53 protein-coding genes and 3 tRNA genes (1 of these 56 running past the window's edge) are annotated in these 57,671 nt (G+C 42.4%); 9 read left to right on the top strand and 47 right to left on the bottom strand.

Features of this window, described 5'->3' with window-relative positions; translation table 11 throughout:
• From Q0110_RS14755 to mltG, 5 genes are all read right to left on the bottom strand, one after another.
• On the bottom strand, positions 1 to 502 hold the 5' portion of the coding sequence (locus Q0110_RS14755; protein WP_297907989.1) for a 4Fe-4S binding protein. It extends 287 nt beyond the left edge of the window; the window shows 502 of its 789 coding nt (coding positions 1-502); the start codon lies at positions 500 to 502; its stop codon lies beyond the left edge, outside the window.
• A 5-nt stretch (positions 503 to 507) separates the two neighbouring features.
• Complete coding sequence (locus Q0110_RS14750; RefSeq protein ID WP_297907985.1) at positions 508 to 1,017, bottom strand: TlpA disulfide reductase family protein; 510 nt, start codon at positions 1,015 to 1,017, stop codon at positions 508 to 510.
• A 42-nt stretch (positions 1,018 to 1,059) separates the two neighbouring features.
• Complete coding sequence (locus Q0110_RS14745; protein ID WP_297907983.1) at positions 1,060 to 1,641, bottom strand: indolepyruvate oxidoreductase subunit beta; 582 nt, start codon at positions 1,639 to 1,641, stop codon at positions 1,060 to 1,062.
• Complete coding sequence (locus tag Q0110_RS14740) at positions 1,638 to 3,239, bottom strand: thiamine pyrophosphate-dependent enzyme (RefSeq protein ID WP_297907980.1); 1,602 nt, start codon at positions 3,237 to 3,239, stop codon at positions 1,638 to 1,640. Before Q0110_RS14740 ends, Q0110_RS14745 begins: the two co-directional genes overlap by 4 nt.
• A gap of 136 nt (positions 3,240 to 3,375) precedes the next feature.
• The gene (mltG, locus tag Q0110_RS14735; RefSeq protein ID WP_297907977.1) at positions 3,376 to 4,425 is read right to left on the bottom strand and encodes an endolytic transglycosylase MltG; all 1,050 of its coding nucleotides are present in this window, start codon (positions 4,423 to 4,425) and stop codon (positions 3,376 to 3,378) included.
• Between the two features lie 139 nt (positions 4,426 to 4,564).
• On the opposite strand from mltG, the gene Q0110_RS14730 reads away from it, so the two are divergent.
• A tRNA-Ser gene (locus Q0110_RS14730) sits at positions 4,565 to 4,651 on the top strand.
• 138 nt (positions 4,652 to 4,789) lie between these two features.
• Positions 4,790 to 5,407, top strand: a complete 618-nt coding sequence (locus Q0110_RS14725; protein WP_297907974.1) for a recombinase family protein — start codon at positions 4,790 to 4,792, stop codon at positions 5,405 to 5,407.
• A 66-nt stretch (positions 5,408 to 5,473) separates the two neighbouring features.
• Here the strand turns inward: Q0110_RS14725 and Q0110_RS14720 are convergent, their stop codons facing one another.
• From Q0110_RS14720 to Q0110_RS14690, 7 genes are all read right to left on the bottom strand, one after another.
• Positions 5,474 to 7,534 carry an acetate--CoA ligase gene (locus Q0110_RS14720; RefSeq protein ID WP_297907970.1) on the bottom strand — a complete coding sequence of 687 codons (2,061 nt, stop codon included), beginning with the start codon at positions 7,532 to 7,534 and terminating at the stop codon, positions 5,474 to 5,476.
• 156 nt (positions 7,535 to 7,690) lie between these two features.
• The gene (locus Q0110_RS14715; RefSeq protein WP_297907968.1) at positions 7,691 to 8,428 is read right to left on the bottom strand and encodes an MIP/aquaporin family protein; all 738 of its coding nucleotides are present in this window, start codon (positions 8,426 to 8,428) and stop codon (positions 7,691 to 7,693) included.
• 110 nt (positions 8,429 to 8,538) lie between these two features.
• The gene (gene glpK, locus Q0110_RS14710) at positions 8,539 to 10,038 is read right to left on the bottom strand and encodes a glycerol kinase GlpK (RefSeq protein ID WP_297907966.1); all 1,500 of its coding nucleotides are present in this window, start codon (positions 10,036 to 10,038) and stop codon (positions 8,539 to 8,541) included.
• Positions 10,039 to 10,066: 28 nt separating this feature from the next.
• Positions 10,067 to 11,629 (bottom strand): glycerol-3-phosphate dehydrogenase/oxidase, encoded by a 1,563-nt coding sequence (locus tag Q0110_RS14705; RefSeq protein WP_297907963.1) that lies wholly within the window; start codon positions 11,627 to 11,629, stop codon positions 10,067 to 10,069.
• Positions 11,630 to 11,838: 209 nt separating this feature from the next.
• A complete protein-coding gene (locus tag Q0110_RS14700; protein WP_297907961.1) occupies positions 11,839 to 14,184 on the bottom strand; it encodes a transglycosylase domain-containing protein in 2,346 nt (781 codons plus the stop codon).
• 132 nt (positions 14,185 to 14,316) lie between these two features.
• Positions 14,317 to 15,258 carry a putative sulfate exporter family transporter gene (locus tag Q0110_RS14695; RefSeq protein ID WP_297907958.1) on the bottom strand — a complete coding sequence of 314 codons (942 nt, stop codon included), beginning with the start codon at positions 15,256 to 15,258 and terminating at the stop codon, positions 14,317 to 14,319.
• Positions 15,259 to 15,348: 90 nt separating this feature from the next.
• Positions 15,349 to 16,245 (bottom strand): LysR family transcriptional regulator, encoded by an 897-nt coding sequence (locus tag Q0110_RS14690; protein ID WP_297907956.1) that lies wholly within the window; start codon positions 16,243 to 16,245, stop codon positions 15,349 to 15,351.
• 81 nt (positions 16,246 to 16,326) lie between these two features.
• Between Q0110_RS14690 and Q0110_RS14685 the strand changes: the two genes are divergently transcribed.
• The 5 genes from Q0110_RS14685 to Q0110_RS14665 all read left to right on the top strand — a co-directional run bounded on the left by Q0110_RS14685 (position 16,327) and on the right by Q0110_RS14665 (position 21,140).
• Entirely contained in the window at positions 16,327 to 17,268 is a 942-nt protein-coding gene (locus Q0110_RS14685) for a DUF5106 domain-containing protein (RefSeq protein ID WP_366139683.1), read from the top strand.
• 349 nt (positions 17,269 to 17,617) lie between these two features.
• Positions 17,618 to 18,259, top strand: a complete 642-nt coding sequence (locus tag Q0110_RS14680; RefSeq protein WP_297907950.1) for a bifunctional nuclease family protein — start codon at positions 17,618 to 17,620, stop codon at positions 18,257 to 18,259.
• Positions 18,256 to 19,572, top strand: a complete 1,317-nt coding sequence (locus Q0110_RS14675) for a nucleoside transporter C-terminal domain-containing protein (protein WP_297907947.1) — start codon at positions 18,256 to 18,258, stop codon at positions 19,570 to 19,572. Before Q0110_RS14680 ends, Q0110_RS14675 begins: the two co-directional genes overlap by 4 nt.
• A 28-nt stretch (positions 19,573 to 19,600) precedes the next feature.
• The gene (locus Q0110_RS14670; protein ID WP_297907943.1) at positions 19,601 to 20,317 is read left to right on the top strand and encodes a 16S rRNA (uracil(1498)-N(3))-methyltransferase; all 717 of its coding nucleotides are present in this window, start codon (positions 19,601 to 19,603) and stop codon (positions 20,315 to 20,317) included.
• Positions 20,318 to 20,402: 85 nt separating this feature from the next.
• Entirely contained in the window at positions 20,403 to 21,140 is a 738-nt protein-coding gene (locus tag Q0110_RS14665; protein ID WP_297907940.1) for a DUF1080 domain-containing protein, read from the top strand.
• Positions 21,141 to 21,229: 89 nt separating this feature from the next.
• Here Q0110_RS14665 and guaA (Q0110_RS14660) read toward each other — a convergent pair whose 3' ends face one another.
• The 4 genes from guaA (Q0110_RS14660) to Q0110_RS14645 form a co-directional block, all read right to left on the bottom strand.
• Entirely contained in the window at positions 21,230 to 22,537 is a 1,308-nt protein-coding gene (guaA, locus tag Q0110_RS14660; RefSeq protein WP_297907937.1) for a glutamine-hydrolyzing GMP synthase, read from the bottom strand.
• 130 nt (positions 22,538 to 22,667) lie between these two features.
• On the bottom strand, positions 22,668 to 24,188 hold the full coding sequence (gene guaA, locus Q0110_RS14655) for a glutamine-hydrolyzing GMP synthase (protein ID WP_297907934.1): 1,521 nt from the start codon (positions 24,186 to 24,188) through the stop codon (positions 22,668 to 22,670).
• Positions 24,189 to 24,427: 239 nt separating this feature from the next.
• Positions 24,428 to 24,499: transfer RNA gene (locus tag Q0110_RS14650), tRNA-Cys, on the bottom strand.
• A gap of 59 nt (positions 24,500 to 24,558) precedes the next feature.
• Positions 24,559 to 24,630: transfer RNA gene (locus Q0110_RS14645), tRNA-Cys, on the bottom strand.
• Between the two features lie 165 nt (positions 24,631 to 24,795).
• Here Q0110_RS14645 and rfbC point away from each other — a divergent pair.
• Both rfbC and rfbB read left to right on the top strand, forming a co-directional pair.
• Positions 24,796 to 25,353, top strand: coding sequence for a dTDP-4-dehydrorhamnose 3,5-epimerase (gene rfbC / locus Q0110_RS14640; protein ID WP_297907931.1), 558 nt, complete (start codon positions 24,796 to 24,798; stop codon positions 25,351 to 25,353).
• Positions 25,354 to 25,366: 13 nt separating this feature from the next.
• Positions 25,367 to 26,506, top strand: coding sequence for a dTDP-glucose 4,6-dehydratase (gene rfbB, locus Q0110_RS14635; protein WP_297907928.1), 1,140 nt, complete (start codon positions 25,367 to 25,369; stop codon positions 26,504 to 26,506).
• Here rfbB and Q0110_RS14630 read toward each other — a convergent pair.
• From Q0110_RS14630 to Q0110_RS14485, 31 genes are all read right to left on the bottom strand, one after another.
• A complete protein-coding gene (locus Q0110_RS14630) occupies positions 26,498 to 29,800 on the bottom strand; it encodes an AsmA-like C-terminal region-containing protein (protein WP_297907924.1) in 3,303 nt (1,100 codons plus the stop codon). The two genes, rfbB and Q0110_RS14630, sit on opposite strands and share 9 nt — an antisense overlap.
• A gap of 145 nt (positions 29,801 to 29,945) precedes the next feature.
• Positions 29,946 to 31,856 carry a nucleoside-diphosphate sugar epimerase/dehydratase gene (locus tag Q0110_RS14625; protein WP_297907921.1) on the bottom strand — a complete coding sequence of 637 codons (1,911 nt, stop codon included), beginning with the start codon at positions 31,854 to 31,856 and terminating at the stop codon, positions 29,946 to 29,948.
• Between the two features lie 5 nt (positions 31,857 to 31,861).
• A complete protein-coding gene (locus tag Q0110_RS14620) occupies positions 31,862 to 33,112 on the bottom strand; it encodes an aminotransferase class I/II-fold pyridoxal phosphate-dependent enzyme (RefSeq protein ID WP_297907918.1) in 1,251 nt (416 codons plus the stop codon).
• 90 nt (positions 33,113 to 33,202) lie between these two features.
• A complete protein-coding gene (locus Q0110_RS14615) occupies positions 33,203 to 33,427 on the bottom strand; it encodes an acyl carrier protein (protein WP_297907915.1) in 225 nt (74 codons plus the stop codon).
• Between the two features lie 14 nt (positions 33,428 to 33,441).
• Positions 33,442 to 35,016: an HAD-IIIC family phosphatase gene (locus Q0110_RS14610; RefSeq protein WP_297907912.1), complete on the bottom strand. Its 1,575-nt coding sequence runs from the start codon at positions 35,014 to 35,016 to the stop codon at positions 33,442 to 33,444.
• 2 nt (positions 35,017 to 35,018) lie between these two features.
• The gene (locus Q0110_RS14605; protein WP_297907909.1) at positions 35,019 to 35,438 is read right to left on the bottom strand and encodes a VOC family protein; all 420 of its coding nucleotides are present in this window, start codon (positions 35,436 to 35,438) and stop codon (positions 35,019 to 35,021) included.
• 12 nt (positions 35,439 to 35,450) lie between these two features.
• On the bottom strand, positions 35,451 to 36,098 hold the full coding sequence (locus tag Q0110_RS14600; protein ID WP_297907907.1) for an acetyltransferase: 648 nt from the start codon (positions 36,096 to 36,098) through the stop codon (positions 35,451 to 35,453).
• Positions 36,099 to 36,111: 13 nt separating this feature from the next.
• Entirely contained in the window at positions 36,112 to 36,726 is a 615-nt protein-coding gene (locus tag Q0110_RS14595) for a sugar transferase (protein WP_297907903.1), read from the bottom strand.
• Between the two features lie 16 nt (positions 36,727 to 36,742).
• Positions 36,743 to 37,969: a glycosyltransferase family 4 protein gene (locus Q0110_RS14590; protein WP_297907900.1), complete on the bottom strand. Its 1,227-nt coding sequence runs from the start codon at positions 37,967 to 37,969 to the stop codon at positions 36,743 to 36,745.
• 33 nt (positions 37,970 to 38,002) lie between these two features.
• The gene (gene wecB / locus Q0110_RS14585) at positions 38,003 to 39,163 is read right to left on the bottom strand and encodes a UDP-N-acetylglucosamine 2-epimerase (non-hydrolyzing) (protein WP_297907897.1); all 1,161 of its coding nucleotides are present in this window, start codon (positions 39,161 to 39,163) and stop codon (positions 38,003 to 38,005) included.
• A gap of 8 nt (positions 39,164 to 39,171) precedes the next feature.
• Positions 39,172 to 40,374: a capsular polysaccharide biosynthesis protein CapF gene (locus Q0110_RS14580; RefSeq protein WP_297907894.1), complete on the bottom strand. Its 1,203-nt coding sequence runs from the start codon at positions 40,372 to 40,374 to the stop codon at positions 39,172 to 39,174.
• 606 nt (positions 40,375 to 40,980) lie between these two features.
• Positions 40,981 to 41,139 (bottom strand): hypothetical protein, encoded by a 159-nt coding sequence (locus Q0110_RS14575; protein WP_297907891.1) that lies wholly within the window; start codon positions 41,137 to 41,139, stop codon positions 40,981 to 40,983.
• Between the two features lie 50 nt (positions 41,140 to 41,189).
• The gene (locus Q0110_RS14570) at positions 41,190 to 42,281 is read right to left on the bottom strand and encodes a polysaccharide biosynthesis protein (protein ID WP_297907888.1); all 1,092 of its coding nucleotides are present in this window, start codon (positions 42,279 to 42,281) and stop codon (positions 41,190 to 41,192) included.
• A gap of 17 nt (positions 42,282 to 42,298) precedes the next feature.
• Positions 42,299 to 43,378: a hypothetical protein gene (locus Q0110_RS14565; RefSeq protein WP_297907885.1), complete on the bottom strand. Its 1,080-nt coding sequence runs from the start codon at positions 43,376 to 43,378 to the stop codon at positions 42,299 to 42,301.
• 2 nt (positions 43,379 to 43,380) lie between these two features.
• Positions 43,381 to 44,793, bottom strand: coding sequence for an AMP-binding protein (locus Q0110_RS14560; RefSeq protein WP_297907883.1), 1,413 nt, complete (start codon positions 44,791 to 44,793; stop codon positions 43,381 to 43,383).
• Between the two features lies 1 nt (position 44,794).
• Entirely contained in the window at positions 44,795 to 45,037 is a 243-nt protein-coding gene (locus Q0110_RS14555; RefSeq protein ID WP_297907880.1) for an acyl carrier protein, read from the bottom strand.
• Between the two features lie 19 nt (positions 45,038 to 45,056).
• Positions 45,057 to 46,019: an AAC(3) family N-acetyltransferase gene (locus Q0110_RS14550; protein ID WP_297907878.1), complete on the bottom strand. Its 963-nt coding sequence runs from the start codon at positions 46,017 to 46,019 to the stop codon at positions 45,057 to 45,059.
• Between the two features lie 4 nt (positions 46,020 to 46,023).
• A complete protein-coding gene (locus Q0110_RS14545; protein WP_297907876.1) occupies positions 46,024 to 46,767 on the bottom strand; it encodes a glycosyltransferase in 744 nt (247 codons plus the stop codon).
• Between the two features lie 22 nt (positions 46,768 to 46,789).
• A complete protein-coding gene (locus Q0110_RS14540) occupies positions 46,790 to 48,127 on the bottom strand; it encodes an O-antigen polymerase (RefSeq protein ID WP_297907872.1) in 1,338 nt (445 codons plus the stop codon).
• Positions 48,128 to 48,164: 37 nt separating this feature from the next.
• Positions 48,165 to 49,055: a DUF4422 domain-containing protein gene (locus tag Q0110_RS14535; protein WP_297907869.1), complete on the bottom strand. Its 891-nt coding sequence runs from the start codon at positions 49,053 to 49,055 to the stop codon at positions 48,165 to 48,167.
• Between the two features lie 3 nt (positions 49,056 to 49,058).
• A complete protein-coding gene (glf, locus tag Q0110_RS14530) occupies positions 49,059 to 50,186 on the bottom strand; it encodes a UDP-galactopyranose mutase (RefSeq protein ID WP_297908002.1) in 1,128 nt (375 codons plus the stop codon).
• A gap of 7 nt (positions 50,187 to 50,193) precedes the next feature.
• Positions 50,194 to 51,024: a 4Fe-4S cluster-binding domain-containing protein gene (locus Q0110_RS14525; RefSeq protein WP_297907866.1), complete on the bottom strand. Its 831-nt coding sequence runs from the start codon at positions 51,022 to 51,024 to the stop codon at positions 50,194 to 50,196.
• Entirely contained in the window at positions 51,011 to 53,023 is a 2,013-nt protein-coding gene (locus Q0110_RS14520) for a pyruvate formate lyase family protein (protein ID WP_297907863.1), read from the bottom strand. Before Q0110_RS14520 ends, Q0110_RS14525 begins: the two co-directional genes overlap by 14 nt.
• Positions 53,020 to 54,444 carry a flippase gene (locus tag Q0110_RS14515; RefSeq protein ID WP_297907860.1) on the bottom strand — a complete coding sequence of 475 codons (1,425 nt, stop codon included), beginning with the start codon at positions 54,442 to 54,444 and terminating at the stop codon, positions 53,020 to 53,022. The genes Q0110_RS14520 and Q0110_RS14515 overlap by 4 nt, the downstream gene beginning before the upstream one ends.
• A 251-nt stretch (positions 54,445 to 54,695) precedes the next feature.
• On the bottom strand, positions 54,696 to 54,785 hold the full coding sequence (locus Q0110_RS18335; protein ID WP_366139682.1) for a hypothetical protein: 90 nt from the start codon (positions 54,783 to 54,785) through the stop codon (positions 54,696 to 54,698).
• 146 nt (positions 54,786 to 54,931) lie between these two features.
• On the bottom strand, positions 54,932 to 55,183 hold the full coding sequence (locus Q0110_RS14510) for a transposase (protein WP_297907999.1): 252 nt from the start codon (positions 55,181 to 55,183) through the stop codon (positions 54,932 to 54,934).
• Positions 55,184 to 55,250: 67 nt separating this feature from the next.
• Positions 55,251 to 55,403: a hypothetical protein gene (locus Q0110_RS14505; protein ID WP_297907857.1), complete on the bottom strand. Its 153-nt coding sequence runs from the start codon at positions 55,401 to 55,403 to the stop codon at positions 55,251 to 55,253.
• Positions 55,404 to 55,415: 12 nt separating this feature from the next.
• Positions 55,416 to 55,577 (bottom strand): hypothetical protein, encoded by a 162-nt coding sequence (locus Q0110_RS14500; protein ID WP_297907854.1) that lies wholly within the window; start codon positions 55,575 to 55,577, stop codon positions 55,416 to 55,418.
• 154 nt (positions 55,578 to 55,731) lie between these two features.
• On the bottom strand, positions 55,732 to 56,136 hold the full coding sequence (locus Q0110_RS14495) for a hypothetical protein (protein WP_297907851.1): 405 nt from the start codon (positions 56,134 to 56,136) through the stop codon (positions 55,732 to 55,734).
• A 5-nt stretch (positions 56,137 to 56,141) separates the two neighbouring features.
• The gene (locus Q0110_RS14490; RefSeq protein WP_297907848.1) at positions 56,142 to 56,678 is read right to left on the bottom strand and encodes a UpxY family transcription antiterminator; all 537 of its coding nucleotides are present in this window, start codon (positions 56,676 to 56,678) and stop codon (positions 56,142 to 56,144) included.
• Between the two features lie 629 nt (positions 56,679 to 57,307).
• Positions 57,308 to 57,671, bottom strand: a 364-nt coding sequence (locus Q0110_RS14485; protein WP_297907846.1) for a tyrosine-type recombinase/integrase, incomplete at its 5' end; no start/stop codon positions are given.

The raw sequence follows: 57,671 nt of genomic DNA, 5'->3' as shown, positions 1-57,671 counted from the left end.
AAGTAGACAAACATTCCACACAAGAAACCTTCTCCAATTTCCCGATAATCGTTTTCCCGAATTCCATCGCTTGCTTGAGATCCTGCTCATCCGGACGTCCCTCGGCAATAGGCATCCCCTTACGACTGAAAGAATGCTCACCGATAAAAGCTCCGGCAGCTACAGGTACGAATCCCTGTTCTACGGCTAAATCACAAAGTTCTTTCAAAGCATCCTCATAATCCCGGTTCCCATACAGCACCACGGGAACCACCGGCGCATGATGAGCAGAATGGAACATGCGAAAACGCTCCATGGCGGTCTCTGCCACACGACCTCCATATACAGGAGCTGCTATAATCGTCAACTCATCATCGATATACTCTTCCATATCCAAGCTCTCATAAGTGACATCAGACTCAGACATCGAAGTGGCCCCCATTCCTTCCGCTATCGCATAAACGATCTTAGCGGACGTATGTGTCGGAGAAAAATAAATTAAATGTATGTTGTTATATTTCATGATCCCTATTTTAACGCATCCTCTATCTTGGACATCAACTCGGCAAACTCCTCATCGGTATAGCCCTTGCTCGTATAAATGATCTTCCCGTCTTTTCCTACCAAATAGCCACGGGGAATCAAGTTCTTGGCGAAAGCGCCGAAAATAGCCCGATCCTTATCGGGATACAACGGGAAATCGAAACCTTTCTTCTCGTTATATTTCTGTAAATCGGCATCAGAATGTTCACGGCCGATCACCAAGAGAACGAAATCCTCATTGTTCTTGTATTTAGGCCAAAGGGTTTGCTGAACGGCAGCCAATTCTTTTTGGCAGGGAGGGCACCAAGTGGCGAAGAAATTCACAAGAATCACTTTTCCCTTTAACGAAGTGGACTGTAATTTACTCCCATTGTCGGAAATAATCGTAAACGACGGCATGGTATCACCCACCTTCACGATATCGGCGGTATTATCCTGAGCTTTACCAACGAAAGCCAATAACGCAAGTATACTAACCAATAAATACTTCTTCATAACCTTAATTATTTCTCGTTTAGAATTCGGGAACAAAGATACTTATCGAAGACTTTGCGCTAAGTCATAACCGGCTTTCAACGCTTTCAGGTTCATATTAACTATGTCCTCGCCCTTACGTCCGAAGATATGGCGGATACCAGCCTCGATCTTATCATAATCAATACCTAAAAACGGGGTAGCGGCACCCAGCATCACGATGTTGGCCGCACGTATGGAACCCGCTTCCTTGGCGATCTCCTCCACGTCTAGCACTACTTTATGGGGAAGCCTATCCAACTCTGCGTTCACTTTCTCAATCTCCGGATAGTTGGGGATATTCACGAATGGACGAGAATTTGTCACCAACCAACCTTCTTTCTTCAAGTAAGGCAGATAACGCAAGCTCTCCATCGGTTCCAGAGAGATAATCATATCGGCGTGTCCTTTCGGGATCAAGTCCGAGGCGATCGGCTCATCGGAAAGACGTAGGTTAGACTGCACGTCTCCACCCCGCTGGCTCATTCCGTGTACTTCCGCTTGCTTCATATACAAGCCTTCTTTCAAGGCCGCTTCTCCAATAACGGCGGCGATAGAGAGGATACCCTGTCCTCCCACACCTGATAATATAATATCTGTTTTCATTTCTTGCTTGCTTTTTTCTTTCTGGTTAATGTCTGGATACACTCACGGCGAGGGATCAACACAGATACCCCCTTATACTCGATCTCCTCGCGGATGATGGATTTCATCTCCTCGTAGTTTTTCTTCAAGGGAACCATCACACGGATGTGAGCCGGATCCACGCCGATACCGGCACATATAGATTCCAGACGTCCTGTTCCGGCAGAATCCTGCCCTCCGGTCATGGCCGTCGTCTCATTATCGGAAATAACGATGGTAATATTCGTATTCTCGTTCACGCAATCCAACAAACCGGTCATTCCAGAATGGGTAAACGTTGAATCTCCAATCACGGAAACTGCGGGGAACACACCTGCATCGGAAGCTCCCTTTGCCATCGTGATAGAGGCCCCCATATCAATACAAGAATCGATTGCCCGGAAAGGAGGCAAAGCCCCCAAGGTATAACAACCGATATCGCCAAACACCTTGGCAGCACCGTTATATTCAGCGATCACCTCGTTCAAAGCCTCATACATATCTCGGTGTCCACAACCTTGGCATAATGCGGGTGGACGTTGCTCAACCACCTCCGGAATCGCATAATAACTTTGGATCTCCTTGCCCAAGGCCTTACCTACCGCATCGGGCGTAAGCTCACCGTCACGCTGAAGCGTACCGTCCAAACGGCCATGAACCGTCACTCCTTTACCTAAGAAGCCCTTCAATTGCTCCTCGACAACTGGATAACCCTCTTCCAACACCAAAATTTCCTTACATTCGTTCACGATCCTCTCCACTTGTTTTCTCGGGAGAGGATATTGGGAGATCTTTAATACGGGATGCTCGAAACCATCCGGATAATTCTCGGATAGGTAATTAAACGCAATACCTGTCGTGATAATACCCAAATCTTTATTCGGAGCATCGAAATATTTATTATATCCGGAATTCTCGGAGGCCTTCGTGAAAACCTCTTGAGAGACCAGCAAACTTTTGAAACGCTTACGGGCCAACGCCGGAAGCAATATGAAACGTTGGCGACCATTTACCGGGCAATTCATCTGATTTTCCGGCTTCAACGGGCTGGTAACGACACCGGCACGGGAGTGTGCCATACGGGTCGTGACACGCAATAAGATAGGATATCCTAATTTCTCGGATAACTCAAATCCACTATATACCATATCATATGCCTCTTGCTGGCTAGATGGCTCCAGCATCGGGATCATGGCGAAGTTTCCATAAACACGGTTATCTTGCTCGTTTTGGGAAGAGTGCATGGATGGATCGTCGGCCGTCAGGATAATCATACCTCCGTTAATACCGCTCATGGCGGCGTTCATGAAACAATCGGCGGCGACATTCAGGCCTACGTGCTTCATGCAGCAAAGCGCACGTTTACCGGCGTAGCACATACCCAAAGCGGCTTCCATAGCGGTTTTCTCATTTGCGCTCCAGCGACAATGGATACCTCTTTCCTTTGCTACCGGAGAGCCTTGGATATATTCCGTGATTTCAGTAGAAGGGGTTCCCGGATAAGCGTATACCCCGGAGATTCCAGCGTCTATAGCGGCTTGAGCTATGGCTTCGTCCCCCAAAAATAAATGTTTTTCCATGTGTATCTGTTTTCTTAATATTGACTATTCACACTATTTAGTTGCCAAAGGTAGTGAAAAATGTTATGATTTATGATTTATGATTTGTGATTTATACCTGTACACGATAAATCATAAACCGCAAATCATAAATTTCTTATCGTATTTGCCGCCGATTCAACTCTGCCCGGTAACGATTGGCATTGCGGTTGTGTTCCGCCAGCGTCACAGCAAAATTGTGTCGTCCCGAAAAATCCTCCTTGGCGCACATGTATAAATACCGATGTTTCGTATGGTTCAACACGCTATTCAACCCCCTGATGGTAGGAATCCGCAGGGGGCCGGGAGGTAAACCCACATATTTATAAGTATTATAAGGAGAATCTATTTCCAAATGCTCGAACAAGATACGCCGCAAAGAGAAATCACCTACGGCAAACTTCACCGTAGGGTCCGCTTGCAAAGGAATACCGGCATGAAGACGGTTGATGTAAAGGCCCGCCACGATCGGATACTCGTCCAATGCCGCCGTCTCTTCCTCTACGATAGAAGCCAAGATAGATACCTCGATCGGGGTAAGTCCGATCTCCTCCGCTTTCTTTAACCGTACCGGTGTCCAGAAAGCGTCATATTCACGCTTCATGCGACGCACAAACTTATCCGCGGATATATTCCAATAAATCTCATAGGTATTAGGAATAAAGAGAGTACTGATCGTTTCCGGGGTAAAACCTAAAGAACCACAATACGCGGAATCATTTAATAGACGCAAAAGATCTTCCTTGCCAAGCATCAATTGATCACCTATACGCTCTGCCAGATCCTCCTTTAGACGGACATTATTAAATGTAACACGGGCCGCTACCTGATGTCCTCTCCGCAAATCATTCAATAAAGCCAAATTACTCATTCCTGGTTTCACGGCGTACCGCCCGGTACGCATGGAGGCAGGGTATTTCAGTAATCCACTCAACCGCTTAAAGCTACCGATACGGAGGCAATCCGCCGAATCTTTCAACTGCCGGCAAAGATCATCAAAATCCTTTTCTTCATTTATATAGACATAAACCGTCTCATCCGGATTAAAATTCGGAGCCCAAGCCAAACGGTATACCCAAAGGCCTCCACCACCTATCAAAACAACGAGAATCACCATCAAGGTTACAATCATCGAATGCTTCGATAAAATTTGTTTGTTCAAATCCATGAATAATCTATTGAATATCAGAATAAGGCACAAAAGTAGTATCTTTTCTTGAAAAAAATGAGGTCTAAAGCCTTGTTTATTTAAAATTATAATTCTACCTTTGCAACGCAATTCTAAGGAAGAAGCACAGAACACATAAGGAAGTGTGGGTGAGTGGCTGAAACCACCAGTTTGCTAAACTGACGTACTCGTTAGGGTACCGGGGGTTCGAATCCCCCCGCTTCCGCAAAGAACCAACTAATAAATTTTATTAGTTGGTTTTTTATTTTTAAACCATCCGAATTAATGTGTTTCATATATTTGTCATATTTGAACTTATCGTAAGTCGATCTGTTATTAAAAGGAGATAATTAAACATATACATATGACAATTGCTTTTATCCGAACATACAACAACAAGCAGAATTCCGAGATCCAGAAAACCGTGATCCGGGAATTCGCCGAATCCCGGAAGATAGAGATCGGGAAATGGGCTAAAGAGGTGGGTAATAGTCCTCGTGCGAACCGCAGACTGGAAAGTATTGTCAAATCTTTAAGTCCCGGGGACGAGATACTCGTGTCTGATATATCCCGTGTAAGCCGTAAGATGATTGAGATCATCCATATCATAACACTTTGTATCGAACGAAAGGTAACGCTTCGCAGCGTAAGCGATGGATACGTGTTCGAAGATAACATCGACAGTAAGACCTTGGCCTTTACCTTCGGCCTGGTCTCCGAGATCGAGCGGAAGCTAGTCTCTGTCCGCACGAAGGAAGCCCTCGCTTTAATCAGAAGCAAAGGCGTGGTACTGGGCCGTCCGAGAGGCAGTCAACAAATGGGACGCTTGGAACCTTATAAGGAACAAATCGAGAAAGACTTAAAAGACCCGAGCCTGACATACGCCCAGATAGCGGAGAAATACAACGTGTCGCTAAGTAGTTTCAAACGTTTCCTGAAAGAGTTTTTTCCCGATAAGAAAAAGAAGAAATCTAGAAAATAAAAGATCCCCTTTTATCACCTACGTTAACTTTTAAGCATATCTAACGGTGATAAAAGGGGTTTTTCTTTATTTCTCTATACGGATACGAGCGTCTACGGCAAACAAACCTCTATCCGTGGCCACCAACGGATTTATATCCATCTCTTTTATTTCGTTGGCAAAACGGAGCAGGGTAGAGAGGCGAACAATAATGTCCGCATATTGCTGCTCATCAATGCCTTTTTGCCCGCGTGTACCTTTAATGATCGGATAGCCTCTCAAGGAGCGGATCATCGAATAAGTCTCATCGTACGACAACGGTGCCAAACCATAAGACACATCCTTCAATACCTCCACGAAGATTCCACCCAACCCGCAAAGCACCACATGGCCGAAACGATCCTCGTATTTAGCGCCCAGGAATAATTCCTGCCCTTTTAGCATTGGTTGCACCATAATTCCCGTAACACCCGGAAGACGCATCATGCGCTCATACTCGAACAGCAAATGCTCCTCACCACGGATGTTCAAAGCGACACCACCGATATCGCTCTTATGTACAGGCCCCACGACCTTAGCGACCACCGGATATTTCACTTTCTTCGCAAAAGCCAACAACGCATCCCTGTCATCCGAGGCATACTCCTCTACCAACGGGATATTAGCGGCACGCAACAAAGTACGCACTTCCTCCGGATTCAGATAGCCACTCCCCGGCAACCGGTCTATGATGCGACGAACTTCAGGCACGTCCACCCCATACAACTGGATATCCGTACTCATTGGCTTCGGCGTATTGATCACCCTCGAAAGAGCGGTACCCAACGTCACCTCATCCGAGAAATTCACATGCCCTTTCTTAACAAAACTCTTCACCTCCGGACCGGCTGTTACGATAGACGGTAATATCGGGAAGATCGGCTTCTTGCACTCTTCCATCTTTTTATGAAGTACCTCGTAGGTATCATAAAGCTTAACCAAGCCGGGGCTACCGAAAATGACCATCATCAAGTCCACATTATCAAAGCGATTCTCACAGAAATCAATGGCTGTAGCCAAATGCTCCGGTGTTCCCGTACCGATAATATCAATCGGATTACCGACAGCGGCACCCGGATATAACTTGGATTTCAACTCGTCCGCGATAGGGCCTTCCAAACTCGGGACATTCAAACGTCCCTTGGATAAAGCATCGGCCAACATCACCGCAGGACCTCCGGCATGTGTCACGATCGCGCAATTCTTTCCCTTCACGTCTTTCAACGTAAAGATACTCGCCACGGTAGTCAACTCCTCACGGCTAAAACAACGCACGATACCCGCCTTACGGAACAAAGCCTCCACGGCAGAGTCCGAGCTGGCGATAGCGCCCGTATGCGAAGAAGCCGCCCGTTTCCCCGACTCGGTACTTCCGGCCTTGATAGCGGCAATCTTACACCCCTTACGTATCAAGGAAGACGCATGATACAATAATTTATCCGGTTGCTTGATTTGTTCGATATACAACATCTTGATCTTGGAATCCAATACCGGATCAAAGTTGCGATCCATGTATTCGAGGATATCCTCTACCCCGTTTTGCTTGGAGTTTCCAACCGACCATACAGAAGAGAAACGCAATCCCTTTGTCAGAGCCGACTCAATAATGAACAAGGCCGTACCACCGGAGCTGGAGATAAAATCCACGCCATTGGGATGAAATTCCGGTATTGGTTGCGTAAATACGCCATGATAATTCATATTCATCAGCCCGATACAGTTCGGACCGATCAAAGAAGCTCCCGCCTCATTCACGATATCCAACATTTGTTGTTCCAAGACACCTCCCTCGTGCGTCTCCTCGCCAAAACCGGCCGAGATCACGATGAAGGCTTTTACCCCTTTTTGCCGCGCCAAAACCTCCATCACCTCAGGGCATGATTTACTCGGGATCGAGATAATCGCCAACTCCGTATCCGGGATATCACGGACAGACGGGTAAGACTTGATACCTTGCACGTCTGTCTCCTTGGCGTTCACCACACATAATTCCCCTTTATATTTTCCATCCAACAAGTTTCGTACGATACGACCGCCCGGTTTATGTACATTGTTGGAACCTCCCACCACTACGATGCTTTGAGGATTGATCAATTCTCGGTTAATCATAACATTTTGCTTAGTTAGATTCAATGAATGGGAGCAAATATAATTTTTTTTCTCCATCCAATCATTAAAATCCGGGTTATTTATTTACACTTTGCGCTTTCATGTTGTAGCCAGCCACACCACGTATCCATCCCGCCTCCGTTCGTACCAGATCCTCTATTTTAACACATAATAGAGCATACCGGCTATAGCGGCACCAGCTATCGGCCCTAAAACAGGTACCCAAGCATATTCCCAATGGCTACCGCCCTTCCCTTTGATCGGCAAAATAAAATGCATGAATCGAGGCGCCAAATCACGTGCCGGATTAATCGCATAACCGGTAGTACCACCTAAAGACAAGCCTATTACCCAAACAGTAAACGCTACCGGAATGGCACCGACCGATCCTAAACCGATCGGCAAGGTACTATTGCTATCGTACGTAAGCTGGCCATCTGTTATGAAAAACACGACAAACATCAAGGCAAACGTACCAACCATCTCCCCCAAGAAATTTATCGGATAATCCTTGATGGCAGGGCTCGTACAGAATACGCCTAATTCCGCATCCGGATCATCCGTGGCGTTGAAGTGATCCTTATAAACCAACCAAACCAACAGAGCACCCAAAGCGGCACCGATCATTTGCCCAGCAATATAGGTACATACGTCGCACCAAGGAAAAGTTCCTCCGATCGCCAAGCCGATCGACACAGCCGGATTCAAATGCGCGCCACTATATGGCCCGGCTACCACGACACCGATAAAAACGCCTAAAGCCCAAGCGGTCGTTATCGCTATCCACCCCGCTCCATTACCTTTTGTTTTCGATAAAGAGACATTCGCCACAACTCCTCCTCCCATCAGGATCAAGAGCATAGTTCCCAATAATTCCGCTAAAAATGGAGACATAAGATAAATAATTTAAGAATTTGTTAATCCACGAACGTACCTATGAATGATTTACAGATAAATCAACCGGCACATTCCCTAATCGACATATCGAATAACCGATACGCACATTATTCAGCCCAACTTTGGGAACGTCCCACCGCCTTATGCCATTCGTTCAATAATTTACTGGCGATACTATCTTTCATCTCCGGGCTAAAGACCTTATCCAGACACCATTGCCCCTTCAGCTCTTCGATATCTTTCCAATAACCAATCGCTAAACCCGCTAAATAAGCGGCACCCAAGGCCGTAGTCTCCAACACTTTCGGACGTACGACCGGACAACGGCAGATATCAGACTGGAACTGCATCAAGAAGTTATTAGCGATAGCTCCACCATCTACCCGAATCTCTTTCGGTTTGGCGTGAATATCGTTTTCCATAGCCATCAAAACATCATATACTTGATAGCAGATACCCTCTAAGGCCGCACGAGTTAAGTGAGCCGCCGTAGTTCCGCGGGTAATCCCGACTATAGCGCCACGTGCGTATTGATCCCAATACGGGGCCCCCAAGCCTGTTAACGCCGGAACAAAATAAACACCGCCATTATCGCTAACGGATTTTGCCATTTGTTCCGTGATCGAGGCGTTCGGAATCAAACCAATCCCATCCCTCAACCATTGGACAACCGCCCCTCCGACAAAGACACTCCCTTCCAATGCGTAGGTAGTTTGATCTCCCAACTTCCACGCTATCGTCGTCAAGAGATTATTCCGGGAAAGAACCGGTTCGTTCCCTGTATTCAAAATCATAAAGCAACCCGTTCCGTAAGTTGTCTTGATCATGCCATCCTCCACACATAGCTGGCCGAACAGAGCCGCCTGCTGGTCTCCGGCCATACCAGACACAGGAATTCCTTTCTTAAAAATAGGAGTCGATGTCTCACAGTAAACCTCGCTACATCCCTTTACTTGCGGCAGCATCGAGGCTGGTATCGTAAATAAATCCAATAACTCCTGATCCCATCGCAAAGTACGGATATTAAAAAGCATGGTACGGGAAGCATTCGTTACATCCGTAATAAATTGGCCTCCCCGGGTTAATTTCCAGATCAACCACGTATCCACCGTACCAAAACATAATTCTCCCCGTTCCGCACGCTCGCGGATACCTTTTACGTTATCCAATATCCATTTTATCTTCGTGGCAGAGAAATAGGCATCGATCACCAATCCGGTTTTCTGCTGGATGCGTTCTGCCCAGCCTTGCGATTTAAGCTCCTCGCAATAATCTGCCGTACGGCGATCCTGCCATACGATCGCATTGTATACAGGAAATCCGGTCTCCCGGTCCCAGATAATGGTTGTCTCCCGTTGATTGGCGATTCCGATGCAGGCGATATGACTATCCGTGACATCTGCCTTTGCCATCGCCTCCTTTATCACGGACGATTGGGTATACCAAATCTCATTCGGATCATGCTCCACCCAGCCCGGCTTCGGGAAATATTGTTGGAATGATTTCTGGGCCAACGTAATAACAGTTCCCTGATGATTAAACAGAATGGCCCGGGAACTAGTAGTTCCCTGATCTATCGCCAATACATATTTATTTCGAAAGTTCATATCCATCTATATTTGAATCGTTTATCAATTAATTCAGTATATAATTCGAGGCAACCTCGTTAAAAGCCTTCACTTGAGCAGACCTCCAAGCCTCATCCTTCCCCCGCTCTGCCGCCAGGATACCCGCTACTTTCGGGGCCATCGCTATCGCCGCCCGTGCGTCTAGGAATAAAATACGCAAACGACGGGCCAATACATCCTCCAATGTACGAGGCATCTCATTTCGGATCAACCAAGTAACCTCTCCCACCGTATAGGCATAGTCCGGATGCAACCTCTCTGCCATCACAGGAGATGAAGCCACCAAGTTACGGATTTCGTCGGCATCTGTACCATATACATATAATGGATCGGAGAAATCAGGGTTCTCCCGGCTACCATGGATTTGGTAACGCTCGGTAACACAATCTTTCGTAGGAATATGCATGTAACGTATCGCCAGATCTAAGGTGTCTTGCGCCATCTTCCGGTAGGTTGTCCATTTACCACCGATAATGGTGATCAAACCGGATTTCTCCCGGATCAATTTATGACTGCGCGATATCTCTTTTGTCTTTTTACCCTCGCTACGGGGAGCGGCGAGCGGACGAAGCCCCGCAAACACGGATAAGACATCGCTCCGCTTCGGTGGCCGGGTCAAATAATTCGCCGCCGTATCAAGTATAAACTGAATTTCCTTCTCTAGGGCAACCGGCTCTTCTTCCGGACGTTCCATCAATGTATCCGTTGTTCCTACCACAACTTTATTATGCCAAGGCACAGCGAATAACACGCGCCCATCCGATGTCTTAGGAATCATAACGGCACAATCGCTTCGCAGGAAAGAAGCGTCCAATACCAAATGGACTCCCTGGCTAGGACGTACAGTCGGACGTTTACCCGGCTCGTCCATTTGCAAGATCTCATCAGCGAAAACACCGGTAGCGTTAATCACACAGCGAGATCTTACAGGGTAGACCTTGCCAGTCTCTTCATCTCGAACCGTGGCTCCAACTATTTTACGCTCCTCTTTCAGAAGCCCTATGACTTTCGCGTAATTCAAGACACATGCGCCGGCATCGACAGAGCTACGGACCATATTAATAGCGAGGCGGGAATCATCGAATTGGCCATCATGATAAAGTACCCCGGCGGTCATCCCTTTCGGGCGTAACATCGGGACGGTTTGGAGCGCTCGTTTCGGACCGATACAAACCGAACGTCCCAGACCTAGCTTTCCGGCCATTAAATCATACAGGATCAGGCCTATCGTATAGAACGGGCCTTCCCACCAACGGTAACAGGGAATTAAGAAGGTTTGATCTTTCACCAAATGGGGGGCGTTCCGGCGTAACAAACCGCGCTCCCGCAAGGCTTCTAAAACCAAGGAGACATCACCTTGCGCCAGATAGCGTACACCGCCATGAACCAGTTTCGTACTACGGCTGGAAGTTCCTTTCGTAAAATCCAATTGTTCGAATAAAGCGACCTTATATCCTCTTGTCGAAGCATCCAAAGCGATACCTATACCGGTAGCCCCTCCTCCGATCACAAGAAAATCAAAGATTTCAGACGGGGCTTCCAACTGAGAAATCATTTTACAACGGTCCATATGGCTCCTCCTTTTCTTAAGATTAACAGTTACAAATTTAACCATTAATTCTTAGTATAACAAAGGATCCGGAAAAAAGGATAGGTTCCCTACTCGGTTTCCTCAGCAGGAAACCACAGTTTCTTCAGCAAGAAACTACAATTTCCTGCCGAAGAAACTACAATCTCCCTTACGGGAAAATTCAATAAACTATAATAAGCTGATTATTATCACTCAAACATCTTATCAATGCCTCCTGTGTCCGGTGGAGTCGTGGGGCTATTTTCTTCCTCTCCTTCGCTACAGGGGTTCGCATATTTTTCCGGGATATCGAAGCTCTCGTCTTCCGAGTAACCTAAAGTCTTATCTTTATAGACCTTTTGCATGTAAAGCGCATAAATAGGCAACGCCATGCTAGCTCCTTGCCCTTCGGCCAATCGGTCGAAATGGATAGAACGATCCTCGCCTCCTACCCAGCAACCGGATACCAAGCTAGGCGTAAATCCCATAAACCAACCATCGGAATTATTCTGTGTCGTACCGGTCTTACCCCCCATTTCGGCCTTGATCCCATAGCGAAAACGTATACGTCCTCCGGTTCCGCCATCGATCACGCTTTTCAACATATGCAACATCTTATATGCGGCATCTTCCGTCAGCACCTCGCTCATCTGAGGAGTAAAGTTCGCGATCGTGTTTCCATATGAATCTTCTATACGGGTTACGAATAAAGGTTCTACCCGGATACCTTTGTTCGCGAATACCGTATAGGCCCCGACCATCTCTCCTACCGAGACATCCGGGGTACCCAGACAAACCGAGATAACCGGATCAATATGATTCTTCAGACCGAAAGAATGAAGCAAACGGACAAAGGTATAAGGAGAAAGCTGACTCATCAGATAAGCGGTTACCCAGTTATCGGAATTCTGCAATCCCCACTGAATCGTGACCATCTCGCCGATCCGCTTCGCACTGGCGTTCCGAGGAACCCATAAACGCCCATTCTCATCCATCAATTGCTGTTGCACGTGCAACATCTTGTCACAGGGGCTGATCCCCTCTATCATCGCCAACGAATAGAGAAACGGCTTCATGGTAGAACCGATCTGGCGACGACCGCCATTCACCATATCATATTGGAAATCATTATAGTCAATACCACCTACATACGCCTTGACCTGCCCGGAGCGAGGATCCATCGACATAAACGCCGTGCGTAAGAAACTTTTATGATAACGAATCGAGTCCATGGGAGACATAATCGTATCGATCGGGCCATTCCAACTAAAGACACGCATATCGACCGGTTTCTCAAACTCCTTACGCATTTCCTCCTCACGCATTCCACTCTTTTTCATCGCCCGGTAACGATCCGTCTGATGCATCGCACGCATCAACATCGTATCCACCTGGCCGGTTCTCACGTCTTTTGAGAACGGGGCATAGCTACGCCCCTTCTTTTCCCGGAAAAAAGCTGGTTGAAGATCCTTACTCAAATGCTCGCGTACAGCCTCTTCCGCATATTTTTGCATACGAGAATCGATACTGGTATAAATTTTCAGTCCATCCGTATAAAGATTATAGAATTCTCCATCGGCTTTTTTATTTTTGTTACACCAGCCATATAACGGATTTGTGACCCAAGATAATGAGTCCTCGCTGAATTTCTGGGATTGCCAAGAGGCGTAATCCTTACGTTCCGGTTTTTTCGCGGTCATCGTCAGACGAAGATACTCGCGGAAATAAGGAGCCAAACCTTCCTTATGATCCATACGGGTAAAATGTACGACCAAGGGTAAGGCTTTCAACGAATCGCATTCTGCCCGAGTTATGTATCCGGCCTTCTCCATCTGTTCCAATACAGTGTTACGGCGGCCCCTCGTACGTTCGTTATGGCGGACCGGGTTGAAATAAGAAGGATTCTTACACATGCCGACCAAAGTGGCCGCTTCCTCTATTTTCAAGTTTTTAGGAGTCCTGCCAAAATAAACGCGAGACGCAGATTGAATTCCAACGGCGTTATACAAGAAGTCGAACTTATTCAGATACATATTTATAATCTCCTCCTTCGTATAATAACGTTCCAATTGAACGGCGATCACCCACTCGATCGGTTTCTGGAAAAGACGTTCCATCATATTATCAGCGTTCGGCGAGAATAATTGCTTGGCCAATTGCTGGGTGATGGTACTACCGCCACCGCCGCTCTTTTGCATCAAGATACCTCGTTTCACGATGGCGCGGAACAAACCTTGCGCATCAATGCCACTATGTTCGGCGAACCGGATATCCTCGGTAGCGATCAAGGCCTTCACCAAATCCGGCGATAGGTCCTCGTAATTCACATAAATACGATTGTCTTTGCTATGCGCATAGGCCCCCAACGCCTTTCCGTCTGAAGAGATAACTTGGGAAGCATATTTATCAATCGGGTTCTCTAATTGCTCCACCGGAGGCATATAGCCGATCGAACCATTCGCTATAGACATGAACACTACTGCCACGGCCCCCAATACAGCCACATATAAAACCCAAAATGAAATGATAACGCCTTTTGTAATCTTTGAAGCCATCCTCTTATTAGTTGATAGTTGATAGTTGAGAACTGACAATTGATAGTTGACAATGATAGTTACATCCGTTATAACTGTCAATTGTCAACTACCAACTGTCAACTACTGAAGCGCGAAGGTAATAAAAAACAATTACATTATCATTATAACAGCGAGGCTTGCCAGACCTATAAAAATCCATAATACAATACCTTGTACCATCGGACGAACTCCCACTTGCTTGATAACCTTACGAGACAGGCCGGCACCAATCAAGAACAATGTGACGGTCAATCCCTTTTTCGCCGCCCAAACCAACGAACCGCTAACGACTTCCGGTATCGACAGGAACGTATTCGCTACCATAGCCAATATAAAAAAGAAGATAAACCAAGGAATACTGATCTTAGCGCCTTTCTGTTTGAAAATGAACATTGTAGCAATCGTTATAGGAATAATCCACAAAGCCCGGGTCAGCTTTACCATGGTAGCGATCTCCAAGGCTTTCTCTCCGTATGCCGCTCCCGCGCCAACAACCGAGCTGGTATCATGGATCGCAATAGCTGCCCACATCCCGAATTGTTCCTGCGTCATTCCCAATAAATGTCCGATCGGCGGGAAAACAAACAGGGCGACCGCATTCAAGATAAAAATCGTACCCAACGACATAGACATCTCATTGTCATTCGCTTTCACCACTGGAGCGACAGCGGCAATCGCACTACCTCCACAAATAGCGGTTCCAGCCGAGATCAGATAAGCAGTCTTCCGGTCCATCATTAACCGTTTCCCCAGGTACATACCTAAAATTAACACGCTTACCACGGAAACAACCGTAAAGACCATACCGTCTTTTCCGGTCTGCAACGACTCATGCAGATTCATGCCAAAGCCCAAGCCTACCACAGAAAACTGTAATAAATATTTCGAGGTTTTCTTACTGAATTTCGGAAAAGGTTGCCCGGCTGTCATAGCGAACGCCAGCCCTAGAAACAAAGCTACCGCCGGAGATATAAATGGCATTAGACACAAAATAAAAAGCAAGATAAATAGAGGCTTGTTGTACTTCGTCAGAATCTGTTCGATCATGTTCATTCTTCTTAATTTTTTATCATTTATTTCACGCCGCGAAAGTACGACAGATTTAAATATCCTGCCAATCATTATATCGAATGGTTAATAACCTCAAGTTATAACCCAGCCATATTGCTCCGTATAACGGATAAAACTCTCCTCGATCCCCCCGTTTTGCCCTTGGGGTTCGACGAATAAGAATTCCCGTTCGGCGGTCAAGTCCTCCACATCAATCACTTTCAATTGGCCCGACATCAATTCGCGGGTTACCGCACGGATCGAGATAATACCTAAAGCATCCGTGTTCTCTAAAAACATCTTAATACTCTCCGTACTTCCTAATTGCAATAATACATTTAGCTGAGATAACTTTATTTGATGATTCGCCAAAGCCGACTCTAAAACCTCCAACGTTCCGGACCCATTCTCTCGAAGGACCACAGGCAAGGAACAAAGTTGTTCTAAAGTTAGTTCATCATAATGAGCGAATTTGCCATTCGTACGAGTCACCACGACCAACTCATCTCTCATAAAAGGAATATAACGCATCGTATTCTGACGAGAATTACCCTCCACCAAACCAAGTGTAATCTTACCATCTCGTAATGCCTGCTCGATATCCCGGCTATTCCCATTAAGCAGAGATACTTTAATATCCGGAAACTTCTTGAGGAAAGAGGCCAATACCGGCGGCAAAACATATTGCGAGATCGTGGTGCTAGCTCCCAATCTTAATTCTCCCGAGAAATTATTGGTCAGTAAATTCATCTCAAAATCAAGTTGGCGGTAGGCTGCTAGCAAGACATGCGTATGCGACAACAGCAATTCTCCCGCCCTAGTCAAGCGGATTTGGTTGCCGGTACGTTCAAAAAGCGGGGTCTTATACTGAACTTCCAGTTCATGGATATGCTTGCTAATAGCGGGCTGGCTGATAAATAATTCCCGGGATGCTTTCGTGAAACTCAAGTTACAAGCCACGCTATGAAATACTTTTAATCGAAAATCCATGATATTCTACCTTTTACCGTTTTAATTTAACAAAGATAAAAATAATATTATACATTTGCAGGTTGAGGTATAAATATATGAATGAATATGAGATATCTATATGTTTTATTATTGACGTTAACCGTCAACATATGCTGTGGCCAATCTACCCTCAAAACGGGAGAATCCGAAATAACGCCACCTACCTTTGAAATGATCTCTATCCCTACCTCGATCACAGACCCGAAGGAAAGAGCCGAATACCTAGTGAAACACTATTGGGATAAGTTCGACTTCAAGGATACGACCTATATCCACGAGCCTCAGGTAACAGAACAGGCATTGTCTAATTACATAGACCTGATGAACTACGTGTCATCCGAAACAATGTCATCTTCCATAAAAGCGATGATGAAAAAAGCGGAACAAGATAAGACTATGTTCCAGTATTTTTCCGATATGATGGAGAAATATTTATACGACCCCGATTCTCCCTTGAGGAATGAAGAAATGTATATTGCGGTTTTGGAGTATCTTACCGAATCCTCCTCTTTAAGCGATGTAGAAAAAATACGTCCCACTCTTTTATTAAAGCTCGTTTTAAAAAATAGAATCGGGACTCCCGCAGCCGATTTCACGTATACACTAGCGAACGGGCAAAGCAGGAATTTATACAGTATAAAAGCGGATTATCTATTATTATTTTTCTATAACCCCGATTGCCACGCTTGTCAAGAGACAACCCGACAAATGGAATCGTCTTTCCTGATCAATGATCTTTTGGAAAACAATAAACTAACAATTTTAGCCATCTATCCAGATGAAGACTTAGACGCATGGAAAGAGCATATCCCAGCCATACCCCAAAGCTGGATCAATTCATATGACAAAAATGTTTCGCTTAAAAACGACGAGATTTACGATTTAAATACAGTACCCACATTATATCTATTAAACAAAGAAAAGATAGTTTTACTGAAAGACGCAACTATTCAACATATTGAAAAATATCTATCACGACATTTATCACCAAAATCCATATAAATACCCTCAAGCCATCCCGGAACCCATCAAAAAACGTACCGGCTGAATAAAAGAAAAGGCAGAAGGGGATACGGTAAAGCAAGCAATAACTGTTAACTGCCCTTTAACGAGGTGGCCTTTTATTAAAATAATGCTAACAAAATAGCATTTTATGCCGCATAGCTATGCTATAAAACATATAATACTATATATTTGCACCGTGTTTTTCATGGTATTAGATTTAAGGTTAGCAATGAAGATTGGTCATCCGTGACGGATGGCCATTTTTTTTGATTAATCATATTTATTCGCGATAATCCCGAAAATAATATTACTTTTGCTTTTGTGTACAATTTTAAATTTTAGATCTGTGAGTACAAGAATAAAATTAAGGGTTCAAGGGTTAGCGAATAGTCAAATTCAGTCCGGAGCCTATGCACTAATTTTGGCAGAGGAAAATGGCCCTCGACGAATCCCAATCATCGTCGGAACCGCTGAAGCACAATCTATAGCGATCGCTCTGGAACATATCGTACCACCTCGCCCATTAACACACGATTTATTCGCCATCTTTGCGCAAGCGTTCAATGTCATTCTAAAAGAAGTATATATATATAAATTCGAAGATGGCGTATTTTACTCCGAGCTAGAATTCAGTGATGGAGAGCGCACGATAAAGCTGGACTCTCGCACTTCCGACGCTATAGCCATAGCACTCCGGGTACGTTGCGATATCTTCACCTCCGAAGAAATTGTAAAAGAATGCGGTGTCGTACTGGAAGACACACTGTCTATCCCCGCTGACGAACCGGATGAAGAGAATGACCTGCTGGAATTAGAACCGGAAGATATCAAAGACGAAGCCTTGTTAAAGAAATGGCTGAGCCTATTGGATACCCAAGAAATAAACGAGCGATTGGAAGACGCTATAGCGGACGAAAATTACGAATACGCAAAAATGTATAAAGACGAGTTACGCCGTCGAGAAGAAGAGGAGGACACCAACAAATGATCGGAGAACAAGGGGGATTCGGACTAATCTCATTTTTAAGAGGTCTGCTGGGTATCATCACGGTTTTAGGAATCGCATATGCGATGAGCTATGACCGTAAACGGATCGATTGGAAATTAGTAGGTGGAGGCTTGTTTATGCAAATAGTATTCGCCTTGGCCGTTTTGTACGTACCGTTCGTCGGAAGCCTACTGGAAGGATGTGGCAAGATCTTTGTCAAGCTAATGGACTTCACAGATGCCGGCCTTACCTTCCTACTAGGTCCATATGCCTCTAAAGCAGCCAGATTCAGCTTTTTGCTTCATTCACTGCCGATCGTCATATTTTTCTCAGCCTTGGTTTCCATGTTTTATCATTGGGGGATCATCCAGAAAGTAGTTGGAGCCTTTGCGTGGGTATTACGTAAATTCATGAATATATCCGGATCGGAAGGATTAGTGGCCGCCGGAAATATTTTTATGGGAATGACGGAATCGCCGGTGTTGATCAAGAACTATTTGCCGACAATGAATCGCTCGGAGATATTTCTAGTTATGGTGTCTGGTATGGGCACGATCGCCGGTTCTGTGATGGGTACTTACATCGGTATGCTGGGAGGAACAGACCCGGCGGCTAAAGTTTTATTTGCCACTCACTTGCTCTCGGCTTCCGTGATGGCCGTACCGGGTTCGATCGTTTTAGCGAAGATGCTTTGTCCGCAAACGGAAGAAGCCAAGGATCAGGCTGTTATCTCCGGTAAGGAAAAGGAAAACTCGAATATCCTAGATGCCATCTCATCCGGTACGGTCACCGGTGTAAAATTAATGACAAACATCGCCGCGATGTTATTGGTATTCATATCCCTTGTCGCATTGGCAAATTACATTACAGAGGGTATAATAGGGCGTTATACAGGGTTGAACGACTGGATCGTGAAGATTACGGAAGGCAAGGCCCAAGGCCTGACCTTTCAATTTATATTGGGCGTAATCACCTCTCCTTTCATGTGGTTGATAGGGGTTCCCAGCCAAGATATCATGCTGGTAGGTTCTTTATTAGGGCAAAAAACTATATTGAATGAATTTGTAGCTTACTTTCAGTTGCAACAATGGAAAGACGCTGGATTATTTATGTATGAGAAATCAATCTTGATGTCTACCTATATCCTTTGTGGCTTCGCTAATATCTCGTCTATCGGTATCTTACTAGGAGGATTGGGCGTATTGGCCCCCGAAAAACGAGGATTAATTTCACGTATCGGTGTACCAGCCATGATTGGTGGAGCTTTGGTATCCGTGTTGTCGGCTACTATAATTGGTATGATCCTCGGATAATATAGAGATTTGATAATTGAGAACTAATATGCAGATATTTTACACACCCGACATCGCAACAAATCCGGAGTTGCCGGAAGAAGAAGCGGGACATTGCATCCGGGTACTTCGCTTAGGCGAAGGTGACGAGATCGTATTGACGGATGGACTAGGTTCTTTTTATAAAGCGTCTATCAACCGGGCACACCCTAAGCACTGTGAGGTAACCATCCTGGAGAATTGGAAACAACCCGATCTTTGGAACTTCAAGCTTCATATAGCCGTAGCTCCTACCAAGAACATAGACCGGATGGAGTGGTTCATAGAAAAAGCGACAGAAATAGGCATCAACGCTATCACTTGTTTGAATTGCCGTTTTTCGGAGCGTAAAGAGGTCAAGCTGGCTCGGTTGGAGAAGATATTGGTCAGCGCCATGAAACAATCCCAGAAAGCGACCCTGCCGGTATTGGAAGGCATGACAGATTTCAAGAGATTTATAGCTACTCCTTTTGAAGGCCGTAAATTTATCGCCCATTGTGAAGAAGGCGAGAAACCATTGTTGAAACATATTTATCGGCCGGGAGAGAACGCCTTAATCCTCATTGGACCGGAAGGAGATTTCAGCCCTGAAGAAATCAAACAAGCCCAAGAGAAAGGTTTTGAGCCAATCTCTTTGGGAAAAAGCCGATTACGTACGGAAACGGCAGCGTTAGTCGCTTGCCATACGATTCACGTATTAAATCAAGACAATCCGGATAACAAATAAGAGAAAAAATGTCTTCGGATTTATTCATAAATAATTACTACATTTGTAATGATATTAACAAGTCTAATCTAATAAATTAAGTAACATGAAAAAGTTGTTCAAATCATTCTTGATTCTTTCAGCTATGGCTATAGCTGTCCCCTGTTTTGCGCAAAAACCGAACACATTGACAGATAAAGAGAAAAAAGAAGGTTGGGAATTATTATTCAACGGAAAAGATTTCTCCGGATGGCGTCAATGTAATGGTACCGCTATGCCAGCTAACTGGGTAATAGAGGACAATGCCATGAAAGTATTTACAGGTGAAGGTAAAAAGCCGGGCCAAGGAGCTAATGGAGATATCCTTTACCAAAATAAGAAATTCAAGAACTTTGAACTTTCCGTAGACTGGAAAGCCAGTAAGATGGGAAATTCCGGTATCTTCTATTATGTACGTGAAGTACCAGGTAAACCCATTTATTACGCCGCTCCCGAAGTGCAGGTACTAGATAACGTGGACGCGACCGACAACAAACTAGCGAATCACCTAGCAGGTTCTTTATACGATATGCTTCCCGCTGACCCGAAAACAGTTAATCCAGCCGGAGAGTGGAATACGATTGTAATCCGTGTAAAAGATGGAAAGGTAACTCATACTCAAAACGGGAAAAAAGTAGTAGAATATACTTTATGGAGCAAGGAGTGGGACGATTTGGTAGCCAACAGTAAATTCAAAGATTTCCCGGGATTTACTGAAGGGATCTCTAAAGAGGGTTATATCGGCCTACAAGATCATGGTTATCCGATCTGGTTCCGTAATATCAAGATTCGTGAACTAAAATAGTTTTCTCGATTCGCAAATATAGAAATGAAAAGCCCGGGACATTGATAAGTCACCGGGCCTTTTTATATCACGTCAAACAAGTAATCTAATTACTCCCACTCAATTGTCGCGTTGGGTTTCGGGGACATATCATAGCATACACGGTTCACGTTTTTCACTTCTTTCAAGATACGATCCGTGATCTTCATCAAGATAGGCCAATCAACCGGCTCGATCGTAGCGGTCATGGCATCTACCGTATTGACGGCACGGATAATCACGGGCCATTCGAAAGAACGGGCATTATCGCGCACGCCAACTGACTTAAAGTCGGGCACTACCGTAAAGTATTGCCATACCTTCTTATCCAATCCGGCGTTCTTGAACTCCTCACGTAAGATAGCATCCGACTCACGTACCGCTTCCAAACGGTCTCGAGTGATAGCTCCCAAGCAACGAACCCCTAAGCCCGGGCCCGGGAACGGCTGGCGATAAACCATATCGTAAGGTAATCCCAATTCTACTCCGCAAGCACGAACCTCGTCTTTGAATAATTGGCGCAAAGGCTCAACCAACGCAAATTGCAAGTCCTCGGGCAGACCACCTACATTATGATGGGATTTTACCATCTTAGCCGTCTTTGTACCACTCTCCACGATATCCGGATAAATCGTACCTTGCGCCAAGAAATCTATTCCATCTAATTTACGAGCTTCTTCCTCGAATACACGGATAAACTCACCTCCGATAATCTTGCGTTTTTGCTCCGGATCTTCCACGTTAGCCAATTTATTCAAGAAACGATCTGTAGCATCTACATATATCAAATTGGCATTCAATTGATTCTTGAAAACCTCTACGACATCCTCAGACTCTCCCTTACGCATCAAGCCGTGGTTCACGTGTACACAAACCAGTTTATCACCGATCGCTCTCAAAAGTAAAGCAGCTACCACAGAACTATCGACACCTCCAGATAGAGCCAACAGCACTTTCTTATCGCCTACCTGACGCTTTACCAACTCAACCTGGTCATTGACGAAATTCGTCATATTCCAGTTAGCCTCAGCTTTACAAGTATCGAACACGAAAGACTTAACCGCACTCTTGATCGCTTCGACATCATTTGTAAATTCCGGCAATTTAACCTCGCACAAAGCCTTATCATGCCCTGCGGCCATTACAGGGATCCCCATCTCATAAATACCCGGATTCACGTCGATAGCGACACCGTCAATGACATGATTAGGCCCTCCATTGATAATGATACCTTTCACATTGGGTAAGGCTTTGAATTCCTCAACCGTAATGTCATGTGGATAAATCTCACTATAAACGCCTAATGCACGAATAGCGCGAGCCAACACCGTATTCTCATGACTACCTAAATCCAAGATAACAATCAGATCTTGCTTCATGTGACTTTTTAATTTTATTGATTTTACATTTTGTTATACCTGAGACAAATATATGCTTTTTTTCGCATCCGAACAAAAAAAGTCCGGCATTACTTGAACACCGGACTTCTTGATTATTATAAGACAGCAATCATTCCCACTCGATGGTAGCAGGTGGCTTTGAACTGATATCGTACACGACTCGATTCACACCTTTCACTTTATTTATGATCTCATTGGATACCTTTGCGAGGAATTCATACGGAAGTTGCGCCCAATCAGCGGTCATAGCGTCCGTAGAAGTCACCGCACGTAAAGCCACCGTATTCTCATAGGTACGCTCATCACCCATTACACCCACAGACTGGATCGGGAGCAAGATCACTCCGGCTTGCCAGATCTTATCATAAAGCCCCCACTCACGCATCAATGTCATATAAATATCATCAGCGTCTTGCAGGATACGTACTTTCTCCGGCGTGATATCACCTAAGATACGGATACCCAACCCCGGTCCCGGGAACGGATGACGTTTGATTAAATGCGGTTGCATACCCAACTCTATCCCGACACGTCGAACCTCATCCTTGAACAGAAGACGAAGCGGCTCAACAAGTTTCAAGTTCATCGTATCCGGAAGACCTCCTACATTATGATGACTCTTGATAACCGTACCCGTAATAGAAAGAGACTCGATCACATCCGGATAAATCGTACCTTGACCCAGCCATTTGATATCTTTCAACTTACGCGCCTCTTCATCGAAAACATCGATAAATCCCTTACCGATAATCTTACGTTTCTTCTCCGGTTCCGTAATACCCGCCAGTTCTTTATAGAATCTATCTTTCGCATTTACACCGATAACATTCAATCCTAAATGTTCATAATCCCTCATTACGTTCTCGAACTCATTCTTGCGCAACAGACCATGATCTACGAAAATACAAGTCAAGTTCTTACCGATTGCCTTATTCAGCAATACGGCTGTAACTGAAGAATCCACACCTCCGGAAAGAGCTAAGATCACTTTATCGTTACCCAGCTGTTCTTTCAACTCCGCAACAGTAGACTCGATAAAAGAAGCCGGAGTCCAATCCTTGGCACATCCGCAAATGTTCAAGAAATTATCCAATAATCTCGTTCCATCTATCGAATGAAATACTTCCGGATGAAACTGAACACCCCAAGTCTTCTCGCCTTCCACATGGTAAGCGGCAGCCTTTACATCGTCCGTGCTGGCGATCACTTTGAAATTATCCGGCAACACGGTAATCGTATCCCCGTGAGACATCCATATCTGTGACCCCACATTGATACCTTTCAATAATTCATCCTCACCATCGATGTATGACAAATTAGCACGCCCATACTCGCGTGAATTAGCCGGTTCTACATTTCCTCCGGATGTGTAAGCTAGAAACTGTGCTCCATAACAAATACCTAAGACCGGATATTTTCCCCGTATCTCCCCCAAGTCTGCTTTAAAAGCATTCTCATCGTATACGGAATAAGGACTTCCTGAAAGGATTACACCTTTTACATCGGTAGCGTCATGCGGGAATTTGTTATAAGGAACGATCTCACAATACATATTCAACTCTCTGACCCTACGACCGATAAGCTGAGTTGTTTGCGAGCCGAAATCAAGAATAATAAGTTTCTCGTGCATGCAATTATAATTATTTAATTGAGTGGCGCAAAGGTAGTAATAAATTCGAGAGCATAAAACACACCGGATAAATATTCGTTCTAATTTTACGGTACTTAAGGCAAAATAACATCTCGAATAAAATAAATGATGAAAAATAAATTTTCGGAGTACTTCTAGTGACACACAATAAAAGTCGTGCACAAAAGGGAACTTATAAAAAAGAAAAAAGCGACAGTAATCATACTATCGCTTTCTAGAGGTTCCTGGCGGATTCGAACCGCCGTACATGGTTTTGCAGACCACTGACTAAGCCACTCATCCAAGGAACCGAATCAATCAAAAATAAAAGTAAATTCCAATTCTCAATTCCGAATTTTCAATTACCAAGAGGTTCCTGGCGGATTCGAACCGCCGTAAACGGTTTTGCAGACCGCTGACTAAGCCACTCATCCAAGGAACCATCACCTTAATACAAAACAACCTCTTTCGTTTTGCGAGTGCAAAGAAAGAGAATATTATTGGAATTACCAAACTTTTCCTTTCTTTTTTATTTTTCCTCTCGAATATTATAGAAGTAGAGAAAATGAACTTACCTTTGCCTATCAAATAGATAAATAATAAAAAAATGACTTATACAGAAACTGTAATACCGGGTGTATGGATCATTGAACCCAAAGTATTGAAAGATGCGCGCGGATACTTTATGGAAGCTTTTAAGCAAACGGAATTCGAGGAATATATTGGAAAAATCCAGTTCGTGCAAGACAACGAGTCTTGTTCCTCCAAAGGCGTATTACGAGGGTTACATTATCAACTTGCGCCCTACTCTCAATCCAAATTAGTCCGGGTAATCAAAGGACGGGTATTGGATGTAGCCGTAGACGTACGTGAAGGTTCACCCACTTTCGGGAAATATGTCGCCGTTGAGTTATCGGACGAGAATAAACGCCAGTTATTTATTCCGCAAGGATTCGCTCATGGATTCCATGTATTAAGCGATGAAGCCATTTTCACTTATAAGGTAGACAACCCATATACTCCGACTCACGAACGGGGAATCCGCTATGACGATCCAACGATTCATGTGGACTGGAGCATCGCCGATCCGGAATCAATCAACCTATCCGAGAAAGATACCAAAGCTCCATTGCTAAGAAACGCAGAGCTTAACTTCAAATACTAAACACTGTACAGATATGAAAACTTACCTAGTAACCGGTGCCGCCGGCTTTATCGGCGCCAATTTCGTCAAACATATGCTGGCGAAATACGATGATATAAAGATCGTTGTCTTAGACTTGCTGACCTATGCCGGCAATTTAGGAACTATCGCCGAGGATATCGATGATGTACGTTGCGAATTTGTGAAAGGCGATATTTGTGACCGTACCTTGGCAGACCAACTATTCGAGAAATATAACTTCGACTATGTAGTAAACTTCGCCGCAGAAAGTCACGTAGACCGAAGTATCGAAAATCCCCAGTTATTCTTGCAAACCAACATCCTTGGAACACAGAATCTATTAGATGCCGCACGGAAAGCATGGGTTACCGGCAAGGCTGAGACCGGTTATCCGATATGGCGCGAAGGCGTACGTTTCCATCAAGTCTCTACCGATGAGGTCTATGGAAGCCTCGGTGCTGAAGGTTATTTCCGCGAGGACACGCCCCTAGATCCCCGTAGCCCGTATAGCGCCTCTAAAACAAGCGCAGACTTGTTCGTAAAGGCCTATCACGAGACCTACAAGATGCCGGTATCCATCACCCGCTGCTCCAACAACTACGGTCCCTATCATTTCCCGGAAAAATTGATCCCTCTAATCATAAAGAATATATTAGAAGGAAAATCCTTACCCGTATACGGTGACGGGACAAATGTGCGCGACTGGTTGTATGTAGAAGACCATTGCAAGGCGATCGACGCCGTAATCCATCGCGGACGTGTGGGAGAGGTTTACAATGTAGGAGGCCATAACGAAAAGCAAAATATCGAGATCGTAAAACTCACGATCCGCACGATCCATCAATTAATGACCGAGCAACCGGAATACCGCCAAATATTAAAGAAAAAAGAGGTCGGTGTGGACGGGCAAATCTCTATCGACTGGATCAACGATAGCCTGATTACATTTGTAAAAGACCGCTTGGGCCATGACCAACGATATGCCATCGACCCCACGAAGATCACCAACGAATTAGGCTGGACACCAGAGACCAGTTTCGAGGTCGGCATCGTAAAAACCATCCGTTGGTATCTTGAGAACCAGAAATGGGTAGAGGATATCACTGGCGGAGATTATATGAGATATTACGAGCAAATGTATGGATCACGTTGATTCCTCAACATGAGTATGCATATGCGGATGAGCTTCAGAGAGGCTGTTCTCTAATTCGGGAGCGGCCTCTCTTATTTGTTTCCGGATCATTTCTCGTATCCCCTCTCTCACGTTCCTACGGGTACTATCCAGTTCCGCTTGCTTGGCTGGTTTCAAGAAATCCTTATACTTGCACTTCACGATCTTAAACTTGAAATCATCCAGATTTCCTTTTATATCAATGCCCAGTTTAAACGGTACAGGAGACTTCAATACCGATAGATGATAATCGAATGTCATATCCAAGTTATGTGTCCCTCCTACAGCCACTTTATACCGATCCATCTCTATCAGGAATGGGAATACCTCGATTTTATTCTCATGGATAGCAAAATCTACCGCTATGCTATCAATCATATTCCGTTTCTTATTCTTAAACATCAACGTTTTCGATATCTCAGTAAATGTCTCGCCATCCAGCAACACCATATTCTTTCCACTCAGGTAACATGAGGCATTTACGGAAGGAAGTAACACAGACATCGCAGAATCGGTCTTGCAAGTAGCCGTCATCTGACAATCAACCACACCCTCAAACGAACGAAGCATAGGGACTAACGTATCGATATCCGGGAACAGACTGATCAGCCGTTCCACTAAAATATCATCTAAAGATAGTTCAAACCCCATGGTCGCCTCTTGATCTGTCTTAGCTGTATAAACCATTGTCAAATCCCCGGAACCTATATTTGAGTTCATATATAAATCACTCAGGTTGACGCTTTGGTCTCGGACAACAACCTCGCCCTTTACATCTTCCAATTCCAAATCTTTGAAATAAATCTTCTTGGCATCCGTATGAAGAGTCAGATCCAAGAATTTCGGAACGACAAACAGTTGAGAGATCGAATCCGTAGCAACACTATCCTCGGAACTCGTCAATAAATGATCTGTCTCCAGTGCGGCAATACTGTCTTCCGAGAAAGCTCCGATCGAATTAGACGCCAGTTGATCGGAAAACTGCAAACCTCTACCAATAGCCCGCATCAACTGATTACAATCGATCAACTTTGAATCCAACTCGAAATTGGCTTTCAACGTTCCTCCTCGCAGCATAGCTCGCCGGATACCGCTAAGCTCTCCACTCAAAGTCAGGTCACTCTTACCTAGATGCAAGCGAGCCCCACTCAATGTTATATTGTTTGTATTGAATTTCATGCTAGTCCCATCAATACGCATAGGTATGGGGAATAATCGGCTAAACCCTCGTAATTGCTTAAATTTCACTTGCCCCCGAGCCTCCCACTGACGCAAGGTACTATTAGAGGAAGCCGTCACCGAATCCACTCGATGCCGTGGCCTATTAGCTCTCCAAGTCGCCAACGTACGCCTTTGCACCGTATCTCCAGTAGCGAAACGACGTTCCAATTGTTGGCGAATCGCCTGTCGATAAGGCAACGCTTCCAAAGAAAACCGGCTTTCCGTCAGAACCATTCCTGTCCGTAAAGGGATAAAGATATATTTTAAGGTATCCACCGAGATCGTAGCTCCCGCCATAGGAATCCGTTTATCCGTAGAAGAAGCCTTGATTCCCCCTTTCAATACAGTCTTACCAGCTACCATCCATGTAGAATCCGGCAACTTAGTACGTAAATGATCAAATTCCAATCCCGCGGTCATAGGTATAACGGCTGTCGTGTCAATAACCGGTGTCGTGTTGGCTACCATCTTTAATCCACCGATATTCGTACTGATCTCATCCTTATACCTCATATTCAAGGTATCGATAGATAGATTAGCGCTCAACAATCCTTTTACATCCAAATATTTACTTTCGTTCTCAGTAGAACCTACGAACAAACTTGCTCCGGCGATATACATATCCACACCCAACGGCTTGCTAAATGCCTTGAAACGATCTATAGTTAAATTTCCAGACGATTTGACCTTAGCGAAGCGACTATTCACCACATCGTCTACCTTAAATGCCGTAGATAAGTCAGCCATCATGGTACCTTCTAGCAATAACGTATCCGGGTTCAAGAACTCCTTGGCCAAACGGGTAAAATCAACTTTCCCTTGCATCTCTGCCCGGATCGCCGGATTCCTCCAGATATCTTTTACTTCTCCACTCATAGTCAAGGAGGTATTCAACCCGATCAAGGTTAGTTCTTCCAAAGAGACAAAGGATGAGTCCGGGTAAGCGCCATTTAAATGTAAATCCATATCCATACGCAAGGTATCGATCCCCTGTTCAACACCTTTTATATGATAAGAGCCGTCCTCCACCTTACAACATAAGTTTACGGTCGGGACAATACTGTCCCCTAACTCTCCCCGGATATCTCCTTCCAAAAGGATACGTCCCTCTGCGAGCATCTTATCCCGATCCTTGAAATACTCATCCGGAATAAAACTTAAGAGATCGTTCATATCGGAGACCTTCAAACCGAAAGCCATATCAATCTGTGACGGGCTACTCTCTGTTGCCGGCACCAGAAAACCATCTGCCGTAAAAGGTAAGTTATTTACTAGTAACTCCGCGTCCCGCAATCCGAACCGTCGCATCCCATCGGCCAGCAACAAGCGTCCCTTGAATCGTAAAGCCAAATTATTCGCCAAAGAATAAGACGGGCTACGGAATACGATCGAGGAAGATCCCGTCTCCACATCCAACTTATTACCTCGTCGAGTCAAAAGGCCATCGATATGTAAGAAGAAACCATCGATCGCCGTATATAAATCCTGCTGACGGTCATCATAGACAAAATGCCCTCTCGTAATATGTACCTGACGTAAATCTATTTTAGGTAATGGAGAAGACGATGACTCATTTACCGAATCCATCTCGCTTTGATAAATCTCCCAGTTAGCCTTCCCCTCCTCATTCACATAACCATAGAAACGGATACTATCCATGATAACCCGCGGTATCGTCAGTTTCCCGGTAAACAAATAATCCGTGGGATTAAATACGACAATCGCTTTCTTAAACGACAACAAAGAATCCGAAGGAATCGATAAATCCTCCTGATGAGCGACAGAATCTTCCGCTTGATACGAGATCAAGCTGCCATTTGTCAACTTTACCCCCAAATAAGGATACGTCTCGAAATAAGTCAATTCCATCCGCTCACACTCCAAGCGTGCCTCGATGAATTCATTCGCTTTTTCTACAACCAACGGTGTCAGCTTTTCCGGAGGCAAAATCGCCCATTTCAGTATACCTACCCCGATCAAAGGAAGTATGAAAAGGAGTCCGACCACCACAGACACTATAACCAGCAATATCTTTCTTATTCGTACCATACCCATTCCTTAATCTTATCACAAACAACATCCATTAAATTGTATAAGCAAAAATACGAAATACTATCTCAAAGACAATGCTTATATCATAAAAAAAGGCCTCTCAACTAAGAGAGACCTTTTTTCTACAATTTATTTATCTTTCTACATCTTATTTATCCAACATCTCATATTTTGAATGTTGGCTTTTAAATTCGGGAACAATTTCCTTCATCCGCTTAACAATCCGCATATCCCCCTCTACAGCACAAGCCTGTACTAAAGTATCAATCTGCCTATTGACATCAGCATAGTCATACGCCCGGACTTGAGCAATCTTGATCTTCGGATGAAAAGTAGGTTTAGTAGTCTCCTCCTCGTTAAGAACTTCCTCATACAGTTTTTCCCCATCACGTAACCCCGTGAACCGGATTTCAATTCCCTTCACTCCACTCAGACGGATCATACGCTCGGCCAGATCCACGATCCGCACAGGTTTCCCCATATCAAACACGAAGATCTCACCTCCATTCCCCATCGTACCAGCCTCCAACACCAGCTTGCAGGCCTCCGGTATCAGCATGAAGAAACGAATGATATCCTTATGGGTAACCGTCACCGGACCTCCACGTTTGATCTGTTCCTTGAACAACGGGATCACGGAACCGTTCGATCCCAGCACATTCCCGAAACGAGTCGTCACGAATTGCGTACGACCACTCACCTTCCCATCCTTGATGGCCTTGTCCAAGCTCTGCACATATATCTCGCAAATACGTTTCGAGCAGCCCATCACGTTCGTTGGATTCACGGCTTTGTCTGTCGATACCATCACAAATTTCCTCGTACCATATTTCACAGCCAAGTCTGCGATCACCCGGGTACCGTCCACGTTGTTGCGAACACTCTCCTCCGGGTTATCCTCCATCATCGGTACATGCTTGTAAGCCGCCGCATGGAACACGTAATCCGGACGATGCTCTCTGAACAGCTCCTCCATACGTTCCCGAACACAAATATCGCTCACCACCGTATAGGATTTTATATCCGGCCACTGACAAGACATCATCAAGCGAACATCATGCAAGGGAGTCTCAGCCTGATCGATCAAGACCATACGCTCCGGATCAAACTGGGCGACCTGCCGTACGATCTCACTCCCGATACTTCCGGCAGCCCCTGTTATCATGATTCGTTTTCCGGTAAGCTGTTCCCTCACCGCTCCCAAGTCTATATCTATCTTATCACGAGGCAACAAATCCTCTATATTCACCTCCCTCAGTTGCGAGTAGTTTAAATCACTTTTTCCATCCCACTCTTGGGCTGTAGGAATCATATATATCTTTATATCTGCCTTGATCAGCCGATCTACCATATCCGGATTATTCCGGATTGCCTCAACCTTCAATGGAGATACCAGCAAGACATTAGCATGTTGCCTCCTCATCACACTAATCAAGTCCTCGTTATTCGGGTAGACCTTGACTCCCATCAAATACCGATTCCCTATCTTAACCTGGTCCGAGATAAAACCCGCCAGCACAAACCGGGCTGGATCTTGATTCTGAATACTCTTTGCCAAACTAACCCCACCTTGCTTCACACCATAGATAAAGGCACGCTCTGCTTTAGCCACCCGAAAGGTACTCACATAAAAGAATTTAACGAATACACGTATCATCCACATCAAACTCATCGCCAACAATGCGGAGAGGATCAGATCCCGTTTACGGATATACATCAAATAAGGAGAGAAATCAGTCAGTGCCTGAAACACCACCACGCAAATCAAACCAAACAGGACAGCGAATCCCACCTTTTGCAAATCCACGAAAGAGGAATAACGGATGATCCCTGAATAAGTGTGGAACAGGCGAAACCCTACTAAATAAGGAATCAGGCATACCAATAGCGTAACCAACAAATGTCCTAAAATATCCAAGGTTGATAAGACCCCATTATTCAAGGTATACACCAATAAACCGGAAAACAAGATCAAGCAGCAATCCAGCAAGATAATACCCCAATAGGGTAAGGATTTCTTGGAAAAGTACCAGGTAGATAGTTGAGAAAAAGGGTTCATGATAACTATAGTATACTCTTCTTTATACAATCCACGATATAAGCCACATCCTCATCCGTCACATACGGACCAGCAGGCAGGCACAACCCAACCTTGAAGATAGCCTCGCTCACTCCGTTTACATACGCCGGAGCATCTTTGTATACAGGTTGCTTATGCATCGGTTTCCATACGGGACGAGCCTCCACGCCCGCTCGATCCAAGGCCATACGCATAGCCTCCACATTATCATTTGGCTGACAGTCCGTTGTAGCCGTCCCCGCAGCGTGAATCACACCGGCGGCACCACCTACGGCACCTGTTATCACTTGCTGGTAGGCATTTTCCTGCCCCCTCACTCTCAAATGTTCATCCAACGTGATCGTACTTAACCAAAAGTTACTGTCATAATCACCCCCTTCCGGTTGCCGGTGCACCGTGATACCCTTCACATCCGCAAGCAAGTCCTCATAGAGAGCTTGCACATGCTTATGATGAGCGATGTGATCATTGGCCACCGTCATCTGCCCCCGACCAATACCCGCACAAATATTACTCATCCGGTAATTATATCCGATCTCCTCATGCTGATAATAAGGATAACTCTCCCGCGCTTGCGTAGCATACCACATCACCCGCTGCCATTGCTCTGCGTCCGGACAAATCAGAGCGCCACCACCCGAGGTAGTGATCATCTTATTTCCATTAAACGACAATACGCCATAACGTCCGAAGGTACCCAATACCTGTGCCTTGTATTTAGAACCAAAGCCCTCCGCTGCATCCTCTATCACCGAAATATCATACCGGTTAGCCACCTCCATAATTCGGTCGCAGTCATACGGCATACCATAAAGTGCCACTGGAACTATCGCTTTAGGTTTCTTACCCGTTTTACAAATACGGTCTTTTATAGCCTCCTCCAATAATTCTGGATCCATGTTCCATGTATACGGCTCACTATCCACAAATACCGGGATCGCCCCTAAATAAGTGATCGGATGCGAAGAAGCACAAAACGTAAAACTTTGCACCAATACTTCATCCCCCGGCTTCACGTCACAGGCGAGCAACGCCAGATGCACCGCAGCAGTACCCGCACTAAGAGCCACGACACGCTTATCCTCACCCACGAAAGTCTCCAAATCCTTCTCGAATCCATTCACGTTCGGGCCTAAAGGCACGACCCAGTTCGTATCAAAGGCTTCTTTGATATACATTTGTTCCATACCAGTCTCACTCATGTGAGCCAAGCACAAATAAATATGTTTGTTCATGATTTTGATAGATAATTAGAGTTTCATTTATACATGGAACTCTCCTACTTTCAGGCAAAAGTTTTAATCACACTAAAAACTTTAGTTTTACTATTTTACACCTTTACTTTTTAATATCCTCACAATATCATCATAAGATTTCATTGAGCCAATCTCTTCAGGTTCCAATGAAACATCAAAAATTTCTTCTAATTCCGCAACCAAATTCAGTTGCCCCATTGAATCCCATGCCGCACAATTTGCCCGAGAACAGCTTTCATCAACTATGTCTAATTCAAAAATATCTTTCAAAACATCCAACACTTTCGTTTCCATAACTATACTACATTTTATTTCACTATGATATGATAATACTTTTTTACTGAAAAATCCATCGATAATAAATCCAACACATACTCTTTATTCCCGTATTCATCTTCCACGACACAAGTAAATCCCATCCTATCATAAAAGTCCTTAACTTGCATATTTTTAGTTGTAGGTATGTATTGAGCTTTCAATTCAGCCATCCCTTCAGAGGCCAATATTTTAAATAACGTTTTGGCAAAGGCGGTCTCTATCCCTTTTCCCAAAATACGGCAACTTAACAAAAATGTATCTATTTTATTGCCATTAACCATCGCACATCCTGTAATACCACTATTACCAAATTTATCAGCGACACTAATACACCAAATTTTCCACCCATTTGTCATAAAGTTCCGTATATCAGCATCCGTATAACGCTTTGTAGTAAGATTAAATTGATTTGTCTTCTGGGTCATTTGGGCAATACGTTGAATATTAAATTCATTAGCAGCCTCTATTATGATCTGAATGTCTAAACTCTCCAAAAACTCATCAAAATCCGTAAAACTTTTTTGCGATTTTAAGCGACTAGCCGCAGCCTTATACTGTTCTGTTTTCTGGCGATCTTCTTCAGTTATACTATAAACCTTAAAATAATCATTTACTAATTGTTTGAAGAACTCAAGTAGCATATAAGGATGCTCTGGGAAATCTGGCACACTCACCATCGGTAACATCTGTTTTACTAATTCCCGTTCTGTCGGATTATCGTCAACAAACACTATACTATCCAGTCCAATATTCAATTCTTCCGCTAACTCTTTAATATTTGTTGCCTTATTTGTCCAGTTGATGCGATAAGCACTAAAATCATCTTTCTTCAATACTATAAACGGATTTTTATCCCAAACATCCCAAACATCTTGTTCATTATTTTTAGAACAAATCGCCAAGATCACACCTATCTTCGTCAACTGCCGCAAAGCTTCTTGCCAATACAAAAAAGCCTTACCAGGATAATCTCCACCTATTTGGATTCCGTCAATACCTTCCTCTCCTAACACTCCTCCCCAAAGGGTATTATCCAAATCAAGGACAAGGCATTTTTTCCGCTTCAATGCAATACTATCCAATTTATGGTTCCACCATGCCTGAAAAGGTTTACTTAGCTTGGGATTCATTCCCATTTGAGAAATAAGATAAAACTTCCAGTCCATTAACTCTGAGATTGGATACTGACAAGTAAAATCACTCAAATCAACAACCTTCAAATTTGCATATAAACGTTCAGCCTCAAAAAGAGTAGCATTATAATCAGACACAGCTTTAGCCAACAGGAAATCATCATCCGTAAATGGAGTATCATAAAAGACCTCCATCGTCAAAGCCACAAGCATCTTATCAGAAACTATTTGTTGAAGTACGAAACTGAATTTTTGGATATACCCCTTAATTTCCTCAGCCAAAACCTGTCGTTCATACTTTATAGGCACCTGATACCACCACACATAATACTCAAAGTCCGTTGGAATCACACTGATGTCATCATAACCTGAAAAGACATATTCCTTTGAGAAAAAACGCTCTACTGTATTATTTCTAAAAACGTACCTCATGGTTAAAAAGTTATTTCAGCAGGTTCTTCAACAAGCTCTATTAAACCAATATTCTTATTATATAAGAAAGCCACTTTAGAATTATGAATAGCTATAGCTTCCACGGGCTTAGACACCACTATGTATTTCATCTTACGTAAATTTGCTACTGCGTCCTCGATATCACTCACCACATAGCAAGTATGATAAGGTGAAACTCCATTTTTCTCCAAGTTTTTACACACAGGCGATACCTCATCAACCGGCGCTAAAAGTTCCACTGTTGGCATATTTTCTTTTATCAACCAACAAATACTCACATTCTGAACAGGGTCAAAAATCGTTGCAGATCGTTTATACCCTGCATTCACATAAATAGTAGCTGTAAGATCTATTGACCTAACAGCCAACCCTATGTGATGAAAAGTCATTGAGTTTAGCATGATATTATTTAGTTACATAAATACTCTTGCGGGATTTCCCAAATAAGTTTTCCCATCCTTACCGTTTCTCATCATCACAGACCCCGGAGTTATATTAACATTATTACCTATTTTCTTATATTGAAGAACTGTAGATTTAACCCCAAACAAATTACAATCACCAACAATAACTCCCCCTGAAATATTCACTGAAGGCATAATTATATTATAATTTCCAATTTTACTATCATGTCCCAATTGCGTAAAAACATTAAGTAAATTAAAGTTCCCCAACGCAGTATTGCAGCTTAAAACAGATTTATTACATATAATGTTACCTTTTCCTAATTGAATACTTGACTTATCCAAAAAATCAACACTCGGAGCAATAATATTAGGAAATGTAATCTTAGAATTTGTGATTTTCTCCACTGCACACTTCAAAATATTAGGAGACCCTATTGCTACGGCTATATCCAAAGATGTACTCCATGCATTCAATTCGAGATTACCCCCAAGAACTTTTCCATATTTATTACTAACTCCTCTTAGCTCCTCATTGTCATCAAAGAAGCCTATAAAATTCCATCTAGCCTCTCGAAAACTTTCGTTTATCAATTTAATTAAGCAAGCAATTTCACATCCAAAACCACCAGCACCATATACCGCTATATCTCTCATACTATCATATCAGTTAATTATTTCCAGAAAAAGGATCCCTTGTCGCCCACTCTCCATCCACTTGATTAATATCTTCCCTGTATAAAGTTTTTTTTATAGTTTTTAATATGATTATAATATCTATAAGCAAAGAACAATGATCTACATACCAAACATCTAGTTCAAACTTTTTTGCCCAAGAAATATTATTTCTTCCATTAATCTGTGCCCAGCCCGTTATCCCCGGTCGTACCTCATGTCGGCGAGCCTGTTCCTTATTATATAAAGGAAGATACTGTACCAATAACGGCCTCGGGCCGATCAAGGCCATATCCCCTTTCAATACATTTATCAATTGGGGCAATTCGTCAATAGAAGTGGAACGGACAAACTTGCCTACTTTTGTTAGTCGGTCAGCGTCAGGTAACAAAATCCCATCAGCCCCCCGCTCATCCGTCATTGTCTTGAACTTGATCACCTTGAATATCTTGCCATCCTTGCCCGGACGTTCCTGAAAAAAGAAAGCCCCAGCACCCTTATTGGCAAAACGAAGCCATACAGTAATCAGTAAAAGTATCGGCCATAGGATAGCCAATGCAAGAAAAGAGAGAGTGAAATCAATCAATCTCTTAAAGAAGTTTTTATACATAAGTAAAATTATGATTTCAATCAATCTTGACAGCATGCCTCATTATCGTCTCATAGGTATGTTCAGTGGTATAGTTATCCAAAAAGAACTGATACCCATTCTCACCCATTTGTCGTATATCCGAGGCCAGCATTTTATCTATGGATTTCACGAATGTCTCTATCGAGTTACTTGGGCAGTAGAAACCATATCCATTCTCCTCCGCCAATATCCCCATATCGCAATTAGGGTCTGTCACTGCTATAATAGGTTTACGCTCCATCAAGTAGGGTAATAACCTGCTGGGATAATTAGGAATAGTAAAACGATAATCCAAGAAAATCAACCCCACATCGCAAGCTTTGGCAAGCCGGTCGTAATCCTCCTTGGGTAAATGCTTAAAAAGAGATACAGATTTAGGCTTACGCTCCAGCATAAAAGTCTCCAGCCGTGGATATTCCGTGCCATTGCCCACAATTGCGAAATGACAATCCTCTCTCTCACACACAGCTTCCATACATTCTATGAGGAAAGGTATTCCTTGCGGTTTTCCCATATTGCCGCCATAGATAAATATTGGTTTATTTGCTGGCAATCCATATTTTTGACGGATATGGGCGGTGTCCTTATACTCAACGGGAATCTCGGAAGGTACATCGTATGAGTTCGGAGCTATCTCCACTATAGCTGGATCAACCTCCGGATTATGTTCTATCACATACCTCACATTCGCCGGACTCATGCAGCCGATGTAATTCGAGATCCGATATAATTCTTTTTCCTTTTTCCGAAACGACCGATAGAGGAATCCTTTAAAACCATCCTTGGTCAATATCCCCAAATCCACAGCATTCTGAGGAAAGATATCCTTCAATAAAAGATAACTCATTGCCTTAGGATTCTGTCTTTTGACATACCGGATCACCTTTGTAAAAGTAATGGGTGGAGTGGAATAGAGAATAACATCAAACTTAATCTTTCCATAATATTTTTCTAACGCCGACTTGAATTGACGCTCCAACATCACCTGCCCCAGTCCTTTTTCAATCAGATTCGTTTTAGTAAGATTCAAGGTCTTAATTCCCAATAAATGTACCTTACCTTTATGGCTGACCTCTGTTGGTAAACCTAATCTACGTTCCCTAGGATAAATGATATACACCTCATTCCCTTTGTCTCGAAATTTCCGCATCAAGTCTGTATAAATACCGCTCGTCTCTATATTTTTCAAACCTGACACCATTGTCAGAAACAGGATGTTCATTGTTAATAGCATTTATAAAAACAGAATACGTATTTATTCTTTTCTCCATACCATCTTATTCACTACCCCCGTATAGCTCTGGATCAGCTTCACCACTTTGGTGGATACAATTTCATCGGTATAGTTAGGTACAGGTAAACCGTGATCACCGTTCAAGTTCATCTCGACTGCCAGATCTACAGCTTGCAACAGATCATGCATGTTGATACCCGCCAATATGAAGCAACCCTTGTCCAATGCCTCGGGACGTTCTGTAGAGGTACGGATACAAACAGCGGGGAAAGGGTGGCCCACGCTAGTAAAGAAACTGCTCTCTTCCGGTAACGTTCCGCTATCTGAAACAACACAGAAAGCATTCATCTGAAGACAATTGTAGTCGTGAAAGCCCAACGGTTCCTGGTGGATCACACGATGATCGAGCTTAAAGCCACTCTTCTCCAACCGATTTCGACTTCTTGGATGACAACTATACAAGATTGGCATATCATATTTCTCTGCCAGAGCATTAATACCTGTGAAAAGCGAGTTAAAGTTCTTCTCTGTATCGATATTCTCCTCCCGGTGGGCACTTAGCAAGATGTACTTGCCCTTCTTTAATCCCAATCGCCCATGCACATCACTTGCTTCTATCTCCGCAAGATTCTCATGCAACACTTCCGCCATGGGTGAACCGCTCACGTAGGTACGTTGCGGAGCCACACTACTGGAATTCAAATAACGGCGGGCGTGCTCACTATAGCAAATATTCACGTCACTGATGATATCCACGATGCGGCGGTTGGTCTCCTCCGGCAGGCACTCATCGAAACAGCGGTTTCCAGCTTCCATGTGAAAGATAGGAATATGTAGACGTTTGGCACCGATCACGCTCAAACAGGAGTTAGTATCTCCTAACACCAATACTGCATCCGGCTTTATCTCCACCATCAATTTGTAACTCTTATTTATGATATTACCTATCGTCGCACCCAAATCATCACCCACAGCATCCAAATAAACTTCGGGATCAGCTAATTTCAAATCTCTAAAGAACACCCCGTTTAAATTGTAATCATAATTCTGACCCGTATGAGCCAAAACCACATCAAAATATTTTCTACATTTATTGATAACCGCCGCCAGACGGATAATCTCCGGACGTGTCCCTACAATAATGAGTAACTTGAGCTTGCCGTTATTCTTAAATGTCGTCATGATTATTTTTATTTTACAGTTTCAAAATAGGTATCCGAATGACGGGGATCAAAACTCTCGTTTGCCCACATCACCGTTACCAAGTCCTCCGTATCGGAGAGATTGATGATATTATGCGTATAGCCCGGCAACATGTGTACCGCCTCTATTTTTTCTCCACTCACCTCAAACTCAATCACCTCGTCTGTACCGATCTTACGCTCTTGTATCAAGCCATGGCCAGAAACTACTATGAAAAACTCCCATTTGGTATGATGCCAATGTTGCCCTTTGGTGATACCTGGTTTGGAGATATTGACACTCACCTGTCCACAATTCCTCGAACGAAGCAACTCCGTGAAACTACCACGCTGATCCACATTCATCTTTAAAGGAAATGCGACCTTCTCTTTAGGCAAGTAGCTTAAAAAGGTGCTATACAGCTTCTTGGCAAAGCTACCATACGGAATCTCCGGAATAACCAATGTAACAGGCTGACTCTTGAACACCTCCAACAAACGGACGATCTCACCCAACGTTACTTTATGCGTGATCGGGGCAGCACAATAACGACCCTCTGGTTTCAAGACCGTATCCACCCCATCAAACTCACAACGATGCTCCTTCCCTTTCAAGGCAGCTATCATCTCCTCTACCAAGTCATCAATGTAAAGTAACTCCAGCTCCACCGCCGGATCATTCACCGTAATAGGCAAGTCGTGTACCATATTATGGCAGAAAGTAGCCACCGCACTATTATAATTCGGACGACACCATTTACCAAAAAGATTCGGGAAACGGTATATCAAAATCTTAGCACCAGTCTCCTCACCGTATTTAAACATTAGTTCCTCTCCCGCCTTCTTACTCTTTCCGTATTCGGAAGTGCCAAAACGACCCGCCAAGGTTGCCTGTATCGAGCTGGAGATCATCACCGGACAATTATTGCGATGTTTTTTCAAGGTATCAAGCAGCGTAGAGGCAAAGCCAAAGTTACCCCGCATAAACTCCTCTTGGTTTTGCGGGCGGTTCACCCCTGCCAAATTGAAAACGAAATCACAATCATGGCAATAAACCTCTAACTCCTCGATCGAAGAGTCTATATCATATTCATAGACAGCATCCACAGTCAAGTCACCATAACACCTTGCCTTGCCCGATTGGATATTACGCAATTGGGATACAAGATTCCGACCGACGAACCCTCGGGCACCGGTTACTAAAATTTTCATACTATTTCGCCTATTTAAAGAAGTAGAAAAGAAAGACTAATCAAAATAGTCATACAGTTGAATAAAATTTTCAGAAATAATCCTAGGAAATCCAAGATGCAATGTCAATTCGGAATTTCTAATAAGAATATCAGTGCTTTTACTTATTTGAACAAAATACCTAAACTCATCACGGCTAAAATAAGTTGCCATCATACGGCTATATACCTTAAAACGTTCAGTCATCCGAGAAGGCTCATTTGCCATATTAGCCCCTATGAACCCAAATGACGTATAAGGATTTAAGTTAACAATTTCTCGCATAATAGCGATACAAGTATGATGACCGGACAAGTCTCATTCAGTCTTGTCATCAAGCTATATTTATCCTTACTATTACAATGTACCTTCAAATAATATCACTGATGGCTCTTTGGAGAGCGAAACGTATAAAGCAAATTATACTTCAAAAACGAATTATCTAAATAAATATCGTCTACTCGCTGTACGAAATGCGATATTTTTATTGAAGCCTTATAAATTAAGGCTACATCAAGTAAGGATAAGTATCTATACGAGGACAAGCTAGCTCTTGAGACGATACCTTTACAAGCTCATCACCATAAATCAACTTGTCTCTTTCTTTTTTGGTAGATAAGAAAAACGTTTTTCCCAAATAGCTTGCCACTCTTCTGGAGCCTTAAACTTACGCTTTGTTACTTTATCTTTTCCCATAACACAATCTATATTGCTATTTATCTCTATAGTAAATGATTCATCTATCATAAAGACAAATTTCACTGTGTTTTTTTACTTATTATTAACTATTTACACACCTATTCGCTCCGGATCTCCTTAGCTTTCGCCCGTTCCACTAACCCCAAGTCCTCCTGGATGAAACGCAGACGTAGCAGCAGCTTCTTCATACTTTCCACGTCTAAACGTGCCGTATTGTGGCTATGATAATCTTCGATAATCGAAACATCCTCATTACCTTCAGTAAAAAACTTATCATAATTCAGATCACGGTTATCACAAGGAATCCGGTAATAGTCTCCCATATCGATCGCCTTCGCCATCTCCTCACGAGTCACCAATGTCTCATAAAGTTTCTCACCGTGGCGGGTACCGATCACCTTCACCTCCGTATTGACATACACAGGATCCACTTTGGCATAAACCTCTTTCAAAGCCGTAGCCAATGTAGAAAGTGTAGCGGCAGGAGCTTTCTGCACGAATAGATCCCCATTCTCTCCATGCATAAAGGCATACACCACCAAATCCACCGCATCATCTAACGTCATCATAAAGCGAGTCATATTCGGATCCGTGATAGTGATCGGCTTACCATCCATCATCTGCTCCACCCACAAAGGAATCACCGAACCACGGCTCGCCATCACGTTACCATAACGAGTACAACAAATCGTAGTCTTCGCATTAGCGCCCAAAGCACGTCCTTGTGCGATCGCCACTTTCTCCATCATTGCTTTGGAGATTCCCATAGCATTGATCGGATAGGCCGCCTTATCGGTAGAAAGTACCACCACATTCTTCACCTCATGCTCAATAGCCGAAAGCAACACATTGTTCGTTCCTTCCACATTCGTACGAACCGCCTCCATTGGAAAGAATTCACAGCTAGGTACCTGCTTCAATGCAGCAGCAGCAAACACATAGTCCACCCCGTCCATCACAAAATCCACAGCTTCACGCTGGCGTACATTACCTATATAAAACTTTACCTTGTTAGCTACTCCCGGACGCTGAGCTTGAAGATAATGACGCATATCATCCTGTTTCTTCTCATCTCGCGAGAAGATACGGATTTCCTTAATGTCGCTATCTAAGAAACGACGAAGCACAGCGTTCCCAAAGGAACCAGTGCCGCCTGTGATCAACAGGACTTTGTCTTTAAAGATTGACATGATATATCATAGATTTATTATTTTTCAGATAAGTCCAAGGACAGCAGGCGCAAATCATTCCGATTCGTGGCTACCGGCTGGAAATAGAGAACGCTCGAGTCATTCTTTCCATACGGAAAACGAAAGACACCAAACTGAAACGCATAAGGCCAAAGATCCTTCCTCTCCTTGTAGATCTCCCCAAACCCTTTCGATAGATTGCCACAATAAAGATGCACATACATATCCGTGATACCAGCCCCTCGCTTACGGCTCGTAAAGAGCTTGAACAAAGAGCTATCCCTTCCGTCCGGTTCCACCGTAGACGAGAAGACAAATTGATCACCGCATTGGCATCCATAGATACAAGATCCGTCAATCGGCGCAATCCTTTTCAATTCCATCGTATCCGGATTCATCAAGTAAATAAAATTTTTGGCGAAGGGAGCATCCGTGGCATACAACAAGCCTTCCTTCACCGGGAATACTACACATCCCCTATACTGCTGGTCATTCCAGGCCACACGTTCCACTTTCTTGAAATTATCCGTGATTTTCCAGATTGCGGAAGCCTCATTGAAATCCCCGGTAAAAGCCCAGAGACAATCCCTGTAAGGATCGGCCACGATAGTATGCACATGATTAATGGCACCCCGCTCAAACGTATGGACCACCTCCCACTGATCTACAGACTTCCGCTTGTAGATATGCACAGGCTCCTTGTCCATATTCATGAGATATCCCCCAAACACGACCGCATCGTCAAAACCACTTATGCCCTCTACCCTCGTAAAAGCCAAAGGACGCAAGCCATCCCCGATGAAATACCCACCGGAACGTTCGCCCGACAACAGATCCAACTCAAAAATATGATTTCCCCTAGAAAACAAAACACGATTCTCATCCAAGACAATAGAGGCACGGATACCGAGTCTTAACAGACGGGAAAAAGGATTTATCGCACCTATAAGAAACTCTTTGGCACTATTAAATATTGGATATTTATCTAACACTTTATTCCCAGCCAAAACCCACAAACATCCCCTTTTATAGCAAATAAGTTTACCCTCTTGAATGAAGCATAAAGGAGCAAACCCTTTCTCTAATCTATTTACCATGTTTATAACATTCTCTGTAATTCTGGATATTGTATTTTACCAGAATTAGATTTAGGAATAACAGCTATAACAAGTACACGAAAAACACTCTGATTAAAACCGGTTTTTGCTACCAAAAAATGCTTTATATCATCTTCCAATCCATTCTGTGTCACAAAAACAGAAATTCGATCATCCACACCAACACATGCGCAATCAGCTGTAATAACCTTCACAAATTGCTCAACAGCATCCAAATTACAACGATTCCCCATAACCTTCACAAATCTTTTCATACGTCCCTCTATATAGAAAAAGCCATCTACATCCCTTTTAGCTATATCGCCCGTATAAAGGATTCCTTGATTTTCATCGCCCAGTTGTAAATCTTGTCGTTTTTCAGAATATCCCAAACAGACATTCTCCCCCTCGTATACCAATTCTCCCTCAACATCGGCATCCTTTATGACATCGCCTCCGGCATCTATCAATGAGAATTTACCTCCTGGTATAGCTATGCCAATTGATGCGTATTTATCAACCGCCTTGTCATGAGGAAGATAACTCATTCGAGGAGAGGCCTCTGTCTGGCCATACATTACAACAAATCGCTTATTGTTTGCCTCTGCAAAATCCACATATTCCTTTACGTAAGCAGAAATCATCTTACCCCCTGCTTGCGTCATTGTCTTCAAATAAGGCAAATCCATACAGAAAAAATTTAAACGTCTCAACATCTCATACGTATATGGAACACCGGCAATAGATGTCGCTTTTTCTTCTTTAATAAAGTCCCAGAAATCACGCTGCAACACTGTTTTATCAGTTAGTAAAATAGTAGCACCCTTAATTAAATGAGAGTTAATAACCGACATACCAAAACTATAATACATTGGCAACGACATCACGGGGCGTTCATTCTCATCAATCTGAAGATACTCTGCGATAGACTCCGCATTACTTCTCAGATTTTTTTCAGAGAGCCTAACAAACTTAGGAGAAGCCGTACTACCTGATGTAGTCAAACATAAGAGTAGATTTGGGTTGATCTCTTTATCTTTTTCACTGAAATCCCTATCATACCGCATTTGCAGCATAGAATAATTTTCATATTTGTAAATAACAGTACCAACAAATTCTCCAACCCTTTTTTGAGATAACCAAATGAACTCAGGATGATAGATAGCAATAAGATGCTGAATAAGCTCTATGTCCTTACTTCCATCTAATAAGACACATGGAATATGTTTAGTCATACATGATATATAACCTAACAAGGAACCCATTACGTTTTCACAAAGAATGAAAACAAGACCATCATACGGAATTGCATCGCGAAATTTTTCCGTCTCAATAGTTAACTCAGCATATGTAATAGATTCTCCTATATCAGATCTTATAGCCAATCTTGAGGAATACTTCTGTAAATCAAACATCTTAGAACGATATATTATATTTTCGCATAAGAATCAACACCGCAGCCTCATAAGAATTTATATCCATAATATCATCAGATTTTATTTCAATATCAAAGGCTTCCTCAAGGTTAGCGATCAAAACCATTTGACCTACAGAATCCCAATTGCTAACACCTTTATATACCAAATCCTTTAAGTATTTTTTATCAATAGCAAAAGCATCGACAAATGCTTGATTAAGTTTTTCTAAATTATTCATCATAAAAACATCTATTAATCGTTTATTTAAAATATGGATAACCCCTACTATTCTTAGACATTAGATAGTTTATAAGTTTAGAAGATTCTTCAAATTCAACTAGGACATTATCAAATCTTTGAGATTTGATAATTCTATTATCTAAGAGATCTTTATATCTATTCAGCTCTGCTTGATGTAACATTCCCCACTTAGCTTTTCGCTCCTTAACCTTTAAATCAATAGTATTATTTCTCTCTATTTCTATTCTAAAATTCCGAACACTATACCAATCATCATCACCCCAATACCAATTACCAAAAGCCTCTTCAGCCACATGCCCAATAGTATTATGGTGCCTAAGATCTGTTCCTAAACTACACACGAAAGCATTATGACTCACACAAAAGTACCATGCGGAATGAATGCCATGCGGAGATGGAATGTCCCCTTCAATATTATGCCGCATCATATCTTTGGCTAAAGGACCTATGGCACATAGAGGATTCAATGGATGCAGACTTATTTCAGCATCAGGCATCCTCATCAAGAAAGTGGGCAATAAGCCTGATACAACAGGTGTCCTTTTTGGATTATACACACATTCAGGGTAAACGAAATCTCGTTTTAATTTCTCAATTGGAGATGGCTCATTTTTATAATGCCGTATCACAGGCATAGCAAGAGTGCCTTCTTCTCCTATCAAACCACGAAGTTTATTTATTATCTCAAGAGGAGACAATCCCGTAGCTTTTAATGAGTCGTATGAAGAGTGAACTATTAATAAAGAACCTTTACGAACTCCCCAGCCCTCTAAACGTTCAAGAATCGCATCAAAATCAACAGTATGTATGTCTGTCACAGGAAATAGACTTGCCGAAACCGTATTAGGATTATATCTCGATACTAAATTGTGATTATACCAATACATTTGTCGAAGTAAGACTTCAATCCTAGGAGATAACAGAGCTATCTTACTATATATTTTAAAAAGAGACATTGACATAAGACTAGAGATTATGAGATTTATCAATCCTGATTTTATAGAGATATCTGGCTATTACATTTTTTATAATAATCCAACGAACTTGAAGCTGATAGTTCAATGGAGGTCTACTTTTGGGCGTCGCATTATTCGCATGCTCACGATGCAGAATCAAAGCTTCATCTATAGCTTTAATTTTTGTTTTTCCACAAGATAACATACTCCCTATCCACCAATCATGAGATCTATAAATTGTAGGGAAAGGTACTACCAGTTCCTTATAAAAGGATCTGAAAGCCATACAACATCCAATATAGCTAAGCCTATATATATTTCCCAAGAAAGAGGTTCTTACACCACCTCTTAATTTAAACGTTGACTCAAACCTTACATTCAAGTCTGAATCTGTAAGCTTTGAATCATGAATCACTACGGCAACATGGGGATTTTCAAATTCACGAAGTACCTTATCGACTTTATTAGGCAACCACACGTCATCTTGATCTGACAGAAAGATAATATCCCCCAAACAATGTTCCACCGCATTTTGAAAGTTTTTCACAACACCTAGTTTATAGGGATTATCATATATCTTCACCCTTTTATCAGACTGAGCGAACTCTGTCAATATTGACAATGAATTATCAGACGATTCATCATGGGATATGATAAGTTCATCATCCTTTCTCAACTGGCTGAGTATAGAAACAATCTGATCTCTCACATATTTCTCTCCATTATAAACAGCCATAGCTACAGATACTTTCATTACTATATTCTATTTACAAACATTATGTATAAACTCTTTTAAACACAAAAGAATAATGGAAAAACAACAAATACAGGCAATAGGCAGCAGGCCCCGGTTTTGATAAATCCCAAGTAAAGAAACCTGTCAAGCAAATAGTAAGCAAATAGACGAACAAAGCAAAAGCAGGGATTGATGGATAATGATGAAATTTATTTATTAATATTCTTAATACAATTCCAAGACAAAAAGGAATAGTAATTACACCTAAAACCTTAAAATCAAGATAATAATACAGAATTGAAGAGAAAGCAAAATTAAAGGAAGTTGCAGAAGAATTAATATCCACAGAAGTCTCCTGCAATGTATTACCTATAAGCTCATATGAGCTATTATAATCTATTCCGACCAGTGAGAATATCCAATAAAGAAGCTTACTAAAACCTAAAAATGTAGCCTCTCCAAAATGACAACCACCTAGTTTATCCAAAAAAGAATCAGAATTCACCGCATAGTCTAAAGCTCTAAATGGACCAACTAAATACACAACAATTTCCTCTAAAAAATCGTATAAAGAATCGTACAAACTAAGAAGAACTATATCTATACTATCTGTCTTTCTCAAAGAACTCAAAACACCTGTTATCATAATCAATATCATAACAAATATTACAGATTTTGTTATTTGACGTTTGTTCATACTATAGCATCCGACTATATAAGACATATCGACTTTATACAAGAGCAAACAAATCAAAACAAATTGCAGAACAAACATTAATATTGTACCCTTATCAAATCCTACTAGAAAGACCAATGTAATATAGAAAAATAAATACAAAAACACTAAACTAAAATTTCTTTTCAGGTATAAGAACGCAAACAAGACCATTGAAAAATAAGATAACGGCACCGTTGCATTATTAAAAATGATCATAGCTAAAGGAGACCCATATAATTCATAATCGATACTAAGCAAATGAGCTTCAGAAAATGTAGAAATTAATACTACATCTAAAAAGCGATAAACTAAATATATTGAAAATATAGCAAATAACAACAATGCAATATTAAAAACTCTACTACGTAAATAATAATCCAAATTCTTAGTAGGATTACAAAGCGCATATACTTTACTTCCAAAAACAGAATTCGCCATCAAAAAGCCAACATTGAACGAAATATAATAAGAACATATCAAAAAATATGTAAATGAAGATACATCCTTCATTGAAAACATATTAAGTAATGATATAACAACCAATAAAGACCACCATATTGTATGAATATTAACACATAATCGTGAAATATTATCTTTACAGCAAATTTTATTTATACCAACTAAAAAAATCAGCAAGAAAACAATTACAAAAATAAGCATATCAAGCCCTCAGCATTAACATATACAGTTCACATAGCTATTTAAACAAATCAGGAAACTCACTCTCTAATAAATCTTTCTTCCAGACTGAATAAATAGGCTTAGTAGACAATTCATTTAGTTTAAATGAGATATTAGAAAGAATATATTTTACCGTATTAAACATATCAGATCTATTTTTCCCGTTATTATCAATATATACAATATAGCGGCGTTGCGTCTTTAATTTATTATGATAACAAAATAAAGGGAGTAAAATTTCTCCCATAAATCCAAAAACCCTTCTATAATAGGCATATGGTGAAAGTTTCACATACTTTTCTACCTCAAATAATATATTAAACAGAAACTCACAATAACGATCAAAATATTCTTTCTTCATTAAAAACATATTTCTCTGAGGCACATCCGAGGAATGATAAAATACATATTCTAATGATTTTCTATATTCAGGATACAACTTCAATACTACTTTCTCCATAACCGCCATATCCATAAAATTCAAATTCAAGGCATGACGCTCTAATATATTCATTCTAAACGGAATAGACATTGGCAAAACAACATCAAAAATGAAGGTATCAGCATTTAGTGAAAGAGATTTCGAATGCATACGAAACCATTCTTTGGAAACTACAACAGCTTCTTTCTTCACAAAAGGTTTAGTTCTAAAATCAAAATATCTTCTATAATGACAAAGCCCTATATAATCAACATTACGCAAATTTTTCCAAGCCCAATACAATGCGGTTAACTCACAATAATGTGGATTTTTATAGCTTATATTGTCTCCCTCATCATCTCCCTGAAAACCTAGATCCTTCTTGGATATAGCTTTTCCTACATGTATCGGTAAATAGATATCATCATTAGGAACATAAGCCTCTTTATGGCAACACACTAATATTTTAACTTTATGATTCTCCATTATTTACATTTCTAAATTTAATACTTGACTCACTACCTGATCCATATCATAATATTTATATTCCGCTAGACGCCCTCCGAAAATTACGTTCTCTTCTTTAGCTGCCAATGCCCGATATTTCTCAGCCAATTCATTATTAGGAGTATCATTCACTGGATAGTAAGGTTCTAACCCATCTTTCCATTCTGTACTATACTCTTTAGAGATTACTGTTTTGGGACAAGCATCTATCTCAGCTCCAAACATCTCGAAATGCTTATGCTCAATAATACGGGTATACGGCTGTTCATGAGAAGTATAGTTCACTACGGCATTACCTTGATAATTCGTGCAATTTTCGACAGTCATATCAAATGAAACTGTTCGATACTCTAATTTACCATAATAGTAATCGAAGTATTCATCAATGGCACCCGTATAAACAATCCGATCAGCCATGGCCATTAGGACTTCCTTTTTGGCAAAGAAATTCGTATTCAATCTCACTTCAACTCCAGCCAATAAGCCTTCGATCAGTTTATTGTAGCCACCAATAGGAATGCCTTGATATTTATCATTGAAGTAATTATTATCATATATGAGACGAACTGGTAAACGACGGATAATGAATGCGGGGAGTTCTGTACACTTACGCCCCCATTGCTTCTCTGTATATTCCTTAATCAAGATCTCGTATATATCTTTACCCACCAACAACTGTGCCTGTTCTTCTAAATTGCGGGGTTCAGACAGACTTAAATCTGCCAGTCTCCGTCTTGCCTCTGCACGCTGTTCCTCAAGTTTCGCTACAGCCTCGGCTGGTGTAGTCACACCCCACATCCGATAGAAAGTATTCATATTGAAAGGTAAATTATATAATTCGCCTTTGAAATTTGCTATCGGACAATTTGTATAACGATTGAATTCCACAATAGAATTCACAAAATCCCATACACTCTTGTTATTCGTATGAAAGATATGCGCTCCATATTTGTGTACATTAATGCCCTCTACTTTCTCACAATAAACATTTCCCCCGGCATGTGATCGCTTGTCAATCACCAAGCAAGTCTTACCTGCTTGCTTCGCCTTATAAGCGAATGTAGATCCGTACAATCCGGAACCAACTATTAAGTAATCGTAATGTTGCATCATATGATTAAATTTCGTGTTTTACAATCTGCAAACCAGCTTCCAACATCTTTCTATAGAATACATTATAAGCAGTATCTGAAGGAGTATAATCCATAAAAGGCATTCCCAATTTATCATATTTACTTTTGGCCAAAGAATGGCACTTCAATAGTTCAAAAGCATTAATACCCAAATCTTGCAATTGAGAAATCACTTTTTCAGCTTGTAGAGTTTCCACATAAACCAATCGATAAGCAATCCTCGACATCGATTCACGAAGTAATCCAAGATTGCTATGCAGTACATAGAAATAATCCTCTTTCGTATGCTCCTTTTGTAGCTTCAAATCGACAATCCACTCATCTATATATGGAATTAAATGTTCCACAATTTGTTTATCACGCATATATAAAGTTGTTTCTATGGACACGTGAATATTCGCAGCCTTTAATTCAGACAATAAAGGAACAAGGGGTTTCCACTGCAACAGTGGCTCGCCTCCCGAAAGCGTAACGCCACCTCCACTTTGCTCAAACAAGGAGTTGTCCTTTAATAACTCTTTCAATAAATCTTCTGAGTCATACCGTTTAGCAATAGGCGCACATACACTAAATGGGCACTCTATGATAGAACGAGCACCTCCTTTTCGCTCACAACTTTCGCATAACAAGGAATATACGCCCAATTCCTTTAGGCATTTCTGATTGTCAATATAATATTCTTTACCAGAGAACGCTTCCGGATTGCAACACCAAGAGCAACTGAACGGACATCCTTTCAAAAAGACAGTCGTACGAACACCTGGACCGTCATAAATACACCCCCGCTGGATGGAGATTACATTAAGCGCACTCATATTCCCCGGCCCTAGCTATCAGATTATCTTTATATTCTTCCGGCAGGTCATTGAAATAGGCACTAAAGCCCCATACTCTAACAACCAAGGTCGGATATTTTTCCGGATGCAATTTTGCATCTATCAAAGTTGCCCTATCATATACATTTAACTGCAACTGATACAATCCTTTCTTGAACGCATCCCGTAAAATGGGAACCAACTTGTCTGAATTATTCAAATAAACCGGAGGAATCACATAATCCACCACATTTCCGTTCAGGCAATTTACAGGATAAGACAAAGAACTCGCAAAGTCCAAGACTTCCGCAATATCAATCGTAGAAGATAGAGGAGAAATATGTACCGCAAATGGCTCACCGGCATTCCGACCATCCAGTGTGGCAGAAGCTACTTTTCCACGCGAAATATAACTTGGAGAACTTAGTCCAAACTTCACGTTATGCCCGTTAGCGGTAAGTTTTCCTATCGTTTCGCTCACCGTTCCAATCAACTCCTGGCTTAGACGAAGAACATCCTCGTCACATAGGCCAAACTTCTTGTCATTAGCCGACTTGAACAATTGCTTTATATCAAGGTGATTCTCATAATCGGTCTGCACGATCTCCCTGCACATGCCCAAGGAGACCAATCCCCGCTCATAAACGTATTTCTTGATGTTCAACAAGGAATTCACCAAATTGGGCAAGCCTAATAATTGGGCGCCTTGATACATATAATCGCTCCCCTGATGCGCAAAGTCCTTGCCTGAACGGATACATGACTCATTGAATAACGACATGATGGGGGAATAATCGTAATCCTTATCAACAACAACCGATCGTGTCTCTTCTGCTAAATTTCGTTTCACCAATTGTAGCAAACCGCCATAATCCAATTCGTCTTCCATCTCTGTCAAGGCCTTCTTTAAAGCATTGCAAGCGAGTATACTTATGAATGGATTATTTTGATCCGAGGATTTTCCTATAATCAGAGGTTCCCAACAGGCTGACGTACCCACATTCCACACGTCCTCGTTCCGATAGCCAAACCTCACCATATTTTCCATAATAAGGGTCTCATTCATAAACAACGGAGATCCACAACCATTCGCCAAACATCTTATCGAACGTTTCCATGTATCCATTGGTGTCTCCTCATTGACCCGGAAGATGAGTTTGGGATCAGGGATTCTTAATTCCTCAAAAAGTTCCAAAAACATACGAGTCAATTCATTATCGGTATTTTTCCCATTCTTGTCAATACCTCCCAATATAATATACTGACCGCTATCACCTATCAGATTCAAGCTCTTTATGGGAGAGTCCTTGCCCAACAACAAGCACATTTCTTTTAGCAAACCTTTCGCCTGCTCATAGTTTAGCCTGTTGGCTTCCACATCCTTTTTATAATAAGGATACAATACTAAATCCATACGACCTAAGCCCACATGCCGATGCCCCACTTGCCATAGCAATCCATTGTAAAACAAGATTTTTTGTATGGCCTCCACCAAAGATTGACAATCTCGATAAAGCAAGTCCGGAAGTCTTTTCGCCATTGCCTCATAGCGCACATCCTCGTATTGTTGCTCCGATATGGCCCTCGCCTTATCTTCAATCGCCTTAGTCACTATATGCAAGGTGCCTATGAAATCCGAATTATCCCCTCTTCTTTCAGGAAGACTATGCATTATCTCACGTAAATCAGAATTGATTATCAAGGCATAGTCCGGTGTTATACTGGTTAACGGTTCAACCCCCGCCCTAACCAAACGAGTCTTGGTTGGATCATACGTATAGATAAACCCATGGGCCAAACAAATATCTGATCTACCTATTATCTTAGCCATCAGATTTGCGGAAGAGAGGCTACCCGGCAATTTGTCATAATAACAATGATACTTAAACAAAGCATCCCATATTGACATACGATCAAAAGCCTTTTGATAAGTTCTAATTTTTAATCGCAAAGCTCCAGATGTCGCTTTCTTTATTATTTCTTTAATCTTTCTTTTCATGAAAATCTTGCTTTAATTTTTGGAAGTATGAGATTGCTCACCAAACCATATATTGAGTTTCTAAGCACATATTGAGATATCATATAGGCGATCGAACATGCCAATACCGCAACAATCACAAAAGTCCATCCCTCAAGCAAACGGCCAATCGCATAACATAACGGTACGAAAAGATAGGCCCCTATCAATGACTTGGCGGCATCCGCATAATGATTCACCCGAATAACCGTATCACGCCTCACGAAATATTCATTCACCAAAAATATCTGTACCTCCGCATAGACAGACGAAATTGCTGCACCGACAGCCCCATATCGGGGGATAAGTATCAAATTCAATATAAAATTGGATACCGCACCACTGGTTACGCTCATTAAGAATTGCTTATCCTTTCCCATGCCCGTAAGGATCTGGATACCATTCAAGTTATTTAGCCCTATGGCTATCAACAAGACGGCTCCAACTTGCATGGGCAATATGGCTCCCTCAAATTGAGAGCCAAAAAACAGGGGAACAAAGGTAGGCGCTACCAGGATTATTCCCATAGCCATCGGAAATACCAAAAAAGAAACAATATTCAAGGATTTTTGCATGAGAGCATTAACGCTCTCCATGTCATTGGATTGCATAAAACTTGCGACCCTTGGCAAAGCAACCGCTGATAGGGCTGTGGCCAATGGCAAAACGGCTTTTACCAGATGTATTGCTGAATTATAATATCCCACTTCTGAATAATCGGCCAAGAACCCCAGCATTAGCGTATCCAACATCACATAGATGCTGATAGCGACAGAAGAACCCAATAACACCAAGACAGCTTTCAAATGCGTCTTACATCCCTTGAATGTAATATAGGGTCTTATTCCTAATTTCAAGACCTTTAAATAGTTCCAAAATTCATTCGCAATCGTAGAGAAAAGGCTTAGCAAAACGTAATTAACCAGATCATGCTTGGTACGAACAAAGACGAACAGCAATAGGACACTGACCGTGCGAATAACCAATGAACGAAATGTTATATAGCCAAACTTTTCTTGCCCCTTAAAAAACCATTCTATCTTAAAAGGCGTCATATAAAGAGATATTCCCGCCAACAGAAACAATAGCGCATTCTCTTTCAATTGATCTATCCACAACACGGAACCAATGAAAAGCAGACTAATGACAAATGTCGATACCAGTTCAATGCTAATCATTTGTGAAAGGAATCGTTCCATTTCTTTCAAGTTACCCTGCCGCTTCGCAATTTCACGAATCCCATATGTCGGTATGCCAAGAACAGCGAACAAGGCAAAATAGGAAGCATAGGTATTGACAAAATTGACGATACCCACACCGTCCGGATCCAATACCCGCGCAATATACGGAGCTGTAATGATAGGAAACAATACGGCAGAAATCTGTAACAACAGATTATACACAAAGTTCCTCTTTATTGTCTTTGCCATTGTAAATAGTAAGCACTCAACCATGTACACCTTCTTAAAAATCAAGAAGATGAACTTTTGAGTATTTTAAATTTAACGATTTGTCATGTATTATATAGCCATTGACATAGGAACGAGGTCATCATAATTCTTATTCCCGTCCATCAAAAACTTGATTGTAGTTGCGATATAGTCACGAGCATTCAGACCTACATTCTTGCAGGTCTCAATCAGAGTGAAAAATGCTAGTGCTGTTTCAACACCCTCTTCGCTACTAAAAACAAAGAGTTTTTTCGATGTACCGTAAAAGGCCGGATGGTTCTTTCTACAAACATATTGTCTATGGTGTAACGTCCGTCCTTCTTGTAATTCTGAAGTTCTTCTCAACCATAGATCATATAACTTAGCGACTTCCGCATCATCTCACCATAATGTTTTCGTTTATTCTTCAACAGCTTCATCGCCTTTTCATAAATAGAAGTCAATATGCGTGTACATCATCCTGGCACCGTCGATTCTTTATCTCGTGAGACTTTAAGCGTTTCAGGATACATTCAGCCTTTATCTTATACAATTCGCCTATTTTCTGAACAAACCATTCGGCATCCGCATCCTTGTTCGCCTCAAAGATCATGGCAAACTCATTGCATACATGCGCCCAACAAAGTATAAACTCACATTTAGGATTTACCTCTGCCAAGTGCTTGTAAACCACATATCCGTCAGACTGTATACTTCCAAGAAAGCTTCCCAGGAAAGTTTCAATAGGACGGCTACCAGGGCTGTCATCCTCGTCATTGTCATAAAAGACAATAAGTGATATTCTCCTGTTTGTTCACCAAAGCCAAGACATACTTCTTGTAATAATGGCCAAGTCCGGCTCCGTCATTCAATACCTTTACTCTAACCTTTATCCAAGTCTCATCTATATTCAGAACTGATTTTACTTTCAACAGTTTGGACTTTTATTTCACCAAAACAGGACTTAACATCTTCGCTCCTTTCTTAAGGGCATTGGCTATAGTGTTGTTACTGACAGTAAACTTGTCAAGAACATTACGGATCCGTTCGCAATATACAGGAGTATGCAACTGAATCACGGCCTTCGCAACCTTCCTCCTCTTCATCACGATCTCGCTTCTGAACCGGACGTTTATGTTTCCGACTGGTAGATTTATTTCCGAAGGTCATTTTGTTATGACGGTTATTCTGGTCACGCAAATCGGAAATATTCCTTTTATTCTAAAAATAAATGTATAAAGAATACTTGAAACCTCCAAGTCAACGAACTGAAGTTACCGGAAAATCCCCAACCTCCTCCCTGTGCCATTTCTTATAACCGGAAAGAGACAATTCGGGAACAGCCAACCAGCCGTAATCCTTTTTCTCCCGCAGGAATGAACGCATGCGAGAACTGGAACGCAGCTCACGATCTGTCAATGAAGCCATTACGATCGGGAACGGGTAGATCGTCAAACTCATAGGGGTAACTATGATGCGAGGTGAGAGACGCAATAACTGATAAGCAGATCGCTCAAACGCCACCCAGTGTGTTCCCGTAGAATACAGATGGATAGCAGCCTGATTGTCGCGTTCTTTATCTAAGATCTCAAGCAAATGATTCTCAAGTAACGCCATTAAACGCATACCCGGCATCTCCTCTTTCTGGTTGTGTTGAGTGTTCATATACGTTACAATAATCGAATATATTCCGGATTGATCTCTATGGCGGCAACTAATAGGCCGGGGATCTCTACGATTAAGCGTTTTATACGGGAACCTCGCAAGGAGAGCAAACGCCCCTCATAGCCATCCAGCGGGCCTCCCTCGATACGGATCATACGACCGTACATCGCAGGAGTCAATTCTTCCACCAAGAAATAACGTGGGGAATTATCAGAACGGACAGCACGGATAAAACGATTCATCTCTGTACGACCGACTGTCATCGGCTTACGATACCCACCACGTACATAACGATATTGGAGAGTACTGATCTCTTCAACGATTGGGTCCATACACGCACGGGTCGTATGGGCAAAAAGTAAATCGTGCAGAAGAGGTACCTCTTCACGAATCCGCTTGCCTTTTCTCTCAACCAACTGCCAACGCATAGGTGTGAAAATCTCAATGCCTTTTTCTTCCAGTAATTTATAAGCCGGGAGTTTTGCATTGGGACGGGTCAAGTCTCGTAAGACGAACCAATTGTCAGTCAAAGGATGTTCCATTGGATATGGGATAATTCTACTATTCCTGAAAGGATATATATTCTACTAATATCCAATCAGTTATATGATATTTTTCTATTAGATGGGAGGCGTATACTCTCTTTTCAAGACCTTCTGCTGCCATCGAATACCAACTTGTTTTACGCTCAAAAAATCCCATATTGAATACCGAGAAGGCATTTTTTCATACTTTTGAGCTATTTAGGTAAATAGGCTACTTGGCGAGTAGCTGGACTGAATGCTACTTGGCGAGTAGCGTTAAAGGAAGATGCAAAGAAGGAATCCCCTAGTTGTAGAGACGGAGCGTGCTCCGTCTCCCACAGTCTAATAGTAACTTAAAATACAATTTTGAGGGGATGAGACGGTGCACGCACCGTCTCTACGTGAATGTATATACAAATTATTTCGGATGACGTGATGATTTTGGGAATACGAGATCGTTTCGTCTCTATTTTTCCGTGCTTATATACCAGAAATAAGAACGAAGATCTAAAGAGAATCAAAACAAAAACGCAAACAAGGCCTAATATTTGTTTGTGTTTGGTTATTTTTTACTACATTCGCGACGTAAAACAGACGCTACTCGCCAAGTAGCAATCAGTTTGGCTACTCGCCAAGTAGCGTATCCTCTACCCCACTTTTGGCCTATAATTATATATGCTCTCAAAACAAACTTTATTCACCGCAGACATTTTTTCCAATGAGAAACTTTTCAGATAAATTTGTGTTGTCTTGATTGATTTATGACCCAACAGTTCGCTGATCATCTCGATGGGAACTTCCTGGTCTTTCAAGGTCGAGGCAAAAGAATGACGAATCGTATATGAAGTGACCGGGCAGGTTACGCCGCAAACCCTAGCCAGCGACTTCAAGTCTCGGTTGAAACGGGCCAAGGCTGTGTTATATTCCTTGTAAGCGGCCTCCCCACTCTCCTTACCGCTGAGATACGGGAATAAAAAAGGAGATTCCAAGGACGTACGCTTCGCCAATTCC

It is taken from the genome of uncultured Parabacteroides sp. (assembly GCF_947855115.1).
Classification (GTDB): Bacteria; Bacteroidota; Bacteroidia; order Bacteroidales; family Tannerellaceae; genus Parabacteroides.
Note: the sequence above shows the minus strand (reverse complement) of the source record. Positions and strands in the feature narration are given on the sequence as shown.

Excerpts from the sequence above, each read along its gene's own strand:
- Q0110_RS14750 (WP_297907985.1), bottom strand. The coding sequence starts at position 1,017 with ATGAAGAAGTATTTATTGGTTAGTATACTTGCGTTATTGGCTTTCGTT.
- Q0110_RS14745 (WP_297907983.1), bottom strand. The coding sequence starts at position 1,641 with ATGAAAACAGATATTATATTATCAGGTGTGGGAGGACAGGGTATCCTC.
- Q0110_RS14740 (WP_297907980.1), bottom strand. The coding sequence starts at position 3,239 with ATGGAAAAACATTTATTTTTGGGGGACGAAGCCATAGCTCAAGCCGCT.
- mltG (WP_297907977.1), bottom strand. The coding sequence starts at position 4,425 with ATGGATTTGAACAAACAAATTTTATCGAAGCATTCGATGATTGTAACC.
- Q0110_RS14725 (WP_297907974.1), top strand. The coding sequence starts at position 4,790 with ATGACAATTGCTTTTATCCGAACATACAACAACAAGCAGAATTCCGAG.
- Q0110_RS14720 (WP_297907970.1), bottom strand. The coding sequence starts at position 7,534 with ATGATTAACCGAGAATTGATCAATCCTCAAAGCATCGTAGTGGTGGGA.
- Q0110_RS14715 (WP_297907968.1), bottom strand. The coding sequence starts at position 8,428 with ATGTCTCCATTTTTAGCGGAATTATTGGGAACTATGCTCTTGATCCTG.
- glpK (WP_297907966.1), bottom strand. The coding sequence starts at position 10,038 with ATGAACTTTCGAAATAAATATGTATTGGCGATAGATCAGGGAACTACT.
- Q0110_RS14705 (WP_297907963.1), bottom strand. The coding sequence starts at position 11,629 with ATGGACCGTTGTAAAATGATTTCTCAGTTGGAAGCCCCGTCTGAAATC.
- Q0110_RS14700 (WP_297907961.1), bottom strand. The coding sequence starts at position 14,184 with ATGGCTTCAAAGATTACAAAAGGCGTTATCATTTCATTTTGGGTTTTA.
- Q0110_RS14695 (WP_297907958.1), bottom strand. The coding sequence starts at position 15,258 with ATGAACATGATCGAACAGATTCTGACGAAGTACAACAAGCCTCTATTT.
- Q0110_RS14690 (WP_297907956.1), bottom strand. The coding sequence starts at position 16,245 with ATGGATTTTCGATTAAAAGTATTTCATAGCGTGGCTTGTAACTTGAGT.
- Q0110_RS14685 (WP_366139683.1), top strand. The coding sequence starts at position 16,327 with ATGAATATGAGATATCTATATGTTTTATTATTGACGTTAACCGTCAAC.
- Q0110_RS14675 (WP_297907947.1), top strand. The coding sequence starts at position 18,256 with ATGATCGGAGAACAAGGGGGATTCGGACTAATCTCATTTTTAAGAGGT.
- Q0110_RS14670 (WP_297907943.1), top strand. The coding sequence starts at position 19,601 with ATGCAGATATTTTACACACCCGACATCGCAACAAATCCGGAGTTGCCG.
- Q0110_RS14665 (WP_297907940.1), top strand. The coding sequence starts at position 20,403 with ATGAAAAAGTTGTTCAAATCATTCTTGATTCTTTCAGCTATGGCTATA.
- guaA (WP_297907937.1), bottom strand. The coding sequence starts at position 22,537 with ATGAAGCAAGATCTGATTGTTATCTTGGATTTAGGTAGTCATGAGAAT.
- guaA (WP_297907934.1), bottom strand. The coding sequence starts at position 24,188 with ATGCACGAGAAACTTATTATTCTTGATTTCGGCTCGCAAACAACTCAG.
- rfbC (WP_297907931.1), top strand. The coding sequence starts at position 24,796 with ATGACTTATACAGAAACTGTAATACCGGGTGTATGGATCATTGAACCC.
- rfbB (WP_297907928.1), top strand. The coding sequence starts at position 25,367 with ATGAAAACTTACCTAGTAACCGGTGCCGCCGGCTTTATCGGCGCCAAT.
- Q0110_RS14630 (WP_297907924.1), bottom strand. The coding sequence starts at position 29,800 with ATGGGTATGGTACGAATAAGAAAGATATTGCTGGTTATAGTGTCTGTG.
- Q0110_RS14625 (WP_297907921.1), bottom strand. The coding sequence starts at position 31,856 with ATGAACCCTTTTTCTCAACTATCTACCTGGTACTTTTCCAAGAAATCC.
- Q0110_RS14620 (WP_297907918.1), bottom strand. The coding sequence starts at position 33,112 with ATGAACAAACATATTTATTTGTGCTTGGCTCACATGAGTGAGACTGGT.
- Q0110_RS14615 (WP_297907915.1), bottom strand. The coding sequence starts at position 33,427 with ATGGAAACGAAAGTGTTGGATGTTTTGAAAGATATTTTTGAATTAGAC.
- Q0110_RS14610 (WP_297907912.1), bottom strand. The coding sequence starts at position 35,016 with ATGAGGTACGTTTTTAGAAATAATACAGTAGAGCGTTTTTTCTCAAAG.
- Q0110_RS14605 (WP_297907909.1), bottom strand. The coding sequence starts at position 35,438 with ATGCTAAACTCAATGACTTTTCATCACATAGGGTTGGCTGTTAGGTCA.
- Q0110_RS14600 (WP_297907907.1), bottom strand. The coding sequence starts at position 36,098 with ATGAGAGATATAGCGGTATATGGTGCTGGTGGTTTTGGATGTGAAATT.
- Q0110_RS14595 (WP_297907903.1), bottom strand. The coding sequence starts at position 36,726 with ATGTATAAAAACTTCTTTAAGAGATTGATTGATTTCACTCTCTCTTTT.
- Q0110_RS14590 (WP_297907900.1), bottom strand. The coding sequence starts at position 37,969 with ATGAACATCCTGTTTCTGACAATGGTGTCAGGTTTGAAAAATATAGAG.
- wecB (WP_297907897.1), bottom strand. The coding sequence starts at position 39,163 with ATGACGACATTTAAGAATAACGGCAAGCTCAAGTTACTCATTATTGTA.
- Q0110_RS14580 (WP_297907894.1), bottom strand. The coding sequence starts at position 40,374 with ATGAAAATTTTAGTAACCGGTGCCCGAGGGTTCGTCGGTCGGAATCTT.
- Q0110_RS14575 (WP_297907891.1), bottom strand. The coding sequence starts at position 41,139 with ATGATAGATGAATCATTTACTATAGAGATAAATAGCAATATAGATTGT.
- Q0110_RS14570 (WP_297907888.1), bottom strand. The coding sequence starts at position 42,281 with ATGTCAATCTTTAAAGACAAAGTCCTGTTGATCACAGGCGGCACTGGT.
- Q0110_RS14565 (WP_297907885.1), bottom strand. The coding sequence starts at position 43,378 with ATGGTAAATAGATTAGAGAAAGGGTTTGCTCCTTTATGCTTCATTCAA.
- Q0110_RS14560 (WP_297907883.1), bottom strand. The coding sequence starts at position 44,793 with ATGTTTGATTTACAGAAGTATTCCTCAAGATTGGCTATAAGATCTGAT.
- Q0110_RS14555 (WP_297907880.1), bottom strand. The coding sequence starts at position 45,037 with ATGATGAATAATTTAGAAAAACTTAATCAAGCATTTGTCGATGCTTTT.
- Q0110_RS14550 (WP_297907878.1), bottom strand. The coding sequence starts at position 46,019 with ATGTCAATGTCTCTTTTTAAAATATATAGTAAGATAGCTCTGTTATCT.
- Q0110_RS14545 (WP_297907876.1), bottom strand. The coding sequence starts at position 46,767 with ATGAAAGTATCTGTAGCTATGGCTGTTTATAATGGAGAGAAATATGTG.
- Q0110_RS14540 (WP_297907872.1), bottom strand. The coding sequence starts at position 48,127 with ATGCTTATTTTTGTAATTGTTTTCTTGCTGATTTTTTTAGTTGGTATA.
- Q0110_RS14535 (WP_297907869.1), bottom strand. The coding sequence starts at position 49,055 with ATGGAGAATCATAAAGTTAAAATATTAGTGTGTTGCCATAAAGAGGCT.
- glf (WP_297908002.1), bottom strand. The coding sequence starts at position 50,186 with ATGCAACATTACGATTACTTAATAGTTGGTTCCGGATTGTACGGATCT.
- Q0110_RS14525 (WP_297907866.1), bottom strand. The coding sequence starts at position 51,024 with ATGAGTGCGCTTAATGTAATCTCCATCCAGCGGGGGTGTATTTATGAC.
- Q0110_RS14520 (WP_297907863.1), bottom strand. The coding sequence starts at position 53,023 with ATGAAAAGAAAGATTAAAGAAATAATAAAGAAAGCGACATCTGGAGCT.
- Q0110_RS18335 (WP_366139682.1), bottom strand. The coding sequence starts at position 54,785 with ATGTTTGTAGAAAGAACCATCCGGCCTTTTACGGTACATCGAAAAAAC.
- Q0110_RS14500 (WP_297907854.1), bottom strand. The coding sequence starts at position 55,577 with ATGAAGAGGAGGAAGGTTGCGAAGGCCGTGATTCAGTTGCATACTCCT.
- Q0110_RS14495 (WP_297907851.1), bottom strand. The coding sequence starts at position 56,136 with ATGAACACTCAACACAACCAGAAAGAGGAGATGCCGGGTATGCGTTTA.
- Q0110_RS14490 (WP_297907848.1), bottom strand. The coding sequence starts at position 56,678 with ATGGAACATCCTTTGACTGACAATTGGTTCGTCTTACGAGACTTGACC.